The organism is Streptomyces sp. NPDC025651, from assembly GCF_055558735.1.
Genome location: NZ_JBVHLZ010000001.1, coordinates 1,432,491 through 1,488,070 on the forward strand (window position 1 = coordinate 1,432,491; position 55,580 = coordinate 1,488,070).

A 55,580-nucleotide genomic window follows, 5' to 3' on the forward strand; every position below is an offset into this window, starting at 1 on the left:
TTTGAGGCCGAGGATGAATCCCATGCGGAAGTCGATCTGGCCGTACTTGAGGCCGCGGGCGACGGCGGCGATGCCTGCGAAGGCGGCGCCGATGGCGAAGGCGACGACGATGACGCGGTCGGTGTTGATTCCCATCAGTTTGGCGGTGTCGGGGTCCTGGGCGGTGGCCTGCATGCCGCGTCCGATGCGCGTCTTCATGACGAAGTAGCCGAGGGCGATCATGCAGAGGGGGGCGGTGATGAGGAGGAAGACGTCGCCGGGCTGCATGGTGACGGAGCCGATGTGGATGGTGCCGCCGGGCAGTTCGGGGAAGGAGCGGGCCGACTTGGCCTCGGGGTACCAGGCCCAGACCGCCTGTTGCAGGGCGAGCGAGAGGCCGATGGCGGTGATGAGCGGGGCGAGGCGTGGTGCTCCGCGCAGAGGGCGGTAGGCGAATCGTTCGGCGCCGATGGCGATGGTGGTGGAGACGAAGATGGCGCCGATCAGCATGAGGGGGAGTGCGGTCCACACGCTGGTTCCGCCGGGGAGCCAGAGCCAGACCGTGAGGGCACCGAAACCGCCGGTCATGAAGATCTCGCCGTGGGCGAAGTTGATGAGCTGGACGATGCCGTAGACCATTGTGTAGCCGATGGCGATCAGGCCGTACATGGATCCCAATAGCAGGCCGTTGACCAGCTGTTGCGGCAGTTCGTGCACCGCAGGTCCTCCGAGTCTTTCGTTGTCGTACGGCCGTTTCGCGGTGGCTCATCGGCCTGCGTGCGGCCGCACGTTCCAGGTGACGAATGCGACGGATGCGACACCGCGCGGGGCGCTGGCTTGCGGCGCCCCGCGCGGTTTGTCGTGGGCTGCGGTCGGGTGCTAGTTGGACCCGGTGTAGGTGCCGGACTTGACGGGCTTCCAGCCGGTCTTGGGGTCGGTCGACTTCACCTGGTACACGGTGAGCTGCTTGTTGGTGGCGTCGCCGTACTCGTCGAAGGAGACCTTGCCGGTCACGCCGTCGAAGGAGACGTCCTTCATGGCGTCGATGACCTTGGAGCGGGTGTCGTCACCGGTGGGGAGTTTGCCGTCGTTGTCGTCGACGACCTTCTTGACGGCCTCGATGATGGCCCAGGCGCTGTCGTAGGAGTAGCCGCCGTAGGCTTCGTAGGCCTCCTTGTAGCCGGCCTTCTTGTAGTTGGCGATGAACTCCTTGGCGGAGGACAGATCCTCGACGGGCTGGCCGACGGAGGTGGCGTAGTCGCCGATGCCCTGCTTGCCCGAGAGCTTGATGAAGTCGGCGCTGTAGATGCCGTCGCCGCCGACGAGCGGGGCCTTGGACCCGGCCTGCTTGATCTGCTTGCTGAGGGGGCCTGCCTGGGGGTACTCGCCGCCGTAGTAGACGAGGTCGGCGTCGCTGTTGCGGATCTTGGTGGCGACGGCCGCGAAGTCCTTGGTGTCGGGGTTGATGTGCTCGGTGCCGACGACCTTGCCGCCGAGCTTGGTGAACTCGTCCTTGAAGGTGCCGGCGAGGCCCGCGCCGTAGGTCTTCTTGTCGTCGACGACGTAGACCTTCTTCTTCTTGGCCGTGTTGTACAGGTACTGCGCGGCGAACGGGCCCTGGATGGCGTCGGTGGTCGCCGTGCGGAAGTAGGACTTGTACGGGCGTGCCTTCTTGCCGCCGTTCCAGTCCGCGCCCTGGGTGAGGGCGGGGTTGGTGTTGGCGGGGGAGACCTGGACGAGTTTGGCGTCGTCGAAGACCTTCTGCATCGACTCGGCGACCGAGGAGTTCAGGGGGCCGACGACGCCGAGCACGTCCTCGTCGGCGACGAGTTTGGTGGCGTTGGTCTGGCCGGACGAGGGCTGTCCCTGGTCGTCGAGGGCCTGGATCTTGAATTTGACGCCGTCGACGTAGTTCTTCTCGTTGGCCTGCTTGGCGGCCAGGTCGACGGAGTTGCGGATACCGAGGCCCAGTGCGGAGAGCTCACCGGTCAGCGGGGCGTCGACGCCGATGACCACCGTGGTGTCGCCGCCCTCGGAGTTCTTGTCCTTGCTGTCGTCGCGCGAGCCACAGGCGGTGAGGGTGAGAGCCCCGGCGGTGAGTGCGGCGGTGATGGCTATGAGCGAACGTTGACGCACGATCAGTCCTTTCCCCTGGCACGGCTGTCCCTTGTTGGGATGCCGAGTCGAGCGCGGAACCGAACTGACAGGAATCCGGTGGGCGCGGTGACTGGCCGTGACTCTAAGGGCGCCTTTGTTCCAGGTGGAGTGGTCGGACCAAGGCTGTGACGCTCTTGTTATGCCACGGAGTATTCCGGGCTGGAACGCAGGGGGCGGTTGGGGCTGAATATGGCCTTGTTCGGTGGATCTCGACGTATCCGCATGCTGAGAATCTCCAGGACAACTGGCAGGACTGTAAGTGTGTTTGACTCATGACACCGGTGTTCGCGGGCATGCGGCGGTGAGGGCGCGAGAAAGATCATTCGCGTATTCCGGACCGAGGATGTAACTCTGCTTCTCGATTGCGCGCACATTACGCAGTGTTACTTCCAGGAAAGGGAGTCCGGCATTCCGTGGCACTTCTCCGCATTCGCGGATGTGCATCGTGATGATCAACTTCCGGGGCGTTCCCGTTTTCACCGCGAAAGGGGTGGGAGGGGATGTGCCGACCGAAAGCGCCGCCGACGGCTGGGCGACCCGGCGGACGGTCGTCGGCGGTCCCGACTCCTGGGTGAGGGTGACGGAGAAGGTGAACCTCCGGTCGCCCGCGGAGGGGTGGGACATCCCGCCCGCGTACCGCACCGCCACGCTCTGCGACGGCCGGGGCGGCGGCGGTGGGGGCGGCGGCTCCGGGCGGGTCAGGTACAGGGTGAGTCCGGCGGCGCCGACGATCGCGGCCGCCGTGACCGCGAGGGCGGTGCGGCGGCGCCGGCGCCGCCGCGGGTCGAGCCGCGCCTGGGGCGGCCGCGCCGTCTCGTGGTCGTAGGTGTCCTCGCCCGGCTCGACCGGGCCGATGGCGTTCACACCCACGGCCCGCCGCTCGGCCCGCCGTCGCGGTAGCGCTCGGCGCACCGCTCACGTGCCTGACGGTCGATCAACTTCCGTCCTGCGGCGGCCGATTCGCTGCGGCGCTCGGCGCGTGCGGCGTCCAGGACGTCGCGCAGGATCGCGTACTGCCCGTTCGACAGGCCCATCGACTGGTAGTCGCCGTAGCCGGGGTCGCCCGAGTCGTAGATCTGCCGGGCCCACGTGGTGATGATCGTGGCGCACAGGTCGGAGGGCGACGTGGAGCTGGGGGAGGCCTCGGGGCCGCTCTTGGTGGCGCCGGTCTCCGGGGCTCCGGAGTCGCCGCAGCCGGCGGTGGAGAGGGTCAGGGGGAGAGCGAGGGCGAGCGCACAGAGCCGTATCCGGTGCCTCATGCACCGACGCTAGACCGGAGCCTCACGCTCCGACAATGCGTGTGCGCCCGCCGTGTGCGCTCGCCCGAGGGGTCCGCGCTGTGGCTCGCGCTGTGCGCCCGCCGTCCGGGATCAGCCGGCCGTGCCGTTCGTCGGCACGTCCTTCAGCATGCACGTCAGGCGCGCGCTGCACACCCGCTTGTCCTGCTCGTCGCTGATCACGATCTCGTACGTGGCCGTGGAGCGGCCCCGGTGCACGGGGGTCGCGACGCCGGTGACCAGGCCGGAGCGGGCGCCGCGGTGGTGCGTGCAGTTCAGGTCGACGCCGACCGCGAGCTTGGTGGCGCCGCCGTGCAGCATCGCGCCGACCGAGCCGAGGGTCTCGGCGAGCACCGCGGACGCGCCGCCGTGCAGCAGGCCGTACGGCTGGGTGTTGCCCTCGACCGGCATGGTGCCGACGACGCGCTCGGCGGAGGCCTCCAGGACCTGGACGCCCATGCGGGTGCCGAGGTGTCCCGCGGAGAACAGGGAGGGCAGGTCGACACCGAGCGAGGCGTACTCGTCGATGACCTCCTGCGGGAACTTCACGTGGTGCTGCTCGCCCATGGGGCCCTGCTCCGTTCGTTCGTCGTCACCTTGTCGCTGAGCAAACGCTCAGTCGATCGCCGATTGTTCCAGGCGTACGACGACGGACTTGCTGGCAGGGGTGTTGCTGGTGTCCGCGGTGGCGTCCAGCGGGACCAGCACGTTGGTCTCGGGGTAGTACGCGGCGGCGCACCCCCGGGCGGTCGGATAGAGCACGATCCGGAAGCCGTCCGCGCGGCGCTCCACGCCGTCCTGCCACTCGCTGACGAGATCGGCGTACGTCCCCTCGGCGAGGCCGAGTTCGCGGGCGTCGTCCGGGTTGACGAGGACGACGCGGCGGCCGTTCTTGATGCCGCGGTAGCGGTCGTCGAGGCCGTAGATCGTGGTGTTGTACTGGTCGTGGGAGCGCAGGGTCTGCAGCAGCAGCCGCCCCTCGGGCACCTCCGGGTACTCGACGGGGGCCGCCGTGAAGTTGGCCTTGCCGGTGGCCGTGGGGAAGCGGCGCTCGTCGCGCGGGGCGTGCGGCAGGGCGAAGCCGCCGGGGCGGGCCACTTTCTCGTTGAAGTCCTCGAAGCCGGGGATCACGCGCGCGATGCGGTCGCGCACGGTGGCGTAGTCCTTCTCGAACTCCTCCCAGGGCGTACGGGATGCGCTGCCGAGGACCCGGCGGGCGAGGCGGCATACGATGGCGGGCTCGGACAGGAGCTGCTTGCTCGCGGGCTCCAGACGGCCGCGCGAGGCGTGCACCATGCCCATCGAGTCCTCGACGGTCACGAATTGTTCGCCGCTCCCTTGGACATCGCGCTCGGTGCGGCCCAGCGTCGGCAGGATCAGGGCACGCGCGCCCGTGACGGCGTGCGAGCGGTTCAGCTTCGTCGAGACGTGCACGGTCAGGCGGGCGCGGCGCATCGCCGACTCCGTCACGTCCGTGTCGGGAGAGGCCGCGACGAAGTTGCCGCCCATCGCGAAGAACACCTTCGCCTCGCCGTCCCGCAGCGCCTTGATGGCGCGGACGACGTCCAGGCCGTGGTGGCGGGGCGGCGCGAAGCCGAACTCCTTCTCCAGGGCGTCGAGGAAGGCGGGCGCGGGCCGCTCGAAGATGCCCATCGTGCGGTCGCCCTGCACGTTCGAGTGGCCGCGCACCGGGCAGACGCCCGCGCCCGGACGGCCGATGTTGCCGCGCAGCAGCAGGAAGTTGACGACCTCGCGGATCGTCGGCACGGCGTGCTTGTGCTGGGTCAGGCCCATCGCCCAGCACACGACGGTGCGCTTCGAGGCGAGCACCATGCGCAGCGCTTCCTCGATGCGCTCGCGGGTCAGGCCCGTGGCCTTCAGCGTCTCGTCCCAGTCGGCGTCCCGTGCGGCGGCGGCGAACTCCTCGTACCCATGGGTGTGTTCGCGGACGAACTCCTCGTCCACCGCGCCGTCCGTCTCGAGGATCAGCTTGTTCAGGAGGCGGAAGAGGGCCTGGTCGCCGCCGAGGCGGATCTGCAGGAAGAGGTCGGTCAGGGCGGTGCCCTTGAGCATGCCCTGCGGGGTCTGCGGGTTCTTGAAGCGCTCCAGGCCCGCCTCGGGCAGCGGATTGACCGTGATGATCTTCGCGCCGCCGCGCTTGGCCTTCTCCAGGGCGGAGAGCATGCGCGGGTGGTTCGTGCCGGGGTTCTGGCCGGCGACGATGATCAGGTCCGACTTGTAGAGGTCCTCCAGGAGGACGCTGCCCTTGCCGATGCCGATCGTCTCGGTCAGCGCGGAGCCCGACGACTCATGGCACATGTTCGAGCAGTCGGGGAGGTTGTTCGTGCCGAGCTCGCGGGCGAACAGCTGGTACAGGAACGCCGCTTCGTTGCTGGTGCGCCCCGAGGTGTAGAAGACGGACTCGTCCGGGCTCTCCAGCGCCGCGATCTCCTCGGCGATGATGTCGAAGGCCCGCTCCCAGGAGACGGGCTCGTACGAGGCGGCGCCCTCCGCCAGGTACATGGGGTGGGTGAGGCGGCCCTGCTGCCCCAGCCAGTACCCACTGCGGGTGGCGAGGTCCGCGACCGGGTGCGCGGCGAAGAAGTCGGGGGTGACGCGGCGCAGCGTGGCTTCCTCGGCGACCGCCTTCGCACCGTTCTCGCAGAACTCCGCCTTGTGGCGGTGGTCCGGCTCGGGCCAGGCGCAGCCGGGGCAGTCGAAGCCGTCCTTCTGATTGACGCGCAGCAGCGTCAGCGCGGTGCGGCGCACGCCCATCTGCTGCTGGGCGATGCGCAGGGTGTGACCGATGGCCGGCAGCCCCGCCGCCGCGTGCTGCACCTGTGCGACCTGCGGCGCGTCCTGGACCGGATCGCCCTTGGGCGGCTTGCTTGCCATGGTCGGCTCCCCTTCGAGCACGTGCGTGAGCTATGTCTCCGATCCTCCCACGCGACGGTGACAATGCCGGGGGCCGGGGCTGCCTGGGACCGGACTGTCAGTGGGGCGTGGCAGGATCGGGGACGTGGCAGAAAAAGCAGCGAAGAAGAAGTCCGAGACCGCGACGAAGCCGAGTGGCGAGCAGCGGCCCCGCCTGCTCCTCATGGACGGGCACTCCCTGGCGTACCGGGCGTTCTTCGCGCTGCCCGCGGAGAATTTCACGACCGCGACGGGCCAGCCGACGAACGCGATCTACGGCTTCGCGTCGATGCTGGCGAACACGCTGCGCGACGAGGCGCCCACGCACTTCGCGGTGGCCTTCGACGTCTCGCGCAAGACGTGGCGCTCCGAGGAGTTCCCCGAGTACAAGGCGAACCGCTCCAAGACCCCCGACGAGTTCAAGGGCCAGGTCGAGCTGATCGGCGAGATGCTCGACGCGATGCACGCGGTGCGCTTCGCGGTCGACGGCTTCGAGGCGGACGACGTCATCGCCACCCTGGCCACCCAGGCCGAGGCGGCGGGCTTCGAGGTCCTGATCGTCACGGGCGACCGGGACTCCTTCCAGCTGATCACCGACCACGTGACGGTGCTGTACCCCACGAAGGGCGTCTCGGAGCTGACGCGCTTCACCCCGGACAAGGTCCAGGAGAAGTACGGCCTGTCCCCGAGCCAGTACCCCGACTTCGCGGCGCTGCGCGGCGACCCGTCGGACAACCTCCCCGGCATCCCCGGCGTCGGCGAGAAGACCGCCGCGAAGTGGATCAACCAGTTCGGCTCGTTCGCCGACCTCGTGGAGCGCGCCGAGGAGGTCAAGGGCAAGGCCGGGCAGAACTTCCGCGACCACCTGGAGGCGGTCAAGCTCAACCGCCGCCTGACCGAGATGGTGCGTGACGTCGAACTGCCCAAGACGGTCGAGGAGTTGGAGCGCGCTCCGTACGACCGCACGGCGCTCGCCATGGTCCTGGACACCCTGGAGATCCGTAACCCCTCGCTGCGCGAGCGCCTCCTGGCCGTCGACCCGGGCGCCGAGGAGGCCGAGCAGACCCCGGCCCAGCCGGGCGTCGAGCTGGACGGCGCGGTCCTCGGAGCGGGCGAGCTCGCCCCGTGGCTGGCCGAGCACGGCAAGGCGGTGCTCGGCGTCGCCACGGTCGACACCTGGCAGCTCGGCGCGGGCACAGTCACCGAGGTGGCGCTCGCCGCCGCCGGAGGAGCGGCCGCCTGGTTCGACCCGTCGACGCTCGACGAGTCCGACGAGAACGCCTTCGCGGCCTGGATCTCCGACCCGGCCAAGCCCAAGGTCATGCACAACGCCAAGGGCGCGATGCGGGTCTTCCCCGAGCACGGCTGGACGGTGGACGGCGTCACCATGGACACGGCGCTCGCCGCGTACCTGGTCAAGCCCGGCCGCCGCTCCTTCGCCCTGGACGCCCTCTCCCTGGAGTACCTGGGCCGTGAGCTGGCCCCCGCCTCGGCGGCCGACGGCCAGCTCGCCTTCGGCACGGAGGAGGACGACCAGGCCGAGGCCGAGTCCCTGATGGCCCAGGCCCGCACCGTCCTCGACCTGGGCGCGGCCTTCGGCGAGAAGCTCCAGGAGGTGGGCGCGGGCGACCTGTTGAAGGACGTCGAGCTGCCGACGTCCACGCTGCTCGCCCGCCTGGAGCGGCACGGCATCGCGGCCGACCGCGCCCATCTGGAGGCCATGGAGCAGCAGTTCGCGGGCGCGGTGCAGCAGGCCGTGAAGGAGGCGCACGCCGCGGCGGGGCACGAGTTCAACCTGGGCTCGCCCAAGCAGCTCCAGGAAGTCCTCTTCGGCGAGCTGAACCTCCCCAAGACCAAGAAGACGAAGACCGGCTACACCACGGACGCGGACGCCTTGGCCTGGCTGGCGGCCCAGACGGAGAACGAACTGCCGGTCATCATGCTCCGCCACCGCGAGCAGGCGAAGCTGCGCGTCACCGTCGAGGGCCTGATCAAGACGATCGCCGCGGACGGCCGCATCCACACCACCTTCAACCAGACGGTGGCGGCGACGGGCCGCCTGTCCTCCACGGACCCCAACCTCCAGAACATCCCGGTCCGTACGGACGAGGGCAGGGCGATCCGCCGCGGCTTCGTGGTCGGCGAGGGCTTCGAGTCCCTGATGACCGCGGACTACAGCCAGATCGAACTCCGCGTGATGGCCCACCTCTCCGAGGACGAGGGCCTCCTGGAGGCGTTCACCTCCGGCGAGGACCTGCACACGACGGTCGCCTCGCAGGTGTTCGCGGTGGAGCGCTCCGAGGTCGACGCGGAGATGCGGCGCAAGATCAAGGCCATGTCGTACGGCTTGGCGTACGGCCTGTCCGCGTTCGGCCTCTCCCAGCAGCTGAACATCGACGCGGGCGAGGCCCGTTCGCTGATGGACACCTACTTCGAGCGGTTCGGCGGCGTGCGCGACTATCTGCGCCGCGTCGTCGACGAGGCCCGCGCCACGGGGTACACGGAGACGATGCTCGGCCGCCGCCGCTACCTCCCCGACCTCAACAGCGACAACCGCCAGCGCCGCGAGATGGCCGAGCGGATGGCGCTGAACGCCCCGATCCAGGGCACGGCAGCGGACATCGTCAAGATCGCCATGCTGAACGTGCACCGGGCGCTCACCGAGGCGCGGCTCGACTCCCGGATGCTGCTCCAGGTCCACGACGAAATCGTCCTGGAGATCGCCCCCGGTGAGCGGGCGAAGGTGGAGGAGCTGGTCCGTCGGGAGATGGCGGGAGCGGTGGCCCTGCGGGCGCCGTTGGATGTTTCGGTGGGGGTCGGCGCGGACTGGGAGTCCGCGGCGCACTAGCCCTCCCGGGCGGGGCGGCGGAAGGGGTTCGTGGAGGGGCGGTGTCGTTCTCGGCTGCGGGTGAGTCGTGGCTGGTCGCGCGGTTCCCCGCGCCCCCTTCGAGGGCGTTGCGGTGTGTCCGTTGCTGCGGGTGAGCCGTGGTTGCTCGCGCGGTTCCCCGCGCCCCTTGCAGGGGCGTTGCCGTGTGGTCGTGTCTGCGGCTTTTCTGTGGCTGAGCGCGCAGTTCCCCGCGCCCCTCACGGGGCGCGGCGGAACCGCGCGAGCAACCACGAACCACCCGCAGCCGAATTCCGCGGCCTCACCCACGTGGCCCCCGGTGAAACGCCCCCGCGCGAGGGCGCGGTCAGGATGAGGGGCATGGCCCCTCACCTGCGAACGTGCCGCGCGGCCCTGGTCGCGGCGGTCACCGCGGCGCTGCTGGCGCCGATACCCGCCACCGCCGCCGACGCCAGTACCCGGCAGGGCCCGGCCCTCTGTACGGCGGGCCGCGACCGCCCCCTCGCCTCCCGGGTGTCACGCGACATCCGGGAGGCGCTGTCGGACAGGACCGGCAGTGTCTCCGTCTCCGTGCACGACACCCGCACCGGCCTCGTCTGCAACCTCGCGAGCCGACGCCGCTACGACGCCGCGAGCGTCGCCAAGGTCCTGATGATGGAGGCCGCCCTGCGCCGCGCCCAGGACTGGCGCCGCGGCCTCACCGCCTGGGAGCAGCGGCGGATCCGCCCCATGATCACCGCCTCGGACAACAACGCGGCCTGGCGGCTCTGGAACGACCTCGGTCACCCCTACCTCTCCCGTTTCCTGCACCGCGTCGGCACCACCGCCACCACCCTTGGCTCGTCCGGCTATTGGGGCCTGACCCGCACCACGGCCGCCGACCAGCTGCGCCTGCTCGGCGTGCTCACCGGCGCCCGCGACGTGCTCGCCCCGAGCGCCCGTGCGTACGGTCTGCGGCAGATGGCCGACGTCCGGCGCGACCAGCGCTGGGGCGTGCCCGCGGGCATGCCGCGCGGCGTCCGCGCCCACCTCAAGAACGGCTGGCTGCCCAGGGCCACCCACGGCTGGCGCGTGCACAGCATCGGCGCGTTCACCGGCGGCGGCCGCACGTACCGCATCGCCGTCCTCACCCACGACAACCCCTCGATGGCATACGGGGTGCGAACCGTGGAACGCGTCGCGCAGGCCGTGCACCGCGGGCTCAACAGAGGCCGCGCCGTGGGCCAGGGACTGACCCCGCAGAGCGAGATCAGCGAGGTCCCGGACGGCTCGGCACCAACGGAAGGCGAAGGCGGGGAGTCCACCGCGTAACAGCCCTGTCGCGGCGTCTCGGCCAACCGGTAAAAACCGGGCACGAACGGGTGCCTGGGCGCCGCAAGTTGTCGTAGTGTCGCCTGGGTCGGCCCACTGGCAGTACGCGCGTACGAAGGAAAGCGTGTACGTGCAGAATAGGCGTGTACGCAGGTGGGGGCGGCGCAACAGTCGTCAAAGGGGAGGGGTGGCTCGGTCATGGCGCCGGTATTCGGCAGGCGACTGCGCAGGGGAGCGGTGACCACCGCGGTGGCCGCGGCGGCGGTGGCGGCTCTCGCCGCGTCGCAGGCCCCGGGCGTGACGAACGGCCCGCGCGACGAGTGGGCCGCGGACTCCTCGGACAGCACGCCCCCGCCCGGCGGTGACTCCGCGACCGGCAACTCCCCTTACTACACGGACCTGCCGCCGCTGCAGAGCCCCGTCCCGCCGACCGGCGCCCCGCCCGGTGGCGGTGACAAGGAGGCCGAGGCGGGCCTGCCGGCCACCGTCCTCGACGCGTACAAGAAGGCGGAGACCGCGCTCGCCACCGACAAGCCGGGCTGCAACCTCCCCTGGCAGCTGCTCGCCGCCATCGGCAAGGTCGAGTCGGGCCAGGCCCGCGGCGGCCGCGTCGACGCGAACGGCACGACGCTCGCGCCGATCCTCGGCCCGGTCCTGAACGGCAAGGGCTTCGCGAAGATCACCGACACCGACGGCGGCGCGTACGACGGGGACACGACGCACGACCGCGCGGTCGGCCCCATGCAGTTCATCCCCTCGACGTGGGCCAGCTGGGGCCAGGACGGCAACAACGACGGCGAGAAGGACCCCAACAACATCTACGACGCGGCGCTCGCCGCGGGCCGCTACCTGTGCGCGGCCGACCGCGACCTGTCCGTCGAGGCCGACCTGCACCAGGCGATCCTCAGCTACAACCGCTCGACGGAGTACCTGAACACGGTCCTGTCGTGGCTGGAGTACTACCGCAAGGGCACCCACGAGGTCCCGGACGGCAGGGGCGTCCTGCCGGACGACCGCAGCGATACACGCATCCCCGGCGTCGGCCCGACGCCCGGCAACTCCGGTTCGCCCTCGCCGCGGCCGGGCGGGTCCGGCTCGAAGCCCGGCCCGAACAAGCCCGGCCCGAACAAGCCCGGCGACGGCGGCGGCAGCACCAAGCCGCCGGAGAAGCCCGGCGACGGCGGCTCCCAGACCCCCGACCCCACGCCTTCGCCGGCCGAGCGGGTCGCGCACCTGGAGAACGCGGGCACCGGCACGCTCACCGCGACGGCGGGCGACGCCTTCGCCGAGCGCGTCGAGGTGCGTACGGAGTCCAAGTCGGGTTCCTCCGTGGCCAAGGTCAAGGTGAAGTTCGCGATCGTCGGTGACACCGGCGCCCGCTTCGACGGCGGCGCCAGGAGCGCCACGGTCACCACGGGCGCCACCGGCAAGGCCACCGCCCCGAAGATCGAAGCGGGCGAGAAGGCGGGGAAGTTCACGGTGCGCGCCACGGTCGTCGGCCGTTCGTTGCCCGGCCTGGACTTCACCGCCGAGGTCACCGCGCGCCAGGCCGACGCGCTCGTGAGGACCGGCGACAAGGCCCTGGTGTGCGAGGCGGGCAAGGAGTTCGCCGACCAGGTCGAGGTCAAGGCGACGTACAAGGGCAAGGCGGCCGGCAAGGTCGCGGCCACGGCCACGATGATCAAGTCGGCGACCGACGCGACGGCCAACGACAAGGGCCCCTACTTCAAGGACGCCGACGGCAAGCCGGTCCGCACCCTGGGGGGCCTGAAGACCGACGCGAACGGCGTCCTGAAGCTCCCGAAGATGTACGCGGACGACGCGGCGGGCACCTACCTCCTGCGCGTCGCCACCGTCGGCGGGGGCACCCTCACCGTCGAACTGAAGGTGACCGCGGCGGAGCCCGACGCGACGCCCTCGCCGACGGACTCCGCCACCGCTTCACCGAGCGCTTCTCCGAGCACCTCCGCGAGCGCGTCACCGAGCTCCTGACCGGGGCGGCCGCCCGGCCGCCGCGCAGCTCCTTCGGACCGCCCCCGCGCCCTCCACGGCGCGGGGGCGGTCCGTGTGTGTGCAACGTGTTCTCATCTCGCCCCTCCGTTGCTACGGTGCCCGCCCTGACGCCCTATCAGTTCAGGCCGCACGCCGAATCGGGAGGCCCCGTATGCGCGCCCTCATCGCCGCCGCCACCGGCCTCGCCGTCGCGTTCGCCCTGGTGCTGACGATCACGGCGATCGGCGCCCCACCGGGCGAGACGTCGCCCAAGCCGCTCCTCACCACAGTCCCCAAGCACCCGTAGACGTAGGGAGGGCCGCCGCGATGCGCCGCAAGGCCAGCCTCGTCCTGCTCGCCTTCGCCGTGTTCTTCACGGCCATGTCCCCGCTCATGCGCTGGTACGCCTTCCCGCGCCTCGCGAAGATCCCGCCGAGCCAGTACCAGGAGGCCGTCCTGGAGGCGAAGAACCCGACCCTCATCGACTACGGCAGCATGAAGGCCAAGAAGGTCGACAAGGTCACCATCGTGCAGACCCTCAAGGGCGACGTGGAGGCCTCCGAGAAGATCGAGAAGAGCGCGGACCGCGACGTCGTCGTCTGGGACGCCCTCAGCTACGTCCAGGACGCCGAGGGCAAGATGGTCTCCAAGGTCCCCGAGCGCTACATCTTCGACGCGCACAGCCAGGAACCGGTGCACGCCACCGGGGAGTCGGTCGACGGCGACCCGGTCAAGCGCGAGGGCATCGAGTTCAAGTGGCCCTTCCTGACCGAGAAGCGGGATTACGAGTACTTCGACGCGCAGGCCCGCATCACCCGGCCCATCCACTACAAGGGCACCCGGAACTTCCGCGGCATGGAGGTCTACTACTTCGAGCAGACCATCCCCTGGACCAAGGTGCCCTTCCCCAAGACGATGCCGGTCAAGGGCATCACTCCGGAGTCCCTCGCCAAGACCGGCACCACCCGCTGGTACACCACGGTCCGCAAGTTCTGGGTCGAGCCGACCACCGGGGCCCCCGTCTACGGCGAGGAGATCCAGAACAACGAACTGCGCGGCGGCACGCTCCTCGGCGGCCGGGACAAGGTCACGGTCTTCTCCGGCCACGTGAAGATGCGCGAGGACTACATCCAGGACACGGTCGGCCTGGTCACGTCGCAGCGTGTCCTGGTGCTCCTGCTGACCTCGTACCTGCCCTGGGGCTTCCTGGCCCTCGGCGGGCTCCTGCTGGCGCTCTCCCTCTGGCTGGAGGCCCGCAGCCGCAGGCCGGGCGACCCGGCCCCCGAGGCGGCGGACGACCCCGAGCCGGAACCGGAACCCGTCAACGCCTAGCCGCCCGAACCCTCCCGCGCCTGCCGGGCCTTGGTGAACCGGGTCGGCTCGGCCGCGGCGGGGTCCTCGGGCCACGGGTGCTTCGGGTAGCGGCCGCGCAGATCGGCGCGGACCGCGCGGTAGCCCGACCCCCAAAAGGACGCGAGGTCGGCCGTGACGGCCGCCGGACGGCCCGCGGGGGAGAGCAGGTGCACCAGGACGGGCACGGCGCCGCCCGCGATCCTCGGCGTCCGGGCAAGACCGAACATCTCCTGCAACTTCACGGCGAGGACCGGCTGTTCGGGGTCGGCGTAGTCGATCCGGATCCTGGACCCGCTCGGCACCTCCAGGCGCTCGGGGGCCAGCTCGTCCAGGCGCGCGGCCTCGCCGGTCGCCCACGGCAGGAGCCGCGCGAGCGCCTGCCCCGCGTCGATCCGCGCCAGGTCGGCCCGGCGCCGGGCCTTGGACAGCTCGGGCTCAAGCCATTCGTCCACGCGCGCGTGGAGGGCGTCTTCCGATACGTCGGGCCAGGGCGCACCGAGGTGCCGGTGCAGGAACGCGAGCCGCTCCCGCAACTCCTGTGCGCCCCGGGACCACTTCAGCAGCCCCGTCCCCTCCTCCCGCAGGCCTCGCAGCAGCCCCTCGCGTACGAGAGAGGGGGCGGGCTCCTGCAAGGGGCGCACCACCAACTCCACGGCCCCCAGGCGCTCGACGTGCCGCGCGACGAGATCGCCGTCGGCCCAGGCCACCTCGTCGCCCTCGGAGTACAGCGGCGCGGCGGCGCTCCGTGCGACGTCCTCGTCGATGTGCCCGGCCAGCTGCACGCGCGCGTGCCCGGAGCCCACCGGCCGGTCGGCCACGGCCACGGCGAGCCACCGCGCCCCGGCGAGCGCGGAGCCCTGCCGCACCTCGGCGCGGGTGCCGCCGGCCATGAGGAACGCCCCGCCGCCCGCGCTCCGGGCCACCCGCTCGGGGAACGCGAGGGCGGCCACGAGCCCGGTGACGTACTCGTCGCTCCCGGCCCGCTCGCCGCCCGCGGACTCCTGCGCCCCCGACGCTCCCGACGCTCCCGGGCCCTGGTCCCGCACCGCCGACGCCAGGCGCCCGGCCTCGGTCCGCCAGCGCGCCGCATACGCGTCCCCGCCCCGCCGCGCGGACCGCAGGGCGCCCGCGAGGTCGTCGCCGTACTCCCGGGGCGGCTCCTCGCTCAGCAGGGCCACGGCCTCCGCCGCGCGCCGGGTGCCGACGAGGGGCGCCGCGTCCAGCAGGGCGCGGGCGAGGCGCGGGTGCAGGCCCACCCGGGACATCCGCGTGCCCCGCCGCGTCGCGCGGCCCGTGCCCGCCTCCACCGCGCCGACCGCCGCGAGCACGTCCCGCGCCGCCGCCATCGCGCCGCCCGGCGGAGGATCCAGGAGGGCGAGCCCGGAGGCGTCCGGATCCCCCCAGCACGCCGTCTGCAGGGCGAACGCCGCGAGGTCCGCCACCTTGATCTCCGGCGAGGGGAAGCGCGGCAGACGCCCGTCCTCCGCCTCGGCCCAGCACCGGTACACCGCCCCCGGCGCCTCACGCCCGGCACGGCCCGCCCGCTGGCGCCCCGCGGCCTGCGAGGCCCGCACGGTCGTCAGCGCGCTCAGCCCGCGCGCGTGGTCCACCCGCGGCTCGCGCGCGAGCCCCGCGTCCACGACCACCCGCACTCCGGGCACCGTCAGGGACGACTCGGCCACGGACGTCGCGAGCACCACCCGCCGCCGCTCACCCGGGGCGAGCACCGCGTCCTGCACCGCGGCGGGCGCCCGCCCGTGCACCTGCAGCACCTCGACGTCCCCGAGACTCCCCAACTGCCCGGCCACCCGCGCGATCTCGCCGACCCCGGGCAGGAAGCACAGGACGTCCCCGTCCCGCTCGGCAAGGGCCCGCCGCACCACCGAGGCCACGTGTGTCAGCAGCGCGGGGTCGACCCGCATGCCGTGCGGCGGCCGCACCGCGCGCGGGGGCGGCGCCCACACCACCTCCACGGGATGCGCGATGCCGTGCGCCTCCACCACGGGCGCGTCCCCGAGGATCCGTGCCCAGCCCTCCGCGTCGGTCGTCGCGGACGCCGCCACGAGCCGCAGCTCGGGCCGCAGCGCCGCCCGCACGTCCACCAGGAAGGCCGCCACGGTGTCCGCGTCCAGATGCCGCTCGTGGCACTCGTCGAGGATCACGACGTCCACGCCGGCCAGCTCCTGTTCCCGCTGCAGCCGCTGCAGCAGGACACCCGTCGTGACGACCTCCACGCGCGTGCGGGGCGAGACCACGCGCTCTCCGCGCACCGTGTACCCGACGCCGTCACCGACTTTCTCGCCGAGCAGCCACGCCATCCGCCGCGCGGCGGCCCGTGCGGCGATACGCCGCGGCTCGGCGACGACGACACGACGTACGGCACCCGGGCCCTCGTCGTCGAGCAGACCCGCCAGGTCCAGGGGCACCAGCGTCGTCTTGCCCGTGCCGGGCGGCGCGCACAGCACGGCGCTGCCCGGCCCCTCCAGAGCGGAGCGAAGGGCGGGCAGCGCGTCGCGTACAGGCAGATCCAGGGCTTCGTAGCGGAGACCGGTCACGTACTCAGTCTCGTACGCACACGTAGATCGCCGTCCCCGGGATCAGGTTTCCGCGCAGCGGGGACCAGCCGCCCCACTCCTGGGTGTTCCACGCGGGCCACTCCGGCTCCACGATGTCGACGAGGCGCAGGCCGGCGGCCACGATGTCCCGCACCCGGTCGCCGATCGTCCTGTGGTGCTCCACGTACACGGCGTTGCCCTGCTCGTCCTGCTCGACATAAGGAGTGCGGTCGAAATAGGAGGCGGCTACGGAGAGACCCTCCGGGCCCGGCTCGTCGGGGAACGCCCAGCGGATCGGGTGCGTCGCGGAGAACACGAACCGGCCGCCGGGCCGCAGCACGCGCCGCACCTCCTTGAGGACGAGGACGGGGTCGGCGACGAAGGGCAGCGCCCCGTAGGCGGAGCAGGCGAGGTCGAAGGAGCCGTCCCGGAAGGGCAGCACTCCGGCGTCGGCCTGCACCAGCGGTACGTTCCCGCCGATGCGCAGCGCGTGCTGGAGCTGGCGGTGCGAGAGGTCGAGGGCCACGGGCCGCGCGCCCTGGGAGATCAGCCAGCGCGAGCACTGGGCCGCGCCGGCGCCGATCTCCAGGACGTCCTTGCCCTTCAGCTCCTCGGGCGGACCGAGGAGTTCCGCCTCCACCTCGTCGAGGCCCTCGGGACCCCACACGAAGCGGTCGTCCCCGAGGAACGTGCCGTGCTCGATCTGGTACTCGTCTGCGTTCCGGTCCCACCAGCCGCGGTTGGCGCGGCTGCTCTCCGTGACGTCGGCGTCACGCCGGGTGGCCTCGGGCTCGGGCGGCTCGGACTCTTGGATGATCGGCTCCATCGTCGTAATCTTCCGTCGGACCCGTCGCGAGGGGGCGTCCTGCGGCCCGTGTGGCCTCATGCGACAGGAATTGTGCCGGGTATGCGGCGTTCCGCCCCGGGTGTGCGCCTTCGCGCATTGACCCTGCCCGGCAGCCCCCGTATGCTACAAGTTGCGCTGCGAGCCTGCGCTCCTCAGACATAGCAGGCTGCGCTCGCGTCTGTTGTATGTCCCCTCGGTTGTCGAGGCGCCTTCCGTTTCCCCGGAAGTCGCGCTTCCAAGGCTGTCCGGCTTCTGCAGAGCGAAATCGGCTCCGGCGTTGCAGTACCTACGACTTCAATGTCCGTACCGGAGCCCTTTCCCACATGACGAGCAGCACCGAGACCACCGCCACCACTCCGCAGGTAGCGGTCAACGACATCGGTAACGAGGAAGCCTTCCTCGCCGCGATCGACGAGACGATCAAGTACTTCAACGACGGCGACATCGTCGACGGCGTCATCGTGAAGGTCGACCGGGACGAGGTCCTGCTCGACATCGGTTACAAGACCGAAGGCGTCATCCCCAGCCGCGAGCTCTCCATCAAGCACGACGTCGACCCGAACGAGGTCGTCGCCGTCGGTGACGAGATCGAGGCCCTGGTTCTCCAGAAGGAGGACAAGGAAGGCCGCCTGATCCTCTCGAAGAAGCGCGCCCAGTACGAGCGTGCCTGGGGCACCATCGAGAAGATCAAGGAAGAGGACGGGATCGTCACCGGTACCGTCATCGAGGTCGTCAAGGGTGGTCTCATCCTCGACATCGGCCTCCGTGGCTTCCTCCCGGCCTCCCTGGTCGAGATGCGCCGCGTCCGCGACCTTCAGCCCTACGTGGGCAAGGAGCTCGAGGCCAAGATCATCGAGCTGGACAAGAACCGCAACAACGTGGTCCTGTCCCGCCGTGCCTGGCTCGAGCAGACCCAGTCCGAGGTTCGCCAGACGTTCCTCACGACCCTGCAGAAGGGCCAGGTCCGCTCCGGCGTCGTCTCCTCGATCGTCAACTTCGGTGCGTTCGTGGACCTCGGCGGCGTCGACGGTCTCGTCCACGTCTCCGAGCTCTCCTGGAAGCACATCGACCACCCCTCCGAGGTTGTCGAGGTCGGCCAGGAAGTCACCGTCGAGGTTCTCGACGTGGACATGGACCGCGAGCGCGTCTCCCTGTCGCTCAAGGCGACGCAGGAAGACCCGTGGCAGCAGTTCGCCCGCACGCACCAGATCGGGCAGGTTGTTCCCGGTAAGGTCACCAAGCTCGTTCCGTTCGGTGCGTTCGTGCGCGTCGACGAGGGCATCGAGGGCCTGGTCCACATCTCCGAGCTGGCCGAGCGCCACGTGGAGATCCCGGAGCAGGTCGTCCAGGTCAACGACGAGATCTTCGTCAAGGTCATCGACATCGACCTCGAGCGTCGCCGGATCTCGCTGTCGCTGAAGCAGGCCAACGAGTCCTTCGGCGCCGACCCGTCGGCCGTCGAGTTCGACCCGACCCTGTACGGCATGGCCGCGTCCTACGACGACCAGGGCAACTACATCTACCCCGAGGGCTTCGACCCCGAGACCAACGACTGGCTCGAGGGCTACGAGACCCAGCGCGAGGCCTGGGAGACCCAGTACGCCGAGGCGCAGCAGCGCTTCGAGCAGCACCAGGCCCAGGTCATCAAGTCCCGCGAGGCCGACGCCCAGGCGGCGGCCGAGGGCGGCGACGCCGCGGGTGCGGCTCCGGCCGCGGCCGCCGGTGGCGGTTCGTACTCCTCGGAGTCGGACGACAACTCCGGCGCCCTGGCTTCGGACGAGGCGCTGGCCGCGCTTCGCGAGAAGCTGGCCGGCGGTCAGAGCTGACCTCGCGTCGCTCTTTCTAGGCGGTAGTTGAACGCTGCGGGCCCGCGTCTCCCTTACGGGGGGGCGCGGGCCCGTTGCTTTGCCTTTCGGGTGCGGGGTCGTGGGGGTTTGTCGCGCAGTTCCCCGCGCCCCTAAAGGGGCCCCTGTTCGGCGTCTTCTTACGGCGTGACCGGAATGTTCGTCAGCCCCCTGCCGCCCGTCACCGTGTTGCTCGCGTACGCCGTCGTCCGGCAACTGCCGCTCTGGTTCGTCACGTTGATCGCCAACTGCTTGTCGCCCGTCGCGCCCGTCAGGGTCGACCTGTTGGCGCGGAAGACCGTGCCGCAGCCCCAGCCGGACTGCTGGGTGTGAGTCTCGTAGCCGTTGTTCAGGGTGTTCTTGCCGGTGTTGTTCTCGATGACGTAGTCGTTGCCCTTCACGTCGACCCATGAGTCGTCGTAGTGGTTGCCGGTCAGGCCCCTGCCGTCGAACGTGTTGCCCGAGACCCTGCCGCCCGTGGTGCCTTCCTTGAGGTCGATCGCCTCGCCGCCCACGTCCGGGCCGATGGTGTTGCCGATGATCTGTACGCGGTCGCTCTTGTCGGAGAGCGTGTTGGCGGTGCCTACGTAGACGCCCTCTCCCATGCCGCGGCCGTCGTTCCCGGTGTCGTGGATCCGCGAGTTCTTGATGACGCCGTCGCTGCTCGACTTCCTGAAGTGGACGCCCTCCATGTCGAGGCCGTGGACCGTGACGGTGTCCACGACGACGCCTCTCGCCGAGTCGATCATGATGCCCTTCTGGCCGCCGGTGACGGTGACGCCCCGCACGGTCCAGTACGCGGCGCCGTTCAGATGCAGGCCGTAGCCGCCGCCCGCGGTGAGGACCGCCTTCGGTGAACCGGTCAGTGTGATGCGGGAGTTGGCGCTCGCCGCCACGGAGGTCCTGAAGTTCCCGGAGTAGGTGCCGTCGGCCAGGTGGATCGTGTCGCCGGGCGAGGCGTCGGTGAGGGCCGTCCTCAGCTCGGCGGCCGTGGAGACCTCGATGGTCCGCGCCGGCGTGGTGGCGGAGGCGGTCGAGGTCAGGGCCGTGGCGGCGGTCGCCGCCGCGAGCAGGGCTGTCGGCAGGGAGCGTCGGGTGCGCATGTGGGGGTGGCCTTCCCGTCGGGAGCGTGGGTGTTCTCGTACATGAACTCAGGGCTGCCATATGAACGTTGAGAACGTAGAGGCGGGTCATGTGCGCGTCAAGGTCTGGACCAGGGGTGGCTGTGAAGGGCACGGCGGCGGGAATGCGTCTGTCCCTGTGCGCGTTGTCGGTTACGAACACGAGGAGGAGCGGTCACAGTGCTTGATCCGCAGGGTTTGTACGCATGGGAGCCGAAGGGCCTGGCCGTCGTCGACATGGCGCTCGCCCAGGAGTCGGCCGGACTGGTCATGCTCTACCACTTCGACGGATACATCGACGCGGGCGAAACCGGCGACCAGATCGTCGAGCGGCTCACCGACAGCCTTCCCGGGCAGGTGGTGGCGAGGTTCGACCACGACCGGCTCGTCGACTACCGCGCACGGCGCCCGCTGCTCACCTTCCGGCGCGACCGCTGGACCGACTACGAGGTGCCGACGCTCGACGTCCGCCTTCTGCAGGACGCCACGGGCGCGCCCTTCCTGCTGCTCTCCGGGCCCGAGCCCGACATCGAGTGGGAGCGCTTCGCGGTCGCCGTCCAGCAGATCGTGGAGCGGCTCGGCGTGCGCCTGTCGGTGAACTTCCACGGCATCCCCATGGGCGTGCCGCACACCCGCCCCGTGGGCCTCACCCCCCACGGCAACCGCACCGACCTGGTGCCGGGACACCGCAGCCCCTTCGACGAGGCGCAGGTGCCCGGCAGCGCGGCGTCGCTCGTCGAGTACCGCCTGGTGGAGGCGGGCCACGACGTGCTCGGCGTCGCCGCGCACGTCCCGCACTACATCGCGCGCTCCGCCTACCCGGACGCGGCCCTCACGGTCCTGGAGGCGATCACCGCCGCGACCGGCCTGGTGCTGCCCGGCGTCGCGCACGGACTGCGCACCGAGGCGCACCGCACCCAGACCGAGATCGACCGGCAGATCCAGGAGGGCGACGAGGAACTGGTCGCGCTCGTCCAGGGACTTGAGCATCAGTACGACGCGGCGGCGGGCTCGCAGGAGCGGGGCAACATGCTCGCCGAGCCGGTGGACATACCGTCGGCGGACGAGATCGGCCGTGAATTCGAACGCTTCCTTGCGGAGCGGGAGGGCGACGCGTAACGCCAGGGCCTAAGCTTCCGCTCATGCTGAAGGTGGGCCTGACCGGCGGAATCGGCGCCGGCAAGAGTGAAGTCTCGCGGCTGCTCGTCGCGTCCGGTGCCGTCCTGATCGACGCGGACAGGATCGCGCGTGAGGTGGTGGCGCCGGGAACTGACGGCCTCGCGGCCGTCGTTGAGGCCTTCGGGCGGGAGATCCTCGCTCCGGACGGCTCACTGGACCGGCCGAAGCTGGGCGCGATCGTCTTCGCCGACGCCGAGAAGCTGGCCGTCCTGAACTCGATCGTGCACCCGCTCGTCGGAGCCCGCTCCGCCGAGCTGGAGGAGTCCGCCTCCGGTGACGCGGTGGTCGTCCACGACGTGCCGCTGCTCGCGGAGAACGGCCTCGCTCCGCTGTACGACGTCGTGGTCGTCGTCGACGCGAGCCCGAAGACGCAGCTGGACCGCCTGGTGCGGCTGCGCGGGATGAGCGAGGAGGACGCCCGCGCGCGGATGGCCGCCCAGGCCACCCGCGAGAAGCGCTTGGAGATCGCGGACGTCGTGATCGACAACGACGGCCCGCTGGACGGCCTGAAGGAGCGGGTCGCCGAGGTCTGGGCCGACCTCGCGCGCAGAGCACGCGCCTAGGGAAGGGCGGGGGCAGTGGTCGTACTGGCGGTGTTCACGGCTCTGGGCGGCCTGGTGTCGCTCCTCGCCGGCGCGTACGGACTGCGGCAGACCCGGCGGATCACCGCGGCGGGGGCGGTCGCGCAGGCCCTGGTGAAGGCGGTGCCGCCCGGCGCCGAGCGGCCCACCCTGCAGTTCGAGACGGGCGACGGACGGGTCGTCGAGGTGGTCTCGCCCGTGCCGCCGAGCCGCCACAGGCCGCTCGCCGCGGGCGACCGCGTCAGCATCGCGTACGACACCGAGGACCCGCGTGAGACCGTCCTGATCGGCGGCGAGCGCACCGGCCTGGACCGGGCCTTCGTGGGCGCGGGCGCTGCGGTGTTCGTCCTGGGGCTCGTCCTGGTCGCCGTCGCGCTCTGAGGCCGCCTTGTGCCTGGGGGGTTCTGGGGGCGGAATATCCGGGGCCGCGGCGGGCGTTGACACAGGGGAGCGAGGGAAGGAGTCCGGCGTGCCCGAGATCACCCCGGAGACCCATGTCATCGATTTCCGCGCGGCGGAGCAGCTCCTTGCCGCGCGGGATCCGCGCGGGGCCGTGAAGCTGCTGGACACGGTCATCGCCGCCCACCCCGAGAACACCGCGGCCCGGCTGCTGCGGGCCCGCGCCTTCTTCGCCGCCGCCCAACTGCGCGCCGCCGAGCTGGAGTTCTCCATCGTCCTGGAGCGCGAGCCGGACAACGCCTTCGCGCACTTCGCCCTGGCCCGCACGTATGAGCGCGGCGCGCGGAACGAGCTGGCCCGGCGCCACTTCCGCCTGGCCGCGGCGCTTGATCCGCAGCCGGAGTACGTGGCCGCGGCGCGTTTCGATGATGCCGAGTGAGAGCTCCGTCCTTTAGGTGATCGGTCGGCTGCGGGGGGGGGGCTGGTCGCGCCCACACGGCGGATCCGCATAGGGCACAGCCCCGCGCCCCTTACGGGGCGCCGTGTCGCTCCCGGCGGATACGGTGTACGACCCAGGCCAGGTCCGCCGCCACCACGAGCACCAGCACCCCGCACGCCACCGCCCACCCCGTGCGGCCCGTGAGGGCGAAGGCGGCGGTACCGAAGACCGCCCAGACCAGGCCCCATACGCTGAACCACAGGCGCATCCGCAGGGGGCTGCGTGCGGTCACCGGTTCACTGCCTGTGCGCATCATGAGAGGTCATCTCCTCCTTTCAGGATAAAGAGGGTGGGAACGTGCTGGAAGCGCTCAGGGCCGACGACGAGCTCGCCGCCTGGCTGAAGGAGCTGGAGGCCGCGGGGGAGCCGCGGGCCGAGGCGGTGCTCCCGGACGCCGACGCGCTCCCCGAGGTGCTGCTCGACCTCGCCGTGCCGCACGAGGACATCAACGCCCTGGTGGCGCTGCGCGGCCGGCTGTGGGCCGACCCGGAGGCGCGGTGGCTGCTCGACCGCTGCGTCGACGCCCTCGTACGCGACATGGGTGTGGTCGGCGGGGGCGGCAGGATCCCCGTGCTGCCCGAGGCGCTGGGGGAGCTCGGGCGCTGCTTCTACGTGTACGTGTACGTGGCCGCGCTGGAGCACGTGCGGGCCTACCACCGCGGCCGGGACATCCCCGACGACGTCTCGCGGCGCACCCTCGCCGACCTCGGCCGTCACCTGGCGGTGCACCGCAGGGCGCACGGTAGCCGCGGCCTCCTCGTGCCGGCGTGGCCCGCCCTGCACTTCCGCGGCGAGCTCTACCAGCTGGGGCGGCTGCAGTTCCAACGGGCCGTCCTCGGCGCGCGGATGGGCGGGGCGACGGCCGCCGCCGGACATGTCGCGGGCCCGGGGGACCTCTGCCTCAACGTCCACATCGCCGACTTCCGGGGACAGTTGACCCCACAGGCCTGCGACCGCTCGGTGTCGCTGGCGCGGGAGTTCTTCGCGCGCCACTTCCCCGAGGAACGATATGAGACAGCCGTCTGCCACTCCTGGCTGCTCGACCCGCAGCTGAGGGACCACCTGCCCGAGGACTCCAACATCGTCCGCTTCCAGGAGCGATTCCGCCCCGCGGACGGCTACGTCAAGGAGGTGGACGACGGCAGCCCGGTCGCCTTCGTCTTCGGCGACCGGACCCTCCCCGTGGCCGAACTGCCCAGGCGGACAAGGGTGGAGAGGGCCGTGGGCGACCATCTGCGGGCGGGCGGCCACTGGTACGGCGGGCATGGCTGGTTCCCGCTGTAGGCGCCGGGCCCGCCGAGGGGTGGGGAACGCGGCCGCGAGGTGCTTCGTTGGGCGGGCATGAGTGTGCAGATGCGTGAGGGATACGAGGGAACGGGACCCGGCGCGATCACGCCGGACGGCTGCGCGGTCGACCTGTACACGCGCCTTTCCGTGGGGGACGAGCCCGATGTCGTCGCCGGCGCGGTGCCGGCCGGGTCGCACATTCTGGAACTGGGCAGCGGCGCGGGGCGGGTGACGCGCCCGCTCCTGGAGCGGGGCTTCAGGGTGACGGCCGTCGACGAGTCCCCCGAGATGCTGGAGAAGGTCGCCGAGCTCGACGGCGGGGTGCGCACGGTCCGGAGCACGATCGAGGGGCTCGACCTCGACGAGAAGTTCTCCGTGGTCATGCTCGCGTCGTTCCTCGTCCACCACGGCGACGACGCGGTGCGCCGCGGCATCCTGCGGGCCTGCCGCAAGCACGTCACGGACGACGGCTGCGTCCTGATCCAGCGCGAGGGCGAGGACTACCACACGAACCTGCCCCGGGAGCGCGTCGACCCGGGTGGCTACACGGTCAGGATCCTCTCGGCGGAGCCGGTGGGCGACGGCGTGAACCGGGTCCACGCGGAGTACGTCTTCCCGGACGCCGTCTGGACGCAGAAGTTCCTGGCCCGTCCCTTCACGAAGGAGGAGTTCGAGGAGGTGCTCGCGGAGGCCGGCCTGAAGGTCGACAAGTACCTCACGGACGACCGGACGTGGGTGCGGGCGGTACCGGCCGGCCGCTGAGCGGCGCGGGGCGCGTGCGGGGCGCCGTGTGTGGCGCCGTGCCCCCCGAGGGGGCCGTTGAGCGGGGCGTGCGGAGAAAGTCCTTGCGGGAGCGATGAGTTCGGCGGGGGCGGGCGGTCCATATCCGTGACAGCACAGCAGCGCGTACGACAGCGCGAGAGTGCCCCGCCCCCGCTCCCCGAGGAGATCCCCCATGTCCGCCACCACCGCTCCCACCGCCACCCGCCGCGCCACGCCCCGTGGCCGCGGCGCCCGCGTCACCCTGCGGTCCCTGCAGGTCCTGCTCGGTGTGTTCTTCGCCGTCGCGAGCGGCGCGCCCAAGCTGATCGCGCATCCGACCGCCGTCGAGAGCTTCGACAAGCTGGGCTGGGGCGCGCCCGGCATGTACACCATCGGGGCGCTGGAACTGCTCGGCGGGATCGCGCTGTTGCTCCCGCTGCTCTCCTCGGTCGCCGCGACGGCCTTCATCGGCCTGATGATCGGCGCGTTCGTCGTGACGGTCACGGCGATGGGCGGGGAGAACGCGGCGACACCGCTGATCCTGATCCTGCCGCTGGCGTGGATCGCCTGGGCGCGGCGCGAGGAGACGGTGAAGCTGGTCGCGCGCCTGCGGGGGTGAGGGGCGCAGGGCCCCTCGGCCGGCTAGCCCGCGGGGTGATCGCCCCGCAGCCGCTCCATCTCCCGCCGGTCCCGCTTCGTGGGGCGGCCCGTCCCCCGGTCGCGGATGCCCGCGGGGGCGACCGCCTCGCGGGGCGGGGGCGGCGGGCTGTTGTCCACGTAGCACTCGACGGCGACCGGTGCCCCGACGCGCTTGCGGATCAGCCGCTTCACGACGACGATCCGCTCCCGGCCGCCCGCCTGCCGCACGCGGACCTCGTCGCCGACGTGCAGGCCGTACGCGGGCTTGACCCGCTCGCCGTTGACCCGCACATGGCCGCCCTTGCAGGCGGCGCCGCCTGCCGAGCGGGTCTTGACGAGGCGGACCGACCAGATCCAGCTGTCGACCCGCACCGAGCCCCCGCCCGCCGTGTCGATGGAAGTCTCCGAAGCCATGCCACGACCTTAGTCCGGCTTCGGCGCGGCATCCCCGGCCTCCCGGCGAGCCGTCCGGAATCCGCTGACCCCGGCCGCCGATAATTCGGACACATCACACCAAAACAGTCCGGATTCGACTCCCAGGGGTGCTGCCCATGACGTCCTCTTTCGAAGCCACGGTCGACGGTCTGATGGACGGGTTGCGCGCCGACCTCGAACGTCTCGCCGCGATCCCCTCGATCTCGTTCCCCGGCTTCCCTCCCGAACCGGTGCGGGAGGCCCACGATCTCCTGGTCGGACTGTTGCGGGACGCCGGGGTCCCGACGGTCGAGCGGCTCGATCTGCCGGACACCGCCCCCGTGGTCTACGGCGAGATCCCGCCCCCGTCGCCCGACGCGCCGACCGTCCTGCTGTACGGCCACTACGACGTGCAGCCGCCCGGCGACGCGTCGCTCTGGAAGTCCCCGCCCTTCGAACCGACGCCCGTCGAGGGCGGACTGCGCGCCCGGGGCATCGCCGACGACAAGTCCAACGTCATCGCGCACCTGGGGATGTTGCGGGCCTACGAGGGACGGCCGCCGGTCGGCGTCAAGATCGTCATCGAGGGGCAGGAGGAGTACGGCAGCGCCTTCGACGACTACCCGCCCAGCGACCCCGACCGGTTCGCCTGCGACGCCATGGTCATCGCCGACCTCGGCAACCTCCGCCCCGGCACCCCCACCCTCACCACGGGGCTGCGCGGCGCCTCCGAGGTGACGGTCGAGGTCCGCACCCTCGACGAGCCGCGCCACAGCGGTGAGTTCGGCGGCGCGGCCCCCGACGCGCTGCTCGTCCTGATCAAGGCGCTCGGCACCCTGCACGACGTCCACGGCGACGTCGCCGTGGAGGGGCTGCGGCGCGAGGAGTGGGCAGGAACCTCGTACACGGAAGAGGAGTTCCGCTCGCTCGCGGGCGTGCGCGAGGGGGTGCCGCTGGTCGGCAGCGGCAGTCTCGGCGAGCGGCTGTGGAGCGGGCCCGCCATCACCGTCATCGGCCTGGACGCGCCGGGCGTGGAGCATGCGGCGTCCGCCGTCGTGCCGTACGCACGCGCCAAGTTGAACCTCCGCTTCCATCCGCGGCAGGATCCGAGGGAGGCGCAGTCCCGGCTCGTCGAGCACCTGCGCTCGCTCAAGCCCTTCGGCGTCGCGCTCACCGTCACGCCCGGCGACACCGGGCCGGGCTACGAGGCCGCCACCGGCGGACCCGCCTACCGCGCCGCGCTCGCCGCGCTCAGGGAGGGCTGGGGCAAGGACGCCTCGTACGTCGCGACCGGCGGCTCCATCCCGCTGGTCAACGGTCTCGCCAAGGCGGCGCCCGGCGCCGAGGTGCTGCTCTTCGGGGCGCAGGACAGCATGTGCAATCTGCACGCCCCGAACGAGCGCGTCCTCTTCTCGGAGCTGCGCAACACGGTCGTCGCCCTGTGCGCCTTCGTGCGCGAGTACGCCGCCGACTTCCGGAAGCCGGGAGGCGGTGCCGCGTGAGCGCCACCGAGACACCCGTGGGCGGCGACCCGTCCGAAGGGCCCTCGGAGAAGCCCTCGGAAGAGCCCTCCGGGAAGCGGAAGTTCACCTTCCCCAGCGCTCTGACCGTCCTCGCGATCGTCACCGTCGCCGTCTGGCTGCTCGCCTTCCTCATCCCCTCCGGGCAGTACGACCGCAACGACTCCGGCGCGCCCGTCGAGGGCACCTACCACCGCGTCGACTCCGGGCAGTCCTTCGTCGACCGCCTCAACGACCTCTTCCTGTCCCCGGTCAACGGCCTCTACGGCATCCAGGACGAGAAGACCGCGCTGGTCGCGCCCGACAACGTCGGCGCGCTGTACGGCAGCGCGGGCGTCTTCCTCTTCGTGCTCGCCATCGGCGCCTTCATCACCGTCGTCTTCGCCACCGGCGCGCTCGACCGCGGCATCGGGCGGCTCGCGCACCGGCTGCGCGAGCGCGGCGCGCTGCTCATCGCCGGCGTCATGGTGGTCTTCTCGGTCCTCGGCACGGTGGAGGGCTTCGCCGAGGAGACGCTGGGCTTCTACGGCCTGATCGTGCCGCTGATGCTCGCCCTCGGCTACGACCGCATGACCGCCGTCGGCGCGATCATCCTCGGCGCGGGCGTCGGTGTGCTCTGCTCGACCGTGAACCCCTTCGCGACGGGCGTCGCCTCCTCGGCCGCCGACATCTCGCTGGGCGACGGCATCGTGCTGCGCTTCGCCATGTGGATCGTCCTGACGGGGGTCACGGTCGCGTACGTCATCCGGTACGCGAAGCGTGTGCGGAAGGATCCCGGGCGCTCCCTGTCCGGCTTCCTGCCGGGCGACCGCGAGCAGTCCGCCGCCGACGCGGAGGAGGTGCCGGAACTCACGCGGCTGCACAAGGCGGTGCTCGTCGCGACCGCCCTCGTCTTCGCCTTCATGATCTTCTCGGTGGTGCCCTGGTCCAGCGCGCTCACCGGCAAGGCGGACGCACAGCCGTACTCCTTCGAACTCGGCTGGTCCTTCCCGCAGTTGGCGGCCCTCTTCCTGTGCGCGGCCGTCCTCGTCGGGCTCGTCGCGCGCATGGGCGAGCAGAAGCTCAGCTCGACGATCATCCAGGGCGCGGCCGACTTCGTCTCGCCCGCCCTGGTGATCCTGCTGGCCCGCGGCGTCACGACGATCATGAACAACTCGAAGATCACGGATACGGTGCTCCACTCCATCGAGGGGGTGGTGAAGGGGACGTCGTCCGGGCTCTTCGCGATCATCGTCTTCATCGTGAACCTGCCGCTCGCCTTCCTGATCCCCTCCACCTCCGGCCACGCCACGCTCGCCATGCCGATCCTCGCCCCGCTCGCCGACTTCGCCGGCGTCTCGCGCGCGGTCGTCGTCACGGCCTGGCAGTCGGCCAGCGGCTGGATGAACCTGTGGGTGCCGACCACGGCGGTGACCATCGGCGGCGTGGCCCTCGCCAAGGTCGGCTACGACAGGTACCTGCGGTTCGTGTGGCCGCTGCTCGGCATTCTGGCCGTGCTGATCTGTGCGTTCGTCGCGCTGGGCGCCGCGCTGACCTGACGTGCGTACGTACGGTGGAAGGCATGGACGGCCTCAGCGAGCTCGACGCACGACTGACCGACTGCCGGGCCTGCCCCCGCCTCGTCGACTGGCGCGAGGAGGTCGCGCGCACCAAGCGCGCGGCCTTCGCCGACCAGGACTACTGGGGGCGCCCGGTGCCCGGCTTCGGACCGCACGACGCCGCGCTTTTGATCGTCGGCCTCGCGCCCGCCGCGCACGGCGCCAACCGCACCGGGCGGATGTTCACCGGCGACCGCTCGGGCGACGTGCTCTACCGCGCCCTCTACGACGTCGGCCTGGCCTCGCGCCCCACCGCCGAGAGCGCCGACGACGGACTGACCCTGTACGGCACCCGCATCACCTCGCCCGTGCACTGCGCGCCGCCCGCCAACAAGCCGACCCCGCGGGAGCGCGACACCTGCCGCCCCTGGCTGGTGAGCGAGCTGACGCTGCTCGCGCCGCGGATGCGCTCCGTGGTCGTGCTCGGCGCCTTCGGCTGGCAGGCCGCGCTGCCCGCGTTCGCGGCGGCGGGCTGGACGGTGCCGAAGCCGCGGCCGGCGTTCGGGCACGGGGCGCGGGTCAGGATCGACGGCACCCCGGGCCCCCTGGAGCTCTTCGGCTGCTTCCACGTCAGCCAGCGCAACACGTTCACCGGACGGCTGACGCCCGCGATGCTGCGGGACGTGCTGCGCGAGGCGGCCACGGCCGCGGGGCTACGCCCGGACGGCCCAGCAGAGCGGGCCGGCGCGGGCGGCGATTCCTAGCGTGGGGGGCGTGGACGAGACTCCGGCAGCCAAGCCCTCAGCCGCCGCCTACCGCAACCTGGCCGTGGCCACCGTCGGCTTCACGCTCACCTTCTGGGCCTGGGACCTGGTGGCGCCGCTCGGCAGCGACTTCAAGGACCGGCTCGGGCTGAGCTCCTTCGAGCAGTCGCTCCTGGTCGCCGTGCCCGTCATCGTCGGCTCGCTGGGCCGCGTACCGGTCGGCGCGCTCACCGACCGCTACGGCGCACGTCTGATGTTCCCGCTGGTCTCGGCGCTCACCATCGTCCCGGTGCTGCTGATCATCCCGGCCAGGGACAGCTTCGGCGCGATGCTCGCGGTCGGCTTCCTGCTCGGCCTCGGCGGCACGACGTTCGCCATCGGCATCCCCCTGGTCAACTCCTGGTTCCCGCCCGCCCGCAGGGGCTTCGCGCTCGGCGTCTTCGGGATGGGCATGGGCGGTGTGGCGCTCTCCGGCTACTTCACGCCGCGCATCGCCGAGCACGGCGAGAACCTGCCCTTCCTCGTCGTGGCGATCGCGCTCGCCGCCTTCGCGGTGCTCGGCGCGCTCCTCATCACCGACCGCCCCGACCGGCCGGTGCCCACCAGCTCGCTCGGCACCCGGCTCGGACAGGCCGGACGGCTGCGCGTCACCTGGGAGCTGTCCGCGCTGTACGCGATCGGCTTCGGCGGCATCGTCGCCTTCGGGGTGTACCTGCCCACGTATCTGAAGACCTGGTACGACCTCTCGCCCACCGACGCCGGGACCAAGGCGGCCGGCTTCGCGCTCGTCACCGTCGTCTTCCGGCCCGTCGGCGGCTGGCTCTCCGACCGGATCCACCCGGCCACGGTCACCTCGGTCGCCCTCGCGGTGGTCGCGCTCTTCGCCGTCGTGCAGGCCTTCGACCCGCCGCTGAACCCGATGGGCACGGTCTGCTTCCTGGTGATGGCAGCGGGCCTCGGCACCGCGAGCGGCAGCGTCTTCGCGCTCGTCTCGCAGGTCACCCCGCAGCCGCAGGTCGGCTCCGTCACGGGCATCGTGGGCGCGGTGGGCGGCCTCGGCGGGTTCGTCCCGCCGCTGGTCATGGGCGCGATCTACAGCGCGAAGGACTCGTACTCGATCGGCTTCATGCTGCTCTCGGACCTGGCGCTCGCGGGCTGCGTGTACGCGTACGGGCGGATGAGAAACGCCGGGGCGGACTGACCCGGGGCGGAGCTAGGCTGCCGCGATGGGCCTCTATCCGGACATCGAACCCTACGATCACGGCATGCTCGACGTCGGCGACGGCAACCACGTGTACTGGGAGGTCTGCGGCAACCCGCTGGGCAAGCCCGCCGTGGTGCTGCACGGCGGGCCGGGCTCCGGCTGCACGCCCTTCTTCCGCAGGTACTTCGACCCCGACGCCTACCGGATCTGCCTGCTCGACCAGCGCGGCGCGGGCCGCTCCACGCCGCACGCGAGCGATCCGGCCGCCGACATGGGCGTCAACACGATGAAGCACCTCCTCGCCGACCTGGAGCTGCTGCGGCGCCATCTGGCCGTCGAGCGGTGGCTGGTGTGGGGCGTCTCGTTCGGCTCCGTCCTCGGCCTGAGGTACGCGCAGACGTACCCGGACCGGGTCTCGGAACTGGTCCTCACGGGCGTGGCCACGGGCAGCAGGGCCGAGGTGGGGCTCCTGACGCGCGGCCTGGGGCGGGTCTTCCCGAAGGCGTGGGAGGCGTTCCGCGACGGAGTGCCCGAGGGGGAGCGGGACGGCGACCTGGCCGCCGCCTACAACCGCCTCCTGGAGTCGCCCGACCCCGAGGTGCGGGCCGCCGCCGCGCGCTCCTGGACGGACTGGGAGACCGCGTGCGTACCGGCGGCGCCGCGCTCCGTGCCGCGGTACGAGGACGCGGCGTTCAGGGCGGGCTTCGCGCGCACCGTCTCGCACTACTTCGCCAACGACCACTGGCTGGGCGGGGACGAGGTGGTCCTGCGGGACGCGGGGTCCCTGGCGGGGATTGCCGGAGTGCTGGTGCAGGGCAGCCTGGACTTCGGCAATCTCACGGGCATCCCCTGGCGGCTCCATCAGGCGTGGCCCGGCAGCGAGTTGATCCTCGTGGACGACGTGGGGCACGACGCGGGGGCGCGAGGGCTGGCGGACGAACTGGCGGCGGCGACGGATCGCTTCCGGGAGTGACCCTGCCGTCGGAGTGATCTTCCGGGTGAACTGCCGACGCCTCGGCGGGGGACGGGCCGCCGCCGGGGCGGGGCGACCGCAGACTCCGGGGAACGCGCCGGGTACGGCCGGCGCCGAGCACCCTGGAGCCGCCCGGTGTCCCAGCCGTCCTCCTGCCGTCTCCGTTCCCGGTCCCGGTCCCGGTCCCGTGTCCGTCTCCGTTCCCGTTTCTGTCTCACGCGCGTTGTTGTCGCCGCCGCTCTCTTCCTGGGCGCGGCGGCGACCGGCTGCGCGGAGGCGTCAGGGACGGCGCCCACGCCCCGTGCCGCGGAGCCCCGCGCCGGGGAGCCCCGTGCCGCGGAGCCCCGCGCCGGGGAGCCCCGCGCCGAGGAGGCCGCCCCCGCCTTCTGGGTCGACCCGCACAGCGCCGCCGTCCGGCAGGTCGCGCGGTGGCGCGGCCAGGGCCGGATCGCCGAGGCCCGCCTCATCGAGCGCATCGCGGGGCGCCCGCAGGCCGTCTGGCTGAGCAAGGAGGGGCCGGGCGCCGTCGTGCGGTTCCATGTCGAGGCGGCGGCCAAGGCGCGGCGCACCGCGGTCCTCGTCGCCTACTTCATCCCGCACCGCGACTGCGGTGCGTACTCGTCGGGCGGCGCCCGCGACGCCGCCCGGTACCGCCGGTGGATCGACGCGTTCGCCGCGGGGCTCGGCAGCCGGGGCGCGTACGTGATCGTCGAACCCGACGCCGTGGCGCAGCTGGTGGCGGGCTGCCCGCGCGCGGACGCAAGTGAGCGCTACGCCCTGCTCTCCTACGCGGTGCGGCGGCTGGGAAGCAGGCCCCACACCAGGGTCTACCTCGACGCGGGCAACGCCGGCTGGATCCCCGACGAGCGGCGCCTGGTCACGCCACTGCGCCGCGCCGGGATCGCCCGCGCCGACGGCTTCGCCCTGAACGTCTCCAACTACCTGACGAACAAGGTGAGTTCCGCCTACGGCCACCGGCTCGCCAAGGCGCTCGGCGGCGGCAAGCACTTCGTCGTCGACAGCAGCCGCAACGGCAACGGCCCCTACGACGGCGTCCAGGCGTGGTGCAATCCACCGGGCCGCGCCCTTGGCACCCCGCCCACGACCCGCACCGGCGACCCCGCGCTCGATGCCTACCTGTGGATCAAGCGGCCGGGCGAGTCCGACGGAACGTGCAGGGGCGGGCCGCGCGCCGGGCAGTGGTGGCCCGAGTACGCGCTCGGCCTCGCCAGGCGGGCGCGCGGCTAAGGGCGTTCGGGGACGACCGCGGTGGCGGTGATCTCCACGAGCTGGCCGGGGTAGCCGAGGCAGGAGACGCCGAGCAGAGTCGAGGTGTGCGGGCCCGCGTGCAGGTCGCAGGCGCGGACGACCTCCCACGCCCGGGTGAGCGCCGCGGGGTCGTCGCCGACCACGTACACCGTGGTGGCCACCACCTGCGACAGATCGCTGCCCACCGCCCGCAGGGCCTCGTCGAGGTTGGCGATGACCTGCTCGGTCTGGCGGGCGACGTCCCCCTCCCCGACGAGCGCGCCCTCGGGGTCGAGGGGGACGGAGCCCGCCATGAACGCGAGGCGGGTGCCCGCTTCGACGACGGCGGCGTGGGCGTATCCGGGAGGAGGGAAGAGGGTGGGCACGACGGTGCGTTCGGGGGCGGTCATACGGTGATCGTGCGGGACCCCGGCCGCGTACGCATCCGAATTACCGTGCGCGGCCGGGGACCTGGTGTGCGGGGAGGCCGCCTCAGCGCACCGCCGCCGGTGAACTCCCGCCCGGTACCCGCAGGACGGGCTTGCCGGTGCCGTCGGCGGGGGTCGACCAGATGTCCTGCTTGCGGCCGTCTACGCCCGGCAGCGCGTAGGCGAGGGTGCCGTCGTCCAGCCAGGCGGCCTGCTCGTCGACGCTGCGCCGCTCGGCCAGCGGGTGCTCGCGCATCGTGCGCAGGTCCAGGACGTACAGCCGCCACGGGTCCGAAGTCCCCTCGCGTACGCGCTTCTTGAAGGCGAGGCGGGTGTTGTCGGGGGAGAGGGAGGGGCACTCGACGTTCTCGCGCAGCGCGGTCGCCGCCCACTTCTTCATGTCGCCGCGCACGAGATACGTCCTGCCCTTGGTCGAGACGGTCGCGTAGAAGCGGTTGTCGTCCTTCGCGAAGGTCACGCCCCAGTAGTTGACGTCGGGCGCGTGGTAGCGGCGCCCGTCGATCGTGAGGGGGATCTCCTCCATGTTCTTGACCAGGTAGCCGGTGCGGGTGTCCAGGATCGAGGTGCGGGTGGAGAAGGACGAGCCCGCGTAGGAGTCGCCGGTGGCGAACATCGTCCAGGACAGCATCCGGCCCGACGCCGAGACGCGCGCCCGGTTGGGGATGCCGGTCAGCGCGATGCGGCGCTTCTCGCGGAGCCGTTCGTCCAGGACGACGGCGTAGGACTTGGGCGGGATCCCCGCGCGGCGCTGCAGGCAGAGTCCGGTGCCCGCGGCGGCGTAGAAGCGCTCGCAGGAGGGGCCGCCGGTGGTGCGCGGCCCCTTCGCGGAGGCCGTCCCGCCGGACGAGGCGATGCGGGCCACGCGGCCCGCGCCCGCCTCCGTGCTGCGGAAGTACAGCTGCCCCCGGTCGAGGCCGAACTCCGAAGTGGCGTCGGCCGATTCGGCGCGCCCGGCCGCGTGCAGGGTGTACGCGACGGCGACGCCCGCGAGGACGGCGGCGGCCGTGGCGACCGCGACGATCCGGGCGCGCAGGGACCGCAGAGGGGTGTTCGGCCGGGTGGTCATGAGGGCCTTTCGGTGGGGGAGCGCGGGACCGTCCCGGGCTGGTGGCGCAAGACCGTCTCCGTACGGGGAAGCAGTGCCGTCGCCCCCGCGAGCGCCGCGGTCAGGGCGACGGCCGCGCAGGTCAGCGCGGGCCCGACGCCCCACAGCGTCCACGCGGCGCCGAACCCGGCGGCGGCGACGAGCCGGGCGAGGGCCTGCCCCGTCTGCAGCACGGCCATGCCGCGGGCCCGCCGCTCCGGGGCGACCACGGGGGCGGCGAGGGCCATCAGGACGCCGTCGGTGGCGGCGTAGAAGACGCCGAGCAGCAGCAGGACGCCGACGAGCAGGAGCCGGCCGTCGACGGGGGAGAGCAGCAGGAGGTAGCCGCCGAGCAGCGCCACGTGCCCCGCGAGGAACGGAACCCGCCGCCCCGTGCGGTCGGCGAGGCGCCCCGCCGGGATCGCGAGCAGCAGATAGACGGCGGCGGAGCCCAGCGGAAGCAGCGGGAACCACGAGACGGCGAAGTCGAGCCGCCGCTGGAGCAGGAGGTAGACGAACGCGTCGCCGATGGTGGCCGCGCCGAGCAGCGCCGCCGCGAGCAGGACGCGCCGGAACGCGGGGACGCGGAGGAGGTCGAGCGCCCTGTCGCGGCGGGTGGCGGGGGCGTGCGGTGCGGCGGCAGGCGCGGTGTCCGTGACGGGCGTGCGCGGCGCGGCAGTCGAGGTGTCCGCCCGCCCCACGTGCCCCGGCACGAACGCGACCAGCAGCAGTACGCCGAGCAGCCCGAAGCAGAAGCTGACCACGAACACGGCGTCGTACGCGTCCGCGGTCGCCCACAGCAGCGCGAACGCGGCGAGCGGACCGAGCAGCGCGCCCGTGGTGTCCATCGCCCGGTGCACGCCGAAAGCACGGCCCAGCGCGTCGGGCGGGCTGCTCAGCGAGATGAGGGCGTCGCGCGGCGCGGTGCGCACCCCCTTGCCGATGCGGTCGGCGGCGAGGGCGGCGCCGATCCCCGCGGTGGCGCCGCCCGCGAGCAGCAGGCCGAGCCGGGAGAGCGCCGAGAGGGCGTAGCCGCCGCCGGCCACGAGCTTGTGCCGCCCGCCCCGGTCGGCCGCGTACCCGCCGGCGAGGCGCACCAGCGCGGTCACGCCGTTGTAGAGGCCGTCGAGGAATCCGAACGCCAAGGGGGACAGGCCGAGTTGGAGGACGAAGTAGAGCGGCAGGACGGCGGTGACCATCTCGGAGGAGATGTCCGTGACCAGGCTGACCGCGCCGAGGGCGAGGACGGGCCCCGCGACCCGGCCGCGTGCGGACCCGGACTTCTCCGGGGCCGCGGCGGCCGGGTCGCCCTTGGTCACCGCGCCGTTGGAGGCGAGGTACATCGCTGGGCTCCCGCTGGTCTCAGCGGCACTCGTAGGACGGGCTCGTGTCCTTCGTGGAGCCGTCGGTGGCGACGAGGTTCCAGGAGAAGCCCGTGTCGGTGAAGTTCAGCTTGACGACGCCGAAGGTGTTCGTGATCCGCTTCTGGCTGTTGGGCTGCACCTCCTCGATCTTGTACGGGTTGGCGCCGCCCATGCCGCCGATCAGTTCGACGATGCCGTTGGCGTCGGCCTTGCCGTCCGGGTTCTGCGGGGCGAACCGCTCGTAATGGTGGTCGTGGCCGCCCAGGACCAGCTCGGCCTTGTTGTCGTAGAGCAGCTTCCAGACCGGGCGGCTCACCGGGTTGTTGCCGTGCTCGCCGGAGGAGAAGAGCGGGTGGTGCCAGTACGCGGCCACGCACTTCTTGGAGTTGGCGGCGAGGTCGGCCTTGAGCCAGTCGATCTGCGCGTCGTCGTCGAAGCTGTTGGAGTCGAGCGCGATGAAGTGCCAGTTGCCCTGGTCGTAGCTGTAGTAGCTCTCGCCGTCGGGGTAGGCGACGGACCCGAAGTAGGACTGGTAGCCCTTGAGCGCGCCCGCCGGGTCGTACGTCTCGTGGTTGCCGGGGACGGGCCGCGTCTTGCTCTTGAAGGCGCCCCAGGACTTGTCGTAGTAGTTCTGGAAGTCCTTCAGGCGCGCGTCGTCGTACTGGTTGTCGCCCATGGTCATCACGAAGGACGGGTTGATCTGCTTGACCAGGGCCGCGGTCTTGGGGTGCTTGCAGCTGCTGCTGCTCGCCGTGCACTGCTCGGCGATGTCACCGGCGGCGACCGCGGTGAAGCCGGCCCGCGGCTCGGCGGTGGGGGAGGCGTCGGCCTCCTCGGCGGGCGACCAGAGCAGCACGCCGCCGACGAGGGCGAGCGCGGCGCCCGCGGCCACGGGGACGCCCCAACGGGCCTTGGGCGTACGGGAGGTGCGCGTAAGGGCCTTGCGCGTACGGGAGTTGCTCGTGCGGGAGTTCATGGCGCGGGGGGTGGGCGACATGTCCGTCTCCTCGATGGGCGTGGGGGGTGCCGGTCGGTCTGTGCCGGTGTCGGTGCCGGTGTCGGTGTGGTGCCTGGCCGTCTCGGGGAATCCTGGCGATACGGCATGTGCGCGTCAAGAACTCCGGGTGAACTATTGTTAGGAAACTTTCCTTCCAGTGTTCATCCGTTGGTCGCTCGTCGGCGGTTGTCCGAGGCGGGGGTCTGCGCCTCCCGGGGGCGGGGGCTGGGCTCCCCCGGGGCGGGGGGCTGGGCTCGCGAGGGGCGGGTGAACCGGGCTCCCGGGGGTTGTCAGTGGTCTCGCCTAGGGTGGCGGTTCGGGAAAGTGCCGGTGTGAGAGCCGGGTGAGCAGGGGTTGGGCTGGGCGGTGGCAATGACGGCGGATGCGGTGGCAGGCGACCGTGCCCTTGCGGACGCGGTGGCGGACGGCCGTGCCGTTGCGGACGCGGTGGCGGACGGCCGTCCCCTTCTCGTGCGTTCCTGTGCCGCCGTCTTCCTTCCGGCGGAGGTGCCGCGGCAGGGGCGGGTCGCGTTCTGGCGGGCGGACGGGGAAGAGCTCCCCGAAGATCTCCCGTCTGCCGGTGTACGTGGTGATCTCACCGTCGCCCGCAAGCACGGCAAGGGCGCCCGCGGCCGCACGGTGCCCGCACTGTTCCTGCCCGTCGCCGACGCCGTGCCGCTGCTGCTCGGCGCCGCGCGCCCGCACCCCGCCGCGGCCTGCTGGGCCGCCGCCGCCCGGCACGCGCTGCACCTCGCGGCGCGCGGCAGGCTGCTGCCCGGCCTGACCGCCGGGGACCTGGACGCCTGGCGCGCGGGGCCGCTGGAGGAGGCCGACGTCGCCCAGCTGCGGGCCGTCGCCGCGGCCCTGCCCGCCGAGGGCCACGCGGTGCCGCTGCCGTCGTCGGGGCGCGGGCCGCTTCAGCTGCCGCAGCCGTTCGCGCTGGTCAGGGCCTTCGTGGACGCGGTGGTCGACGCCCTGCCGCGCACCCCCGCGGCCGCCTGCGCGGTGGGTGCGCCCTTCGCCGCGCGCGAGCCGCAGCGACTGCCGGGCGCCCGGGACTGGGCGGCGGAGGTCGCGGCCGGGGTCGACGCGGGCGTACGGGTGTCGCTGCGCCTCGACCTGCGGGCGCACGAGGTCTTCGACGGGGCGGAGGGCTCGGACGACTTCTCCGGCTCCGACGGCTCCTCCGGCTCCGGTGACTCCCACGGTTCCTCCGGTTCCGGCGGCTCCCGCGGATCCCACGGCTCCGGTGGTGCTGATGCGGGCTCCCGCGCGAGGGTTCCCCGCGCGGCGGTGGCCAGCCCGGCCGCCGCCGTCGTGCAGGTGCACAGCCTCGCCGACCCGACCCTCGTCACCGACGTGCCGGGGCTCTGGGCGGGCACCGACCACTTCGGGCCGCGCGCCCGCGTCGACACCCTGCTCGCGCTGCGCCGCGCGGCCCGCGTCTGGCCGCCGCTCGCGCGACTCCTGGAGCGGCCGCGCCCGGACGTGCTGCCGCTGAGCGAGGAGGAGTTGTACGACCTCCTGGGCGCGGCGGCGGGTCGGCTCGGCGCGGCGGGGGTGGCCGTGCACTGGCCCAGGGAGCTGACCCGCGGCCTCACCGCGACGGCCGTCGTCCGCCCCGCCCCCGGTACCGCCGCCGACAACTTCGACTTCTTCAAGACCGAGGAACTCCTCGAATTCCGCTGGCAGTTGGCGCTGGGCGACCAGACGGAAGAGCCGCTCACCGAGGCCGAGCTCGACCTGCTCGCGGAGGCGCACCGCCCGGTCGTCCGCCTCCGTGACCAGTGGGTCGTGGTCGACCCCGAGCTCGTCCGCAAGGCACGCAAGCGCGACCTCGGCCTGCTCGACCCGGTGGACGCCCTGTCCGTCGCGCTCACCGGCACCGCGGAGGTGGACGGCGAGCGGGTGCCCGCCGTGCCCGTCGGCGCGCTGGCGAAGCTGCGCGAGCGCGTGACGGGTGACCTCGACGCCGTCGCCCAGCCGCCCGGCCTGCACGCGACCCTGCGGGACTACCAACTCCGCGGCCTGGCCTGGCTCGACCGCATGACCTCGCTCGGCCTCGGCGGCTGCCTCGCCGACGACATGGGCCTCGGCAAGACGATCACCGTCATCGCCCTCCATCTGCACCGCGCGCAAGGCGGCGTCTCGGCGCCGACGCTGGTGGTCTGCCCCGCGTCGCTGCTCGGCAACTGGCAGCGGGAGATCGAACGGTTCGCGCCGGGCGTGCCGGTCCGCCGCTTCCACGGCGCGGGCCGCAGCCTCGCCGGACCGACCGGCGGCTTCGTCCTGACCACGTACGGCACGATGCGTACGAGCGCTCCCGAACTGGCCGACCGGAGCTGGGGGTTGGTGGTGGCGGACGAGGCGCAGCACGTGAAGAACCCGCACGCGGCGACGGCGAAGGCGCTGCGCACGATCCCCTCCCCGGCCCGCGTCGCGCTCACCGGCACCCCCGTCGAGAACAACCTCTCCGAGCTCTGGGCCCTGCTCGACTGGACGACACCGGGCCTGCTGGGCCCCCTGAAGGCGTTCCGCGCCCGCCACGCGCGCCTGGTGGAGGGCGGCGAGACAGCGGAGAACGACGAGGCGCTCGACCGCCTCGCGCGCCTGGTCCGCCCCTTCCTCCTGCGCCGCAAGAAGTCGGACCCGGGCATCGCCCCGGAGCTGCCGCCGAAGACCGAGACGGACCATCCGGTCACGCTCACCCGCGAGCAGACCTCGCTCTACGAGGCGGTGGTGCGCGAGACGCTGGCCCGCATCGAGGCGTCGGACGGCATGGCGCGCCGCGGCCTGGTGATGAAGCTCCTGATGGCGCTGAAGCAGATCTGCAACCACCCGGCGCAGTATCTGAAGGACGGCGCCCTGACGACGCGGACGGGGCGGCCGAGGTCGGGCAAGCTGGAGCTCCTGGACGAGCTGCTCGACACCATCCTCGCGGAGTCGCAGAGCGCGGGCGCGGTCCTGGTCTTCACGCAGTACGTGGAGATGGCCCGCCTCCTGGAGACACATCTGGCGTCCAGGGGCATCCGCTCCCAACTCCTGCACGGGGGCACGCCGGTGGCGCGGCGCGAGGAGATGGTGGACCGCTTCCAGGCGGGCGAGGTCCCGGTCTTCCTGCTGTCGCTGAAGGCGGCGGGCACGGGCCTGAACCTCACCCGGGCGGGCCACGTGATCCACTACGACCGCTGGTGGAACCCCGCGGTCGAGGAGCAGGCCACCGACCGCGCGTACCGCATCGGCCAGACCCAGCCGGTCCAGGTCCACCGCCTGGTCACCGAGGGCACGGTGGAGGACCGCATCGCCGAACTCCTGGCGGCGAAGCGGGCGTTGGCGGAGGCAGTCCTCGGCGACGGCGGCGAGTCGGCGCTCACCGAACTGTCCGACGCGGAGCTCGCGGACCTGGTGGCGCTGAGGAGGACGGCATGAAGGGGCGGGACGGAACCGGTCGGGGCGGCGGCCCTCGGGAAGACGGCGGCCCGGGCGGCGGATCCGGGCGGGGCAGCGGTCCCGGTGGCGGCCCTCGACAGGGCGGCGAGCCGGGTGGCGCGTCCCGGCGTCCCGGCGGCAGCGGCGGTGTGCCCCGACCTGGCGGTGGCGCTCGAGGGGCCGGTCGTCGTGGCGGCGGCCTCGGCTGGGCCAGCGGGATGAGTGAGACGAGCCGCATGGGCAGCGGCCGCGTCTTTCCCGCGCTGCCGGCCCACCCCGACCCCGCGACGCCCTTCGCCGCGTCCTGGTGGGGCAACGCCTGGATCGACGCGCTGGAGGAGAGCGCCCTGGACCAGGCCCGCCTGGCGCGCGGCCGCACGTACGCCCGTGAGGGAGCGGTCGACACCATCACGGTCGCGCCGGGCCGCATCGTCGCGTACGTCCACGGCAGCCGCCCCCGCCCCTACCGCGCGGAGATCCGCCTGCGCACGATGCTCCCCGAGCACTGGGACCGCTTCCTGGACGCGGTGGCCACCGACCCCGCGCACATCGCGGCGCTCCTCGACAAGGAGATGCCGTACGCCCTGGCCGACGCGGCGGTCCGGGCGGACGTCCCGCTCCTGCCCGGCGCGCGCGAACTGGCCCCCTCCTGCACCTGCCCGGACCGCGGCCACCCCTGCAAGCACGCGGCCGCCCTGGCCTACCAGGCGGCCCGGCTCCTGGACGCCGACCCCTTCGTGCTGCTGCTGATGCGCGGCGGCGAGGAGCAGGACCTCCTGGACGAACTGGCGCGCCGCAACGCGCACAAGTCGGCCGCGGAGGGAGAACTCCCGCCGGGCGGCCGGCCCCCGGCCACCGACGAGGCGCCGCAGGAGGGCCCGCCCCTGCCCGGCATCCCGGCCCGCGAGGCCCTGGCCACGGACTACCGCTCCCCGCTGCCACCCCCCTTGGCCCCACCGGCCCGCCCGGGCGACCCCCCGGTCCTGCCCTCCCTGCCCGGCGCCCCGGACCCCACAGCCCTGGAGTTCCTGGTCACGGACGCGGCGGCGCGCGCCCACGCGTACCTCACCACGGGCGCGGACCCCTTCACGTCCGAGTCCCCCTGGCGCGACGCGGTCCGCCTCGCCGCGTCACACCCCGGCCTCACCGGCCGCCGCACCTTCAGCCGCCAGTTCGCCGAGCTGGCCAGGTCGGTGGGGAGCACCCCCGCGGACCTCTCCCGCGCGGCGGCGGCCTGGCGCCAGGGCGGCGAGGAGGGTCTGGCGGTCCTGGAATCCCCCTGGGACCCCCCGGCGGGCCCCTTCGACCGGGCCCGCGGCGCCCTGACCGCGGCGGACCTCCCCCGCATGACGATCCACCGCAACCACCTCACGACCGCGGACGGTTCACTCCAGCTCCGCTTCGGCCACGACGCCCGCTGGTACCCCTACCGAAGCGATCCCGGCGCGGACGACTGGTGGCCGGAGGGGGAGGCGGACGTGGATCCGGTGGGGGCGGTGGCGGGGATGATCGGGCCGTAGGAGGCGCTCGGCCCACCCGCTGCCCGGGGCCCGGCCCTGCGCTCAGGCCCGCAGATGCGACAGCAGATCGTCCGCGGCCGGATAGGGGCGCTCGGTGGGGAGGAGCGACTCGGCCTTCGGCAGGTCTCCTTCCCGTACGTGGGTGTGGATCTCGTGGGCCAGGTCCGTGACGTCCGTGATGGATACCGTCCACTCGTCCGCGTAGCGGCCCGACGCCTCGCCCGCCAGGCCCAGTTGGAGGGAGCGGTGGGGGAGGGCGTTGAGGTGGAGGTCGCGTTCCGGGTCCCACTGGACGCGGGCGGGGGAGCGGCGCAGGTCGCGCTTCCAGGTCGCCTGGTCGGGGTGGAGACCGCGGGCGTAGTGCGAGAGGCAGGCGTGGCGCAGCGCCCAGTCGAAGCCCTCGCGGGTGATCTCGACGGCGAGTACCGTCTGCTGCCCCTCCTTCGTCGCCCAGCCGCAGCGGTACATCATCCAGAGGAAGGACGGCTTGATCCACGTCATGCGGTCGCGCTTCCAGGCCGCGGGGAAGCGTCCGTCGCGGGCGGCGGGGCCGCCGAGTCCAGGGGCGTACGCCTGGTAGACGGTGATCGTCGAGTCGGTGTGCCGGGCGCGGATCTGGTGGCTCGGGACGGGCCGCGCGGTGGTGGTGGGAGCCTCGGCGTGCTGGGCGTTCATGCAGTCAGCGTGCGGGGCCCGGCGGCGGTACGCCACTGAATTGCGGGGTGGGCCGCGTTACGGTGAAGGCCTTCGACATGGAGAAGGAGCTCTCGTGGACGCTGAGTTGACCGCACTGGCGGCGGCCGGGGCGACGGCACTCGTGCAGCAGATGGTGACCGAGGGGTGGACGCAGGCCCGGGACCGGGTCGCGGCGCTCTTCTCGCGCGGTAGCGGCAGCGGTGGCAGCGGCGCAGCCGACGAGGAGGTCCTGGTCGGGGAGTTGGAGGAGGCCCGCGCCGAGGTCATGGCCGCGCGGGACACCGGGGACGAGGAGACCGCCGCCGACGTGCGGACGGAGTGGCGTTCGCGGCTGCGGCGCAGGCTCGCCGCCGATCCCGGGGCCGCCGCCGAACTGCGTTCCCTGCTCGACGAGTTGGCCGACTCGGAGAGCGGCGGGACTCCCGGGAGTAGCATCACGTACCACAACACCAACCACCTCAGCGGTGGGGTGTACCACGGCACGGTGATCCAGGCCCAGAACGTCGGCAAGCTGGGCTGAGGAAGCAACCACGAGCACGGGCAGGACAGTTCACTCATGCACGCGATGACCGATGAAGTCTTCCTCGACCATGTCGCCGAGCGGCTCGCCGCGCTGCCCGGCGTGCGCGCCGTCACCCTCGGCGGCTCGCGCGCCCAGGGCACGCACACCCCCGAGAGCGACTGGGACACGGCTGTGTACTACCGGAGCGACGGGGGCGCCGTCTTCGACCCCGCCGAGCTGCGCAAGATCGGCTGGGAGGGCGAGGTCTTCGGCATCGGCGACTGGGGCGGCGGCGTCTTCAACGGAGGCGCGTGGCTGACCGTCGACGGGCGGCGCGTCGACGTGCACTACCGCGACCTGGACGTCGTCGAGCACGAGCTCGCCGAGGCGGAGCGGGGCCGCTTCCACTGGGAGCCGCTGATGTTCCACCTGGCCGGAATCCCCAGCTATCTGCTCCTCGCGGAGCTCGCCGTCAACCGCGTCCTCAGGGGTGAACTGCCCAGGCCCGCCTACCCCGAGGCACTGCGCCGGGACGCCCCCGGCGTCTGGCTGGAGCGCGCCCGCCTGACCCTCGGCTACGCCCGTGCCAACAACGCCCCGCGCGCCCAGCACGCCGAGGTCGCGGGCGCCGTCGCCACGGCCGCGATGGCGGGCGCCCACGCGGTGCTCGCGGCGCGCGGGGAGTGGGTCACCAACGAGAAGCGGCTCCTGGAGCGGGCCGGCCTGCGGGGCGTGGACGCGATCCTCGCCTCGCTGGGAGCGGGAGGAGAGGGCGCGGCCGGCACCCTGGACGCGCTCGCCGCGGCGCTGACCGCCACGGAGGAGCTGATCGAGGCGGCTCACGGCGGAGGAGCCGCGTGACCCCGATCAGCGAGTGACCGGTCGGGAGTCGGCCGGTTGGGAGTCGGGAGTCGGGAGTCGGCTGGTCGGGAGTCGGCCGGTTGGGAGTCGGGAGTCGGGAGTCGGCTGGTCGGGAGTCGGCCGGTCAGGAGCCGATCGGTAGGGAGTCGGCCGGTCGGGAGTCAGCCGGTCAGAGCCCAACCCGTCGGAGTCCAACCCACCCGACCCGCCAGACTCCGCCCCGTCAGAAGTCCACCCGCGTCCGCTCGTCGAGCCGCGCCACCGAGTCCTGCGCGAACGCCTTCTCGTAGTCGCTGCGGATCTCCTCGATCTGGACGTCCCGCTCGCGCGCCTCGCCCGTCGGGTACAGCAGGATCAGCTCGTACGAACGCTCGCGCTCGATCCTGCCGTTGGAGTCGCGCCACTGCCCGCGGCCGTCCTGGATGGTCAGCCCGTCGGAGAAGGCCGGGGTGACCTCCTTGTCGATGAAGGCCATGAACTGCTTGTCGGTCACGGCGGGCCCGCCGTCGGGCCGCTCCGTGCCGAAGAAGAGCCGCGTCTCGACGAAGGGCTTGCCCCGGGTGACCGTCGAAGCGGTCGAAGTGGCGGCGCGGTCGGCGGAGTTCGCCCCGCCGTCGCCGTCCAACGACGCGTACGCGGCGGGAGCGCCGACGGCCAGCAGGGCGGTGGCGGAGACGGCGACGGCGATCCGGGTGGCGGAGACGCGGGGGAGGGTGAGGGCCACGGGTGTTCCTTCTCTGGGCGCGGACAGATCACAACGGCGGCACACCGTAGCGGACTTGAGCGCCCGGGACGCCCTCCTTCTGTTGGTATGTCCTGATTCGCGCCCGGCGGTTTCACGCCCGCGTGGCACGCCCGTCACAGAGCGGCGGGCCCAGCCGGTACGTCGCGAGGTCACGCCACCCCGTGCCCGGCCCGTCCGTCACGATCAACCGCACCGTGTCGACATGACTGACCAGCGGCAGATGCGGGGCCAGCTCCGACTCCAGGGCGTCGTACGCCGCTTCGTAGGTGTCGGGGCCCTCGTGGTTCGCGAGGGTCAGGTGGGGGTCCAGGGGCGGGGTGAAGATGCCGCGGTAGGGGACCGCCTCGGGCCAGCGTTCCGTGAGGGACGTGGTCAGGGCGCGGATCGGGGCGGCGGGGGCCGGGGGCAGGTACAGGACGCCGGGGTAGCGGCGGAACTCCGTGAAGGAGAGCGTGAAGGGGGCGTGGGCGGCGAGGAGCGACGCCAGGGAGCGGGTGGTCGACGGGGTGAGGCGGGACGCGTTGAGGAACGGGTAGAGGACCGTGACGTGCGCGGGGAAGCCGGCCCGCACGAGCGGGTTGGCCTCGGGGACGCGGATCGTGAGGGCGGTGTCCCCGGGGAGGTCGGGCCAGCCGCCGTCCGCACGCGCTTCGGCGGTCCCGTGTGTCTCCTCTGCCTCAGCACCCACAACGCACCATCGTGCCACCTCCTCCCCGGGTGCCTTCTCCGGTGCCTCCCTCCTCGCCCTCCTCCGTAAGCTGCCGTCTTCCCTCGCGTCACTCGACTCCCGTACGTTGCCGTGACGTGACCGGAGCATGACGTGAGGGGGCGGCGGGCGTGAAGGTGCGCAGGGGTGTGCGGGGCCTGATGGTGGGGTCCTTGGTGTGCTGGGGAGTACTTGGCGGGGCCTCGGCCTCGGCAGGAGCCGGCAGCGCTGCCGATTCCGCGTACTCCGCCGATTCCGCGTACTCCGCCACCACCGGCGTCGGCGTCCACAACGCCTACGAGAAGGACAAGTACCCGTACTTCGCCGACGCCCTCGACTCCGGCGCGGGGATGCTCGAACTCGACGTATGGACCAACGTCTTCGGCAGCGGCTGGCGGGTCTCCCACAGCAACCCCCTCGGCAACAGCAACAACTGCGAGAACGCCCGCAGCGCCGCCGAGCTGCGGACCAAGCCGCGCAACCAGAGCCTCGCCGGGTGTCTCCAGGACATGCGCAGCTGGCACGACGCCCACCCCGGGCACCGCCCGATCCTCGTCAAGGTCGAGCTGAAGGACGGGTTCCAGGCGAAGAACGGGCGTGGGCCCGCCGAGCTCGACGCGCTCCTGAAGAGCGTGCTCGGCGACGCCGTCTACCGTCCGGGCGAGCTCGCCGCGGGGCACGCCACCCTCGACGACGCCGTGCGCGCCAAGGGCTGGCCCGGGCGCGCCGAGCTCGCGGGGAAGTTCGTGGTCGAGCTGATCCCCGGCACCGTCGAGCAGGGCAACCCCGCCGACACCCTGTGGACCGACCGCGAGTACGCCACCCATCTGCGCGACCTCGCGGGCAGGGGCCGCCTCGGCGACGCCGCCGCCTTCCCCGCCGTGCTCGGCGCGGCGGCCGGCGATCCGCGCGGACGGTACGCGGACGCGTCGATCCGGCCGTGGTTCGTGCTGTTCGACGGGGACGCCTCCGCGTACGCGGGCGGCTCCATCGACACGCGGTGGTACGCCGACCGCCGCTATCTCGTCGTCATGACCGACGCCCACAAGGTGGCCCCGGTCATCGACGGAACGCGCCCGACCGAGGCGCAGGCCAGGGAGCGCGTCGAGCTGCTCGCGCGGCGGCACGCCAGCATCGTCTCGGCGGACTGGTATCCGCTGCCGGGCGTCCTGTCGACCGTGTTGCCGCGCGGCTGACGCGGGAGAACCACTGACGCGGGAGAGCCGCTCAGGACACAGGCCTGCCGTGGAAGAGCCGCTAGGACACAGGCGCCGTCACGGCTGGATCCGGATCCACACCGGCGCGTGGTCCGAGCCCGCCGCGTCCCTGCGCACCGCCGGATCCCCGTCCGCCACCGACGGCAGCGCGGCCGCGGAGGCACCCTCCGCGCCGGTGCCCGCGGCCCGCACGTGGTCCAGGAGGCCCCGGCTCACTAGGACGTGGTCGATGAGTTCGCGCCGGCCCGCGTGGATACGGGAGAAGCGCTGCTCCTGCGGGATCATCGGGGCCACGTTCCACAGGCGCGTCGCGTCGCCCCGGTCCGGGTGGTCGAACCCGGGCGTGCCGATCTCGGAGCCCGGCGGGCCGAGCAGGATCTGCGTCGTCGCGGCGCCGACCTCGTCGTTGAGGTCCCCGAGCACGGCGACGTCGTGGTCACGGCCGTCCCCGCGCAGCAGCCGGTCGGCGAGCGCGCGCACCACGGTGGCCTCGGCCGTGCGGCGGTACAGGGCGTAGGCGCCGAACCGCGCGCGCTCGCCCTCGTCGCGCGGCTGGAAGCGGCCGCCGGGGTACGAGAGCAGCTTCGACTTCAGATGGCAGACCACCGCGTCGAAGAAGAACGCCCGCGTCGACACCGTCACGGCGAGGATCCCGCGCCCGGTCCGCGCCGTCGTCCGCCCCTTGTCGTCGACCTGCACCGGGCGCATCGGGTCCAGGAGGCAGTTCTGGTCGGTGACGACGGCGACCGGGAGGCTGCTGAGGAAGCCGACCCGGATGCCCCGGTCGTCCGCGTGCCGCGAGAGCGTCACGTGCCAGGTGCCTTCCAGCATGCCCGCCAGGTCTTCGAGGGCGGCCGGGTCGCCGACCTCCTGCACGCCGAGGACGCTCGGCCGCAGCGCGGTGATGGTCGCCGCGAGCGAGGCCAGCTTCGCCTCGTACGCCGCCTTGTCCCTGGGCCCGAAACGCCCGCCGGGCCGGTAGAGGTTCTCCAGGTTCCAGGTACCGATGATCATGGCCGACTCCCTCGTGGGCTCCCTTGCGGCTCCCCCTCGGCCGATCGGCGGGTGAGGCCAGCGTGCCCGCGAATCCCCGTCCGCGACAGGGCCGCCGGATGCGCACTCGCACTACCGTGAAGGGATGACGCCGCCTCCCGCGCCGGGCCCCGCCCACCTCATCACGCCAGGCCCCGCCGACCTCGTCGTCACGGGCTGCACGGCCCTGACCCACGACCCGCAAGGGCAGATCGTCTTCGTCGACGACGCGACGATCGTCGTACGTGAGGGAGTCCTCGCCTCGGTCGCCGCGGGCGGCGCCGGGGCGGTCCCGGACGCCGCCGAGCACATCGACGGGCGCGGCACCGTCGCCCTCCCCGGGCTCGTCAACTGCCATACGCACACGCCGATGGTGGCCCTGCGCGGCATCGCCGAGGACCTGCCCGCCCACGCGTGGTTCAACGACTGGGTCTGGCCCATCGAGTCGAACCTGACCGAGCACGCCGTCGGGCTCGGCGCGCGCCTCGCCTGCGCCGAGATGATCCGCGGCGGCGTCACCGCTTTCGCCGACCACTACTTCGCCATGGACGCCGTGGCCGCCGCGGTCGAGGAGAGCGGCCTGCGCGCCGTGCTCGGCCAGGCGTACTTCAGCTCGCAGGGCCCCGAAGGGCGCGCCTCCTCCCTCGACTTCGCGCTGCGGCAGCGGGGCGCCGCCGACGGACGCATCACCACCTGTCTCGCCCCGCACGCGCCCTACACCGTCGACGACGCCGACCTCGCCGCCACCGCCGAACTCGCCCGCGAGCACAACCTGTTGGTGCACATCCACGCGGCCGAGAACCGCGAGCAGACCGAGAACAGCCTGGCCCGGCACGGCCGCACCCCCATCGAGATCCTGGAGCGCGCCGGGCTCCTCGACACGGACGTACTCCTCGCGCACGTCACCGGCCTCGACGCGGAACGCGACCTGCCCGCGCTCCGCCGCGCCGGCGGACGCGTCGCCGTCGCCTCCGCGCCGCGCGGATACCTCAAGTTCGGCTGGGACACCACGCCCGTCCGGGCCCTGCGCGAGGCGGGCATCCCGGTCGGCCTGGCCACGGACGGCGCCGCGTCCAACAACACCCTCGACGTGTGGGAGTCCATGACGCTCACCGCGCTCGTCCAGAAGAACGCCGAACGGGACCCCACCTGGCTCACCGCCCGCCAGGCCCTGGACCACGCCACCCTGCAGAGCGCGCGGGCGGTCGGACTCGGCGACGAGATCGGCAGCCTCGCGGCGGGGCGGCGGGCCGACTTCGTCCTGGTGGACGTGACCGGGCCGCACACCCAGCCCGTGCACGACCTGGCCGCCACGCTCGTGCACAGCGCACGCTCCGGCGACGTCCGCACGACGGTCGTGGCGGGCCGCGTCCTGATGCGCGACCGCGAGCTGCTCACGCTCGATGTGCCGGACATCGTGGGGGAGTTGAACGCGCTGCTGCCCGAACTCGTCGACCGGAGCCACGGGAAGCGGATCCAGGAGTACGAGGGGTGAGCGCGGGAGCGGCCGACGCGCTGCCTAGGGTGGGACCATGGCGACCACCGCGCACCAGAACCCCGCCGCCGACCCGGCCCACGGACTCCTCGACGACCCGTACGCCGTCTACGCGCGCCTGCGCGACACCGCGCCCGTGCACCGGATCGAGGGCACCGACGGGACCCCCGCCTGGCTCGTCACCCGCTACGACGACGTGCGCGAGGCCCTCGCGAACCCGCTGCTCTCCCTCGACAAGAGCCACGCCCTGCCCGGCAGTTACCGCGGCTTCGCGCTGCCGCCCGCGCTCGACGCCAACCTCCTGAACATGGACCCGCCGGACCACACCCGCGTCCGGAAGCTCGCGGCACGCGCCTTCACCCGGCGCCGCGTCGAGCAGCTGCGCACCCCCGTCCGGCGCACCGCCGACACCCTCCTGGACGCGGTCGAACCGCGGGGCGGCGCCGACCTGATCGCCGCGTACGCCGCGCCGCTGCCGATCACCGTCATCTGCGACCTCCTCGGGGTGCCCGACGCGAGCCGGATCGACTTCCGGGGGTGGACCGACGCCCTGGTGACGCCCGACCGGAGCCGCCCCGAGAAGGCCAGGGAGGCCGTCGTCGCCCTGCTCGGCTTCTTCACCGGGCTCATCGCCGACAAGCGGGAGAACCCCGCCGAGGACCTCCTGTCCGACCTGGTCGCGGTGCGGGACGCGCAGGACCGGCTGACCGAGGACGAGCTGACGTCGCTCGCCTTCCTCATCCTCTTCGCCGGGTACGAGAACACCGTCCAGCTCATCGGCAACGCCGTCCTCGCCCTCCTCGACCACCCCGAGCAGCTCGCGGCGCTGCGCGAGAACCCTGCGCAACTCCCCGCCGCCGTAGAGGAGTTCCACCGCTACGACGGGCCCGCGCCGCTCGCCATCCGCCGCTTCCCCGTCCAGGACATCACCATCGCGGGCGTCACGATCCCCGCGGGCGAGACCGTCCTGCTCTCCCCCTCCGCGGCCAACCGGGACCCCGGCCGCTTCGCCGACCCCGACCGCCTCGACATCACCCGCGACGCCACCGGGCACCTCGCCCTCGGCCACGGCATCCACTACTGCCTCGGCGCGCCCCTCGCCCGCCTGGAGGCCGAGGTCGCGCTCGGCGCGCTCATCGAGCGGTTCCCGCGCCTCGCGCTCGGCGTGCCGAGGGACGGACTCCGGTGGCGTCCTTCGATCCGGGCCAGGGGGCTGCTCGAACTCCCCGTGATTTTCTGAAAGTTCTTCGCGCGCGAGCGATGAGTTCCGCGAACCCCGCAGGTCCACCCTTCGCAGACGTACGCGCCCGAAGGGTGGAGGAGACACGCCATGGGACTTCCGGACATCGTCACGCGCGAGGAGTGGGCCGCGGCGCGTGAGGAGCTGCTGGCCAAGGAGAAGGCGGCCACCCGCGCCCGCGACGCGCTCAACGCCGAGCGGCGCGCTCTGCCGATGGTCGCGGTCGACAAGGAGTACTACTTCGACGGCGCGGACGGGAAGGCCACCCTGCTCGACCTCTTCGACGGCAGGGACCAACTCGTCGTCTACCACTTCATGTTCGCCCCCGAGTGGGACGCGGGATGCCGCAGCTGCTCCGGGTTCCTGGACCAGATCGGACACCTCGCGCACCTGCGGGCCCGCGGCACGAACTTCGTCGCGGTCTCGCGTGCGCCGTTCACCAGGCTGCTGGCCTTCAAGTCCCGCATGGGCTGGACCGTTCCCTGGTACTCGACGAACGGCGGCGACTTCAACTACGACTTCGGCGCCTCCTCCGTCGAGGAGCCGCACGACGTGCCCGCGATCAACTGCTTCCTGCGGGACGGCGACCGTGTCTTCCACACGTACGCGACGTTCGCCCGCGGCCTGGACGGCCTCGGCTCCACCACCAGCCTCCTCGACCTCACCGCGCTCGGCCGCCAGGAGGAGTGGGAGGAGCCCAGGGGGCGGGCGTCGGCCCTCGGCGCCCCGGCGGGCAGCGCACGGGTGCGGTACCACGACGAGTACGAGGACTGAGGCGGGCGCGATCCGTACGAGGACCGAGGCGGGCGCGATCCGGCGGCCGGATCGGCACGCCCCCGGGGAGAACCCTGGGAATCGCCTCAACTTCGTGTCAGTTGGGTCACGTTGCGATCCCTTGAGGGGGGTCCGTGCGTTCTCCTCAGTACAGAGTCTTCGGACTGCGTACGAAGCGAGAACAGAACGACACGGGGGACAGGATCATGAGGAACGGACGAGTGGTGTTGGAGCGGTTTCCCGCGGGCGGACCGCGCGGTTCGTGGCCCGCGGAGGAGTTCGCGCGGGCCCGCCGGCAGGAGGGGCGCCCCGCGGAGGTCGTGATGGACCTCGCGTCGGACGCCTTCCTGGTGATCGTGCGCGAGCCGCGGGAGGCCGAGGGGATGGCCGCGGCCGCGTGAGCCGCCGCCCGGCGGCGCCATGGCTGTCAGGAGCGGTAACAGCAGCGGTAACAGCACCAGGTGCAGGACGGTGAGGACGCTCGCCGCGGCGATCAGTGAGATCATCGCGGTCACCACGCGCGTCGCGACGGTGATCATGCGGCGGGCGGACGCGGCGCCGTACCGTGCGGTGTCGAGCACCTCGTGGAACGCGCCGCCCTCGCCCGCCGAGGGGTCCGCGTCCGCCACCCGCTCCGCGTCCACCATCCGCTCCAAGTACTGCTCGGCGGCGACGCGTTCGACCTTCGGCTCCAGGCGGCCCGCCGCGTAGGCGGACGCGGCGCGCAGCAGCGCGGCGGCGAAGAGCACGCAGGCCATGGCGATCAGTGCGGGGCCCGCGCCGCGCAGCCGATCCTCGATCGGCGCGTCCGTCATCAGGCGCGCGAGCACGCTGTTCACCGCGAACAGGCCGACCGCCTGGGCGAGTCCACGGGCCAGCTCCGCGCCGAGCACGATGCGCGCGGCCTGCCGGTCGGCCTGCCACGCGAGCCTGAAGCTCGCCCCGAGCAGCGAGGGCAGCCGCCGCAGCAGAGCGCCGAACCCCGGCTGCAGGAAGGCGTCCTCGTACTGCGACCAGCCGGTCTCGTGGCGCGGACGGCCACCGAGGAGGAGCTCCTCGGACTCGGGCGTCGGTGAGGTGGGGGCACCGGATGGGTTCTTCGCTTCGTCCAACCTGATCTCCGTGTCGACAGGGCGAGCGGCCACTATCGCGGCGCCCGCGGGGCGCGGGCAGGGCGCGTGCCGACTCCGCCACGGCGTATCCGGAGCACGCCCGGGGCGCTCGCCACAGCACAGGGGCGGCCGGGGCGGTTGCAACCCCGGGCAACTCTTGCCCGGTCATCGGGCCCGGGGTGCCATACCCCATGGACGCAACTCCGTACCCGTACAGGCAGAGGAGTTATTCCGTGACCGACACTCTCCGGACCTCCGGGGTCCCCCGTGCGCACGGCCTCGACGGGCCCGCGCTCCTTGCCGCCTACCGCACGATGCGTACCATCCGTGGCTTCGAGGAGCGGCTCCACGAGGAGTTCGCGACAGGTGACGTCCCCGGCTTCGTCCATCTGTACGCGGGCGAGGAGGCCTCCGCGGCCGGGGTCTGCGCACACCTCGACGACGAGCGCGACGTCATCGCCTCCACCCACCGGGGCCACGGCCACTGCATCGCCAAGCACGTCGACGTGAAGGCGATGATGGCCGAGATCTACGGACGCACGACGGGCTCCTGCCACGGCAAGGGCGGCTCGATGCACATCGCCGACCTCTCCAAGGGCATGCTCGGCGCCAACGGCATCGTCGGCGGCGGGCCGCCCCTGGTCTGCGGTGCCGCGCTCGCTGCGAAGGTGCGCGGGGACGGCGGGGTCGGCGTGGCCTTCTTCGGCGACGGCGGCAGCAATCAGGGCACCACCCTGGAATCCCTCAACCTCGCCTCCGTGTGGCAGCTCCCCGCGGTCTTCGTCGCCGAGAACAACGGCTACGCGGAGGCCACTTCGGCGACGTGGTCGGTCGGCGGCGGCTCCGTAGCAGCCCGCGCGGCGGCCTTCGGGATGCCCGGCGTGACCGTCGACGGCTTCGACTTCTTCGCGGTGCACGAGGCGGCGGGCGAGGCCGTCGAACGCGCCCGCTCCGGGGGAGGCCCGACGCTGATCGAGGTCCGACTGACCCGCTATTACGGCCACTTCGAGGGCGACCAGCAGACCTACCGGGCCGACGAGGTGCTGCGCGCACGCACCGAGCTCGACTGCCTGCTGCGCTTTCGCGCGGCCGTGGTCGGCGCGGGCGAGCTCACGGACCGGCAGCTCGACGAGGTGGACGCCGAGGTCGCCCTGCTGATCGACGAGGCGGTCGCCGAGGCGCGGGCGGCACCTCTGCCGACCCCTGCGGACCTGGAGACGGACGTCTACATCTCGTACACCTGACGCGCATCTGAGGGGAGTTGGGGCCGGATGGCACGCAGCATCAGCTACCGCGAGGCGATCAACGAAGCACTGGCGCAGGAGATGGAGCGCGACCCCTCGGTCGTCGTCATGGGCGAGGACAACGCGGGCGGCGCGGGCGCGCCCGGCGCGGACGACGCGTGGGGCGGGGTGCTCGGGGTGACCAAGGGGCTCCAGCCCCGCTTCCCCGGGCGGGTGTGGGACACGCCGATCTCGGAGTCGGCGTTCATCGGGGCGGCGGTCGGGGCCGCGACACGCGGTCTGCGCCCGGTCGCCGAGCTGATGTTCATCGACTTCATGGGTGTCTGCTTCGACCAGATCTTCAACCAGGCGGCGAAGTTCCGGTACATGTTCGGCGGCAAGGCCGTCACCCCCGTCGTGATCCGCACGATGTACGGGGCGGGGCTGCGGGCGGCGGCCCAGCACTCCCAGGCCCTGTACCCCGTCTTCACCTCCGTGCCGGGGCTGAAGGTCGTGCTGCCCTCGTCGCCGTACGAGGCGAAGGGCCTGATGATCCAGGCGATCAGGGACGACGACCCGGTGATCTTCTGCGAGCACAAGGCGATGTACGACGTGGTGGGCGAGGTCCCCGCCGAGAGCTACACGATCCCCTTCGGCGAGGCGGACGTCGTGCGGGAGGGCGCGGACGTCACCGTCGTCGCGCTCGGCCGGATGGTCTCCGTGGCCTGCGAGGCCGCGGACGAACTGGCCGCGTCCGGGGTGCGGTGCGAGGTGATCGACCCGCGCACCACCAGCCCGCTGGACGCCGAGACGATCCTGGAGAGCGTCGAGCACACCGGGCGGTTGGTGGTCGTCGACGAGGCGGGTCCGCGCTGCGGCATGGCCGCCGACATCTCCGCGCTCGTGGCCCGCGAGGCGTTCGGCGCGCTGCAGGCACCGATCGGCACGGTCACGGCGCCGCACACGCCCGTGCCGTTCAGTCCACCCCTGGAGGACCTCTACATGCCGGACGCGGGGCGGGTCGCCGCGGCGGTCAAGACCGCCGTCGAGTGGAAGCCGTGACGGGGGCGGCGACAGGGACGGGGGCGGCGCAGGACCCGCGGATCACCCCCGTGACCCTGCCCAAGTGGGGCCTGTCCATGACGCGGGGGAAGATCACCGAGTGGCTCGCGGCCGAGGGGGACACGGTCGCGGCGGGCGACGACCTCGCCGAGATCGACACCGACAAGATCGCCGGGACCCTGGAGGCCCCGTGCGACGGCGTGCTGCGCAGGATCGTCGCCGAGGCCGGCGGCGCGGTGCCCGTGGGCTGCGCCATCGCCCTGATCGCCCCGGTGGACGTACCGGAGGCGGAGATCGAACGGGCGGCGGCGGACGCGCGGGAACACCTGGCGCGCGGCGTACCGGTCGAGGACGAGGCGGGTCCGGTCACGGGGGTCGCCCGCGTCCAAGGCGCCGCCCTCGCGTACGCGACCTCGGGCGCCGGTGAGGCGGAGATCGTCCTCGTACACGGCTTCGGCGGCGACAAGAACTCCTGGCTCTTCGTGCAGGAGGCGCTCGCCGCGCGCCACACCGTGTACGCCCTCGACCTGCCGGGCCACGGAGAGTCGGCCAAGGACGTGGGCGACGGCGGTCTGGACGCGCTGGCCCGCGTCGTCACGGGCTTCCTCGGCGCGCTCGGCATCGAACGCGCGCACCTGGTCGGCCACTCGCTGGGCGGCGCGGTCGCCGTGGCGGCCGCGGCCCGTGCCCCGGACCGCGTCGCGTCCCTGACCCTCCTCGCCCCCGTGGGCTTCGGCCCCGACGTGGACGCCTCCTACCTCAGGGGCTTCGCGGCGGCGCGCACGCGGCGCGAACTCAGGCCGCACCTGCTGAAGCTCTTCGCCGACGAGGCCCGTGTGACCCGGCAGTTGGTGGACGACCTGCTCAAGTA

At 72.5% G+C, this 55,580-nt stretch carries 50 protein-coding genes and 1 pseudogene (2 of these 51 cut by a window edge); 32 read left to right on the forward strand and 19 right to left on the reverse strand.

Annotated features, from left to right (window positions below):
• Positions 1-696, reverse strand: the 5' portion of a protein-coding gene (locus ACZ4D5_RS06640) for a branched-chain amino acid ABC transporter permease (RefSeq protein WP_467771215.1). 234 nt of this gene lie to the left of the window's left edge; only the first 696 of its 930 coding nucleotides appear in the window; its start codon is at positions 694-696; the stop codon falls past the left edge of the window.
• Between the two features lie 162 nt (positions 697-858).
• Entirely contained in the window at positions 859-2,115 is a 1,257-nt protein-coding gene (locus ACZ4D5_RS06645) for a branched-chain amino acid ABC transporter substrate-binding protein (protein WP_467771216.1), read from the reverse strand.
• Positions 2,116-2,638: 523 nt separating this feature from the next.
• Here ACZ4D5_RS06645 and ACZ4D5_RS06650 point away from each other — a divergent pair.
• Complete coding sequence (locus tag ACZ4D5_RS06650; RefSeq protein ID WP_467771217.1) at positions 2,639-2,962, forward strand: hypothetical protein; 324 nt, start codon at positions 2,639-2,641, stop codon at positions 2,960-2,962.
• 34 nt (positions 2,963-2,996) lie between these two features.
• Here the strand turns inward: ACZ4D5_RS06650 and ACZ4D5_RS06655 are convergent, their stop codons facing one another.
• From ACZ4D5_RS06655 to ACZ4D5_RS06665, 3 genes are all read right to left on the reverse strand, one after another.
• Entirely contained in the window at positions 2,997-3,395 is a 399-nt protein-coding gene (locus ACZ4D5_RS06655; RefSeq protein WP_467771218.1) for a hypothetical protein, read from the reverse strand.
• 111 nt (positions 3,396-3,506) lie between these two features.
• Positions 3,507-3,980 carry a PaaI family thioesterase gene (locus ACZ4D5_RS06660; RefSeq protein WP_467771219.1) on the reverse strand — a complete coding sequence of 158 codons (474 nt, stop codon included), beginning with the start codon at positions 3,978-3,980 and terminating at the stop codon, positions 3,507-3,509.
• Positions 3,981-4,028: 48 nt separating this feature from the next.
• Positions 4,029-6,308, reverse strand: a complete 2,280-nt coding sequence (locus tag ACZ4D5_RS06665) for an FdhF/YdeP family oxidoreductase (RefSeq protein ID WP_467771220.1) — start codon at positions 6,306-6,308, stop codon at positions 4,029-4,031.
• A gap of 124 nt (positions 6,309-6,432) precedes the next feature.
• On the opposite strand from ACZ4D5_RS06665, the gene polA reads away from it, so the two are divergent.
• The 5 genes from polA (at position 6,433) to pgfA (ending at position 13,806) form a co-directional block, all read left to right on the forward strand.
• Positions 6,433-9,174 carry a DNA polymerase I gene (gene polA / locus ACZ4D5_RS06670; RefSeq protein ID WP_467771221.1) on the forward strand — a complete coding sequence of 914 codons (2,742 nt, stop codon included), beginning with the start codon at positions 6,433-6,435 and terminating at the stop codon, positions 9,172-9,174.
• Between the two features lie 357 nt (positions 9,175-9,531).
• Complete coding sequence (locus tag ACZ4D5_RS06675) at positions 9,532-10,482, forward strand: serine hydrolase (protein ID WP_467771222.1); 951 nt, start codon at positions 9,532-9,534, stop codon at positions 10,480-10,482.
• A gap of 198 nt (positions 10,483-10,680) precedes the next feature.
• The gene (locus ACZ4D5_RS06680) at positions 10,681-12,474 is read left to right on the forward strand and encodes a lytic transglycosylase domain-containing protein (protein WP_467771223.1); all 1,794 of its coding nucleotides are present in this window, start codon (positions 10,681-10,683) and stop codon (positions 12,472-12,474) included.
• 172 nt (positions 12,475-12,646) lie between these two features.
• Positions 12,647-12,781, forward strand: a complete 135-nt coding sequence (locus ACZ4D5_RS06685) for an SPW_0924 family protein (protein WP_107102075.1) — start codon at positions 12,647-12,649, stop codon at positions 12,779-12,781.
• Between the two features lie 20 nt (positions 12,782-12,801).
• Complete coding sequence (pgfA, locus tag ACZ4D5_RS06690; RefSeq protein WP_467771224.1) at positions 12,802-13,806, forward strand: cell envelope lipid trafficking protein PgfA; 1,005 nt, start codon at positions 12,802-12,804, stop codon at positions 13,804-13,806.
• Here the strand turns inward: pgfA and hrpB are convergent.
• Together hrpB and ACZ4D5_RS06700 are read right to left on the reverse strand one after the other, a co-directional pair.
• Entirely contained in the window at positions 13,803-16,382 is a 2,580-nt protein-coding gene (gene hrpB, locus ACZ4D5_RS06695) for an ATP-dependent helicase HrpB (protein WP_467771225.1), read from the reverse strand. The genes pgfA and hrpB overlap by 4 nt on opposite strands.
• A 4-nt stretch (positions 16,383-16,386) precedes the next feature.
• A complete protein-coding gene (locus tag ACZ4D5_RS06700) occupies positions 16,387-17,208 on the reverse strand; it encodes a class I SAM-dependent methyltransferase (RefSeq protein ID WP_467771226.1) in 822 nt (273 codons plus the stop codon).
• 344 nt (positions 17,209-17,552) lie between these two features.
• On the opposite strand from ACZ4D5_RS06700, the gene rpsA reads away from it, so the two are divergent.
• Positions 17,553-19,055, forward strand: coding sequence for a 30S ribosomal protein S1 (gene rpsA / locus ACZ4D5_RS06705; protein WP_362335140.1), 1,503 nt, complete (start codon positions 17,553-17,555; stop codon positions 19,053-19,055).
• Positions 19,056-19,213: 158 nt separating this feature from the next.
• Here the strand turns inward: rpsA and ACZ4D5_RS06710 are convergent, their stop codons facing one another.
• Positions 19,214-20,176 carry a right-handed parallel beta-helix repeat-containing protein gene (locus ACZ4D5_RS06710; protein ID WP_467771227.1) on the reverse strand — a complete coding sequence of 321 codons (963 nt, stop codon included), beginning with the start codon at positions 20,174-20,176 and terminating at the stop codon, positions 19,214-19,216.
• A gap of 198 nt (positions 20,177-20,374) precedes the next feature.
• On the opposite strand from ACZ4D5_RS06710, the gene ACZ4D5_RS06715 reads away from it, so the two are divergent.
• From ACZ4D5_RS06715 to ACZ4D5_RS06730, 4 genes are all read left to right on the forward strand, one after another.
• On the forward strand, positions 20,375-21,313 hold the full coding sequence (locus tag ACZ4D5_RS06715; RefSeq protein ID WP_467771228.1) for a PAC2 family protein: 939 nt from the start codon (positions 20,375-20,377) through the stop codon (positions 21,311-21,313).
• 23 nt (positions 21,314-21,336) lie between these two features.
• The gene (gene coaE, locus ACZ4D5_RS06720) at positions 21,337-21,936 is read left to right on the forward strand and encodes a dephospho-CoA kinase (RefSeq protein ID WP_467771229.1); all 600 of its coding nucleotides are present in this window, start codon (positions 21,337-21,339) and stop codon (positions 21,934-21,936) included.
• A 15-nt stretch (positions 21,937-21,951) separates the two neighbouring features.
• Complete coding sequence (locus ACZ4D5_RS06725; protein ID WP_467771230.1) at positions 21,952-22,335, forward strand: hypothetical protein; 384 nt, start codon at positions 21,952-21,954, stop codon at positions 22,333-22,335.
• An 88-nt stretch (positions 22,336-22,423) separates the two neighbouring features.
• A complete protein-coding gene (locus ACZ4D5_RS06730; RefSeq protein ID WP_467771231.1) occupies positions 22,424-22,792 on the forward strand; it encodes a tetratricopeptide repeat protein in 369 nt (122 codons plus the stop codon).
• A 91-nt stretch (positions 22,793-22,883) separates the two neighbouring features.
• Here the strand turns inward: ACZ4D5_RS06730 and ACZ4D5_RS06735 are convergent, their stop codons facing one another.
• A complete protein-coding gene (locus ACZ4D5_RS06735) occupies positions 22,884-23,105 on the reverse strand; it encodes a DUF6343 family protein (RefSeq protein WP_467771498.1) in 222 nt (73 codons plus the stop codon).
• 128 nt (positions 23,106-23,233) lie between these two features.
• Here ACZ4D5_RS06735 and ACZ4D5_RS06740 point away from each other — a divergent pair, with 128 nt between their 5' ends.
• From ACZ4D5_RS06740 to ACZ4D5_RS06750, 3 genes are all read left to right on the forward strand, one after another.
• Positions 23,234-24,136: an acyltransferase domain-containing protein gene (locus ACZ4D5_RS06740; RefSeq protein ID WP_467771499.1), complete on the forward strand. Its 903-nt coding sequence runs from the start codon at positions 23,234-23,236 to the stop codon at positions 24,134-24,136.
• A gap of 69 nt (positions 24,137-24,205) precedes the next feature.
• On the forward strand, positions 24,206-24,901 hold the full coding sequence (locus ACZ4D5_RS06745; RefSeq protein ID WP_467771232.1) for a class I SAM-dependent methyltransferase: 696 nt from the start codon (positions 24,206-24,208) through the stop codon (positions 24,899-24,901).
• Positions 24,902-25,094: 193 nt separating this feature from the next.
• A complete protein-coding gene (locus tag ACZ4D5_RS06750; protein ID WP_467771233.1) occupies positions 25,095-25,520 on the forward strand; it encodes a DoxX family protein in 426 nt (141 codons plus the stop codon).
• Between the two features lie 23 nt (positions 25,521-25,543).
• Here ACZ4D5_RS06750 and ACZ4D5_RS06755 read toward each other — a convergent pair whose 3' ends face one another.
• On the reverse strand, positions 25,544-25,954 hold the full coding sequence (locus ACZ4D5_RS06755; protein ID WP_467771234.1) for an RNA-binding S4 domain-containing protein: 411 nt from the start codon (positions 25,952-25,954) through the stop codon (positions 25,544-25,546).
• Between the two features lie 137 nt (positions 25,955-26,091).
• Here ACZ4D5_RS06755 and ACZ4D5_RS06760 point away from each other — a divergent pair, with 137 nt between their 5' ends.
• The 6 genes from ACZ4D5_RS06760 (at position 26,092) to ACZ4D5_RS06785 (ending at position 33,201) form a co-directional block, all read left to right on the forward strand.
• Positions 26,092-27,456 (forward strand): M20/M25/M40 family metallo-hydrolase, encoded by a 1,365-nt coding sequence (locus ACZ4D5_RS06760; RefSeq protein ID WP_467771235.1) that lies wholly within the window; start codon positions 26,092-26,094, stop codon positions 27,454-27,456.
• A 17-nt stretch (positions 27,457-27,473) separates the two neighbouring features.
• Positions 27,474-29,012 (forward strand): YfcC family protein, encoded by a 1,539-nt coding sequence (locus ACZ4D5_RS06765; protein WP_467771500.1) that lies wholly within the window; start codon positions 27,474-27,476, stop codon positions 29,010-29,012.
• Between the two features lie 23 nt (positions 29,013-29,035).
• Positions 29,036-29,776: a uracil-DNA glycosylase gene (locus tag ACZ4D5_RS06770; protein WP_467771236.1), complete on the forward strand. Its 741-nt coding sequence runs from the start codon at positions 29,036-29,038 to the stop codon at positions 29,774-29,776.
• Between the two features lie 10 nt (positions 29,777-29,786).
• The gene (locus tag ACZ4D5_RS06775; RefSeq protein WP_467771237.1) at positions 29,787-30,977 is read left to right on the forward strand and encodes an MFS transporter; all 1,191 of its coding nucleotides are present in this window, start codon (positions 29,787-29,789) and stop codon (positions 30,975-30,977) included.
• 25 nt (positions 30,978-31,002) lie between these two features.
• Positions 31,003-31,953, forward strand: a complete 951-nt coding sequence (gene pip / locus ACZ4D5_RS06780) for a prolyl aminopeptidase (protein ID WP_467771238.1) — start codon at positions 31,003-31,005, stop codon at positions 31,951-31,953.
• Between the two features lie 246 nt (positions 31,954-32,199).
• Entirely contained in the window at positions 32,200-33,201 is a 1,002-nt protein-coding gene (locus ACZ4D5_RS06785) for a glycoside hydrolase family 6 protein (protein ID WP_467771501.1), read from the forward strand.
• On the opposite strand, the gene ACZ4D5_RS06790 is transcribed toward ACZ4D5_RS06785, so the two are convergent.
• The 4 genes from ACZ4D5_RS06790 to ACZ4D5_RS06805 all read right to left on the reverse strand — a co-directional run bounded on the left by ACZ4D5_RS06790 (position 33,198) and on the right by ACZ4D5_RS06805 (position 37,095).
• Complete coding sequence (locus ACZ4D5_RS06790) at positions 33,198-33,611, reverse strand: RidA family protein (RefSeq protein ID WP_467771239.1); 414 nt, start codon at positions 33,609-33,611, stop codon at positions 33,198-33,200. The two genes, ACZ4D5_RS06785 and ACZ4D5_RS06790, sit on opposite strands and share 4 nt — an antisense overlap.
• A gap of 82 nt (positions 33,612-33,693) precedes the next feature.
• Complete coding sequence (locus ACZ4D5_RS06795; RefSeq protein ID WP_467771240.1) at positions 33,694-34,716, reverse strand: TolB-like translocation protein; 1,023 nt, start codon at positions 34,714-34,716, stop codon at positions 33,694-33,696.
• Positions 34,713-36,077 (reverse strand): MFS transporter, encoded by a 1,365-nt coding sequence (locus tag ACZ4D5_RS06800; protein WP_467771241.1) that lies wholly within the window; start codon positions 36,075-36,077, stop codon positions 34,713-34,715. Before ACZ4D5_RS06800 ends, ACZ4D5_RS06795 begins: the two co-directional genes overlap by 4 nt.
• A 19-nt stretch (positions 36,078-36,096) precedes the next feature.
• Positions 36,097-37,095 (reverse strand): metallophosphoesterase family protein, encoded by a 999-nt coding sequence (locus tag ACZ4D5_RS06805; protein WP_467771242.1) that lies wholly within the window; start codon positions 37,093-37,095, stop codon positions 36,097-36,099.
• 372 nt (positions 37,096-37,467) lie between these two features.
• Between ACZ4D5_RS06805 and ACZ4D5_RS06810 the strand changes: the two genes are divergently transcribed.
• A complete protein-coding gene (locus tag ACZ4D5_RS06810) occupies positions 37,468-40,524 on the forward strand; it encodes a DEAD/DEAH box helicase (protein WP_467771243.1) in 3,057 nt (1,018 codons plus the stop codon).
• A 218-nt stretch (positions 40,525-40,742) separates the two neighbouring features.
• Complete coding sequence (locus ACZ4D5_RS06815; RefSeq protein ID WP_467771244.1) at positions 40,743-42,044, forward strand: SWIM zinc finger family protein; 1,302 nt, start codon at positions 40,743-40,745, stop codon at positions 42,042-42,044.
• Between the two features lie 42 nt (positions 42,045-42,086).
• Here ACZ4D5_RS06815 and ACZ4D5_RS06820 read toward each other — a convergent pair whose 3' ends face one another.
• Positions 42,087-42,719, reverse strand: coding sequence for a DUF4291 domain-containing protein (locus ACZ4D5_RS06820; protein ID WP_467771245.1), 633 nt, complete (start codon positions 42,717-42,719; stop codon positions 42,087-42,089).
• Between the two features lie 94 nt (positions 42,720-42,813).
• Between ACZ4D5_RS06820 and ACZ4D5_RS06825 the strand changes: the two genes are divergently transcribed.
• Together ACZ4D5_RS06825 and ACZ4D5_RS06830 are read left to right on the forward strand one after the other, a co-directional pair.
• The gene (locus tag ACZ4D5_RS06825) at positions 42,814-43,260 is read left to right on the forward strand and encodes a hypothetical protein (RefSeq protein WP_467771246.1); all 447 of its coding nucleotides are present in this window, start codon (positions 42,814-42,816) and stop codon (positions 43,258-43,260) included.
• Between the two features lie 36 nt (positions 43,261-43,296).
• The gene (locus tag ACZ4D5_RS06830) at positions 43,297-44,103 is read left to right on the forward strand and encodes a nucleotidyltransferase domain-containing protein (RefSeq protein ID WP_467771247.1); all 807 of its coding nucleotides are present in this window, start codon (positions 43,297-43,299) and stop codon (positions 44,101-44,103) included.
• 223 nt (positions 44,104-44,326) lie between these two features.
• Here ACZ4D5_RS06830 and ACZ4D5_RS06835 read toward each other — a convergent pair whose 3' ends face one another.
• A complete protein-coding gene (locus ACZ4D5_RS06835) occupies positions 44,327-44,827 on the reverse strand; it encodes a DUF3574 domain-containing protein (protein WP_467771248.1) in 501 nt (166 codons plus the stop codon).
• 112 nt (positions 44,828-44,939) lie between these two features.
• Complete coding sequence (locus tag ACZ4D5_RS06840; RefSeq protein WP_467771249.1) at positions 44,940-45,536, reverse strand: 2'-5' RNA ligase family protein; 597 nt, start codon at positions 45,534-45,536, stop codon at positions 44,940-44,942.
• A gap of 179 nt (positions 45,537-45,715) precedes the next feature.
• Here ACZ4D5_RS06840 and ACZ4D5_RS06845 point away from each other — a divergent pair, with 179 nt between their 5' ends.
• Positions 45,716-46,750 (forward strand): phosphatidylinositol-specific phospholipase C domain-containing protein, encoded by a 1,035-nt coding sequence (locus tag ACZ4D5_RS06845; protein ID WP_467771502.1) that lies wholly within the window; start codon positions 45,716-45,718, stop codon positions 46,748-46,750.
• Positions 46,751-46,828: 78 nt separating this feature from the next.
• On the opposite strand, the gene ACZ4D5_RS06850 is transcribed toward ACZ4D5_RS06845, so the two are convergent.
• Positions 46,829-47,785, reverse strand: coding sequence for an endonuclease/exonuclease/phosphatase family protein (locus tag ACZ4D5_RS06850; protein ID WP_467771250.1), 957 nt, complete (start codon positions 47,783-47,785; stop codon positions 46,829-46,831).
• Between the two features lie 124 nt (positions 47,786-47,909).
• Here ACZ4D5_RS06850 and ACZ4D5_RS06855 point away from each other — a divergent pair, with 124 nt between their 5' ends.
• The 4 genes from ACZ4D5_RS06855 to ACZ4D5_RS06870 all read left to right on the forward strand — a co-directional run bounded on the left by ACZ4D5_RS06855 (position 47,910) and on the right by ACZ4D5_RS06870 (position 51,713).
• Positions 47,910-49,298: an amidohydrolase gene (locus tag ACZ4D5_RS06855; protein ID WP_467771251.1), complete on the forward strand. Its 1,389-nt coding sequence runs from the start codon at positions 47,910-47,912 to the stop codon at positions 49,296-49,298.
• A gap of 37 nt (positions 49,299-49,335) precedes the next feature.
• A complete protein-coding gene (locus tag ACZ4D5_RS06860; protein ID WP_467771252.1) occupies positions 49,336-50,538 on the forward strand; it encodes a cytochrome P450 family protein in 1,203 nt (400 codons plus the stop codon).
• A gap of 90 nt (positions 50,539-50,628) precedes the next feature.
• Complete coding sequence (locus ACZ4D5_RS06865; RefSeq protein WP_467771253.1) at positions 50,629-51,312, forward strand: DUF899 domain-containing protein; 684 nt, start codon at positions 50,629-50,631, stop codon at positions 51,310-51,312.
• Positions 51,313-51,518: 206 nt separating this feature from the next.
• Complete coding sequence (locus ACZ4D5_RS06870; RefSeq protein ID WP_467771503.1) at positions 51,519-51,713, forward strand: hypothetical protein; 195 nt, start codon at positions 51,519-51,521, stop codon at positions 51,711-51,713.
• Here the strand turns inward: ACZ4D5_RS06870 and ACZ4D5_RS06875 are convergent.
• Positions 51,711-52,424: pseudogene (locus tag ACZ4D5_RS06875) on the reverse strand (ABC transporter ATP-binding protein); the annotation flags it as partial. The gene ACZ4D5_RS06870 and the pseudogene ACZ4D5_RS06875 sit on opposite strands and share 3 nt — an antisense overlap.
• A gap of 233 nt (positions 52,425-52,657) precedes the next feature.
• On the opposite strand from ACZ4D5_RS06875, the gene ACZ4D5_RS06880 reads away from it, so the two are divergent.
• The 3 genes in view from ACZ4D5_RS06880 to ACZ4D5_RS06890 are tightly spaced (at most 50 nt apart) and all read left to right on the forward strand, a layout consistent with a single transcriptional unit that may run on beyond the window.
• Complete coding sequence (locus ACZ4D5_RS06880; protein ID WP_467771254.1) at positions 52,658-53,668, forward strand: thiamine pyrophosphate-dependent dehydrogenase E1 component subunit alpha; 1,011 nt, start codon at positions 52,658-52,660, stop codon at positions 53,666-53,668.
• Between the two features lie 27 nt (positions 53,669-53,695).
• Positions 53,696-54,709 (forward strand): alpha-ketoacid dehydrogenase subunit beta, encoded by a 1,014-nt coding sequence (locus ACZ4D5_RS06885; protein WP_467771255.1) that lies wholly within the window; start codon positions 53,696-53,698, stop codon positions 54,707-54,709.
• A gap of 50 nt (positions 54,710-54,759) precedes the next feature.
• Positions 54,760-55,580, forward strand: the 5' portion of a protein-coding gene (locus ACZ4D5_RS06890) for an acetoin dehydrogenase dihydrolipoyllysine-residue acetyltransferase subunit (protein WP_467771256.1). 295 nt of this gene lie beyond the right edge of the window; the window shows 821 of its 1,116 coding nt (coding positions 1-821); the start codon lies at positions 54,760-54,762; its stop codon lies beyond the right edge, outside the window.

Bases quoted from the DNA above. Each gene is read 5' to 3' on its own strand.
- ACZ4D5_RS06655 (WP_467771218.1), bottom strand. From the start codon at position 3,395: ATGAGGCACCGGATACGGCTCTGTGCGCTCGCCCTCGCTCTCCCCCTG.
- ACZ4D5_RS06660 (WP_467771219.1), bottom strand. From the start codon at position 3,980: ATGGGCGAGCAGCACCACGTGAAGTTCCCGCAGGAGGTCATCGACGAG.
- ACZ4D5_RS06665 (WP_467771220.1), bottom strand. From the start codon at position 6,308: ATGGCAAGCAAGCCGCCCAAGGGCGATCCGGTCCAGGACGCGCCGCAG.
- ACZ4D5_RS06675 (WP_467771222.1), top strand. From the start codon at position 9,532: ATGGCCCCTCACCTGCGAACGTGCCGCGCGGCCCTGGTCGCGGCGGTC.
- ACZ4D5_RS06680 (WP_467771223.1), top strand. From the start codon at position 10,681: ATGGCGCCGGTATTCGGCAGGCGACTGCGCAGGGGAGCGGTGACCACC.
- ACZ4D5_RS06685 (WP_107102075.1), top strand. From the start codon at position 12,647: ATGCGCGCCCTCATCGCCGCCGCCACCGGCCTCGCCGTCGCGTTCGCC.
- pgfA (WP_467771224.1), top strand. From the start codon at position 12,802: ATGCGCCGCAAGGCCAGCCTCGTCCTGCTCGCCTTCGCCGTGTTCTTC.
- ACZ4D5_RS06700 (WP_467771226.1), bottom strand. From the start codon at position 17,208: ATGGAGCCGATCATCCAAGAGTCCGAGCCGCCCGAGCCCGAGGCCACC.
- rpsA (WP_362335140.1), top strand. From the start codon at position 17,553: ATGACGAGCAGCACCGAGACCACCGCCACCACTCCGCAGGTAGCGGTC.
- ACZ4D5_RS06710 (WP_467771227.1), bottom strand. From the start codon at position 20,176: ATGCGCACCCGACGCTCCCTGCCGACAGCCCTGCTCGCGGCGGCGACC.
- coaE (WP_467771229.1), top strand. From the start codon at position 21,337: ATGCTGAAGGTGGGCCTGACCGGCGGAATCGGCGCCGGCAAGAGTGAA.
- ACZ4D5_RS06735 (WP_467771498.1), bottom strand. From the start codon at position 23,105: ATGCGCACAGGCAGTGAACCGGTGACCGCACGCAGCCCCCTGCGGATG.
- ACZ4D5_RS06745 (WP_467771232.1), top strand. From the start codon at position 24,206: ATGCGTGAGGGATACGAGGGAACGGGACCCGGCGCGATCACGCCGGAC.
- ACZ4D5_RS06750 (WP_467771233.1), top strand. From the start codon at position 25,095: ATGTCCGCCACCACCGCTCCCACCGCCACCCGCCGCGCCACGCCCCGT.
- ACZ4D5_RS06755 (WP_467771234.1), bottom strand. From the start codon at position 25,954: ATGGCTTCGGAGACTTCCATCGACACGGCGGGCGGGGGCTCGGTGCGG.
- ACZ4D5_RS06760 (WP_467771235.1), top strand. From the start codon at position 26,092: ATGACGTCCTCTTTCGAAGCCACGGTCGACGGTCTGATGGACGGGTTG.
- ACZ4D5_RS06770 (WP_467771236.1), top strand. From the start codon at position 29,036: ATGGACGGCCTCAGCGAGCTCGACGCACGACTGACCGACTGCCGGGCC.
- pip (WP_467771238.1), top strand. From the start codon at position 31,003: ATGGGCCTCTATCCGGACATCGAACCCTACGATCACGGCATGCTCGAC.
- ACZ4D5_RS06790 (WP_467771239.1), bottom strand. From the start codon at position 33,611: ATGACCGCCCCCGAACGCACCGTCGTGCCCACCCTCTTCCCTCCTCCC.
- ACZ4D5_RS06795 (WP_467771240.1), bottom strand. From the start codon at position 34,716: ATGACCACCCGGCCGAACACCCCTCTGCGGTCCCTGCGCGCCCGGATC.
- ACZ4D5_RS06800 (WP_467771241.1), bottom strand. From the start codon at position 36,077: ATGTACCTCGCCTCCAACGGCGCGGTGACCAAGGGCGACCCGGCCGCC.
- ACZ4D5_RS06805 (WP_467771242.1), bottom strand. From the start codon at position 37,095: ATGTCGCCCACCCCCCGCGCCATGAACTCCCGCACGAGCAACTCCCGT.
- ACZ4D5_RS06810 (WP_467771243.1), top strand. From the start codon at position 37,468: ATGACGGCGGATGCGGTGGCAGGCGACCGTGCCCTTGCGGACGCGGTG.
- ACZ4D5_RS06815 (WP_467771244.1), top strand. From the start codon at position 40,743: ATGAGTGAGACGAGCCGCATGGGCAGCGGCCGCGTCTTTCCCGCGCTG.
- ACZ4D5_RS06820 (WP_467771245.1), bottom strand. From the start codon at position 42,719: ATGAACGCCCAGCACGCCGAGGCTCCCACCACCACCGCGCGGCCCGTC.
- ACZ4D5_RS06830 (WP_467771247.1), top strand. From the start codon at position 43,297: ATGCACGCGATGACCGATGAAGTCTTCCTCGACCATGTCGCCGAGCGG.
- ACZ4D5_RS06845 (WP_467771502.1), top strand. From the start codon at position 45,716: ATGGTGGGGTCCTTGGTGTGCTGGGGAGTACTTGGCGGGGCCTCGGCC.
- ACZ4D5_RS06850 (WP_467771250.1), bottom strand. From the start codon at position 47,785: ATGATCATCGGTACCTGGAACCTGGAGAACCTCTACCGGCCCGGCGGG.
- ACZ4D5_RS06855 (WP_467771251.1), top strand. From the start codon at position 47,910: ATGACGCCGCCTCCCGCGCCGGGCCCCGCCCACCTCATCACGCCAGGC.
- ACZ4D5_RS06860 (WP_467771252.1), top strand. From the start codon at position 49,336: ATGGCGACCACCGCGCACCAGAACCCCGCCGCCGACCCGGCCCACGGA.
- ACZ4D5_RS06865 (WP_467771253.1), top strand. From the start codon at position 50,629: ATGGGACTTCCGGACATCGTCACGCGCGAGGAGTGGGCCGCGGCGCGT.
- ACZ4D5_RS06870 (WP_467771503.1), top strand. From the start codon at position 51,519: ATGAGGAACGGACGAGTGGTGTTGGAGCGGTTTCCCGCGGGCGGACCG.
- ACZ4D5_RS06885 (WP_467771255.1), top strand. From the start codon at position 53,696: ATGGCACGCAGCATCAGCTACCGCGAGGCGATCAACGAAGCACTGGCG.